The sequence below is a fragment of the Pseudomonas sp. FSL W7-0098 genome (assembly GCF_005930585.1).
GTDB classification, from domain to species: domain Bacteria; phylum Pseudomonadota; class Gammaproteobacteria; order Pseudomonadales; family Pseudomonadaceae; genus Aquipseudomonas; species Aquipseudomonas bubulae.
Genome location: NZ_RXHW01000005.1, coordinates 173,014 through 230,684 on the forward strand (window position 1 = coordinate 173,014; position 57,671 = coordinate 230,684).

Here is a 57,671-nt window from a genome sequence, read left to right on the forward strand (position 1 = left end):
TTCTCGAGCATTTCCGGGCGACGCAAGTCGATAAAGCGGTAGCGCAAACGGGTTTCTTCGCCGACATCCGAGAATTCGTTAAGCGGGAATGGCGGGGTTTCTGCTTCGTTCAGCACTTCCAGCTCATAGCCCAGCACTTCGATCATGCCCGACGCCATGTTGGTATTGCCTGCACCGGCAGGACGCAGACGTACCTTGCCGGTGATCTTGACAACATACTCGCTGCGCACACGGTCGGCAGCGGCGAAGGTCTCAGCGCGATCCGGGTCGAAAACCACCTGGGCCAGACCATCACGATCACGGATATCGAGGAAAATCACCCCACCGTGGTCACGGCGACGGTGAACCCATCCGCAAAGGGTAATTTCCTGGCCGTCCAGGCTTTCGTTCAGTTGGCCGCAATAATGGCTGCGCATCATGGTAGTGGTTTCACTTCTCGTAATTCGAAATTCGGTGGAGGTCTTGCGCACCGTCGGTGCTGGTAACCTTGCAAGAGCCCGCTTGTGTTCTGACTGCTTTCGCTAGACCTCAGTCGGATTTATCGCCGCCTGCCAGATTCTTTTTCGAGCCTGTCTTGAAGTCTGTTTCATACCAGCCTGTACCGCTAAGGCGGAAACCCGGCATGGACAGCATTTTCTTCAGCTCGGGGGCCTGACAGGCTGGACAATCAACCAGCGGTGCAGCGCTGATCTTTTGAATGGCTTCCAGCTGATGACCACAGGAAGCGCACTGGTAATCGTACATGGGCATTGGCGTGTCTCGACAATCCGTTAGCGGCAACCCTTAAGCAGGGCCGCACAGCAAAGAGCGAGATTATATCTGGTAAATCGAGCCATTGCAGCCGCATGAACAGCCAGAAGCGCCTAAATGCATCATAAATAGTGGGCGATTACAAGCCGTCGAGCATGCACCTCCAGCCGGCTGCGGCCTTCAACCCGCAAACACCTGCTGCTGTTTTACCTCCTGAAGGCCGCGACCCATTTTCAACAAATGCATGACGCAGACGACCCGAATGAACCCACTGAAGTTCTTCACCCCGCCATGGCGCAAGTGAACCTCCAGGTCGATATAGGACAGCAGCGTATTTATTGAACACTTGTTGATACGTGATATATCGGACAACACCTCCCAATACACTTCCTCAAGCCGCAAACAGGTGGCAAAGCCATTCAACCGTACTGAACGTGATAATGGCCGGGCCAGCGTGATGCCAAAGTCCAGAATGGCAGGGTCAATCCTGACCCTCTGCATTGATCTGCACCCGGCATTTTCTTGCCGCATCAATCGCCCCATCGCAAAAGCACTCCATTGCGCATCATTGGATTTGATTACTCTTTTTTCAAAGAACTTGCCTCATAAAACGACATGTAAAAATTCTTATCCAGCGGATCAAACCCGCAAATCTGTAGGAGCGCTCTCGCTACGTGCGGCGAATATGGTCATGGACGGAGCAGGCAGCACCCCCATCAGATCACACCACCCCCCAACCCCCAGACCAGAGGCCTACATGCGTCTAAGACAAGGCTTTCGTAATAAGCTGATTTTGCCTAGGCCTCATCGAACAGTCTCACTCACAGATAGACCCATACGCTTAATTTGAGTAGACCCAAGCTTTGCTGTTAAATAGGCAGCGTGTTGCCCAATTTTCGCCTCCGGCGAGGGCGCATAGGCTGATGAACTCACGTATCCAGCGCCTCCATTTTTTCTGAAGCGAACCGTGCGCAATCAGCTCTTCCTTGCGATCTATCTTAATGTGAGTCATTGAAATGTTGAAAATCGTCCACCTGATAACGGGTGCAGCGGCTTTGCTGCTGTCCTTTATTCCCAGCCTGCAATCTGAAGCTTTACCTTACCTACAACATCCTGATGCCCTTTACCTGGCGTTTTTTGGCCTGCTGAACCTGACACTGGCCCCAGTCATTCCATTCTGGAATAAAGGCCCGCGCCATCAACTGCAGAATCTGGTCAGTGCGCTGCTGGTACTGTCCGTTGTCCTGCAGACCCTGACCCTGTTCGGCCTGCTGCTGCCGATTGGTGATCAGCCCGCTGTTCTCCTGGGCCTGACACCTGCTGTTATTGCCGTACTGCTTCATCTTGCTGTCAGCTTCTATAAATCGTCACCTTCGTCGTCCTCGCAAAGCTATGACATGACCAACCGCGATACAGGGACTGTCAAATGGTTCAACACCTCAAAGGGTTTCGGCTTTATCTCCCGAGATTCCGGTGATGATATTTTTGTACACTTCCGCGCCATTCGTGGCGAGGGCCATCGTGTTTTGGTGGAAGGGCAACGTGTCGAGTTCTCGGTCATGAACCGCGACAAGGGCCTGCAGGCCGAAGACGTGATCGCAGCATTGCCGCGCCGCTGATTCAAGCCTGAAAAAAAACCGCGATCAGCCAGGCTGAATCGCGGTTTTTTTATGCCTGCACAAAACAATCAATAGTGCGGTGGCGGAGCCTCTTCTTCAAACGACTCGAACTGCCCGCCCATTTCCTCCTGGCGCTTGAGCAAGGCGGCCATCTGCATCTGCAGACGATCCACGGTGTTCTGCTGGGCCACCAGTACATCATTCAATGCCTGAATGGTGTCATCCTGAAAAGCCACGCGGCTTTCAAGGTCCATCACTCGCGCTTCAAGCGTCACGATCAACCCTCCGAAATAGTAAAACTTGCATCAAGAGCCGATGCCAGCCTGTCCCGGACAGCACGCACCTCTGCCGGCGCATAGGGTTTTGCAGGATGCTTGCCCCAGACAGGCCCTGGCCATGCCACATCAGCCCGGTAACGAACAATCACATGCATGTGCAACTGACTGACGACATTACCCAGGGTGGCAACATTGATTTTATCCGCACCGTACGACTCTTTCAGCACCCGCGCCAAAGCCGTGGTCTCAGCCCACATCCGCTGTTGGTCGGCGTCATCCAATTGAAACAGTTCAGTTATACCCTCGCGTCGCGGCACCAGGATAAACCAGGGGTAATTCGAATCATTGGAAAGCAGCAAGCGGCACAAGGGGAAGTCCCCTATCAGCCAGGTATCCTCTTGAAGACGTGTATCCAAAGCGAACACTGGGAGCTCTCCTGTTTGACCGTTCATTTCAGCACAACCCGGCACCCGGTGACATTCACCGCAGGCCAGACGACAGGAATCAAGGATACCCTTGATTGCGACTGGCATCACGCCTCCAGCCCTGCACGCACCGCAAATGCGACGCTGCACGCCCAAGCAACAGTGCTCGAACACTTATGCACCAAAACTGCACAAAGCGCATGTTTCAAGCGCGCCAAAACGTCACCTGCCACCCCAGCGGGTGTTAACCGGTAACGCTTAAGGCGTAAATCCGGGACAGGCACCACTCCTTGCAACAAAAAATAACACCCTGAAGGCATCTTTATCGCCGTTTGACCCAAGCACGATCAGGCCTCATAGCTCAAAAACGCAGAATATTATTTATTTTTCATCCAGGCAGGAATTTGAGCACGCTTGTTGCATAGATCATTGACACAGTCGCCAGGCCTGAGCAGGAGCACAGCAACCTGACGATAAATAACAATAGCTAAACAGTAGGAATTTTGAGTTTTCATTGTAGGCAACATGAAATCAATCATATGCCCAACACTGGAAACAGTACTGAATAGATGCTCAAACAAGGCTCTAAGCGGCGCGCTTGCGACATGTGGGGTGCCATTTGCGACATGGCTGTAAAGAAGCTGAAAGGTTATGAGAGCAAGTATCGCCAATATTGCCGGCGTGATATAAGTTTGCGCCGACACAAAAAGAAAGAGCCGCCCAGATAATAATTCAGGTGGGACGGCAGTACTCTTCCTAAAAACCAAAGGAGCAAATCACGATGCGCGTGATGAAGTGGAGCATGATCGCCCTGGCTGTTTCAGCCGGCACTACTCAGTTCGCAATGGCTTCGTCCCAGGACGACGCAAAAGGTTTCGTTGAAGACAGCACGCTGACTTCCAAAACCCGCATGCTGTACATGAACCGCGACTTCCGTAACGGTGCTGGCAACAAGCAGCAGGCCGATGGTTCGTTCAAAAGCGGCTACCGTGAAGATTGGGGCCTGAGCGAGCTGCTTAACTACCAGTCCGGCTTCACCCAAGGCACCATTGGTGTCGGTGTTGATGCTTTCGCCATGGGTACTGCACGCCTGGATGGCGGTGCCGGTCGCCAGGGCAACGGCCTGTTCGCCAGCAAAAGCGATGGCTCCCCTGAAGATACCCAAGGGAAAATCGGCGGCGCGGTCAAATTCCGCCTGTCCGACACCGAGCTGAAATACGGCAACCAGTTCGTCGCCAGCCCGGTTTTCTCCACTGACGACAGCCGCCTGCTGCCTGAGGTTGCTACCGGCACCCTGATCACCAGCAAGGAAATCAAAGGCCTGGAGCTGACCGCAGGTCGCTTCACCGCACTGAGCTCCCAGACTGGCATGGCCCGTGACAGCATCAACGGCAAAGGCGAGCCAGGCCTGACCGCCGCCAATATTGCCGGCGCAACCTACCAGTTCACTGACAACTTCGTCGGCGGCATTGCCGCATCCGATGTTGATGACTACTTCAAGAAGCAGTACATCAACCTGAACTACACCCTGCCAATCGCAGAGTCTCAAGCCCTGAACTTCGACTTCAACGGCTACAGAACCTCGAGCCAGGGTCAGGAACGCGCCGGCGACGTTGACAACAAAATCTGGAGCCTGGCAGCCGCCTATAGCCTGGGCGCCCACAAGTTCACCATCGCTCACCAGCGCTCCACCGGTGACAGCGCTTACTACTACCGCGTAGATGGCGGCGGTACTATTTTCCTCGCCAACTCCGTGCAATATTCCGACTTCAACCAGCGTGACGAACGCTCCTGGCAGGGTCGCTACGACCTGAACATGGCCAGCTACGGCGTGCCAGGCCTGAGCTTCATGGCTCGCTACGTGAAAGGTGACAACATCTCCACCAGCACGGGCGAAGGCAAAGAGCACGAGTTCGACTTCGAGACCAAATACGTATTGCAGGAAGGCCCGGCCAAAGACCTGTCCTTGCGTCTGCGTAGCGCGGTTTACCGCACCAACGGCAACAACAGCGTGAACGGCACAGACAACAACGACGTACGTATCATTGCCGAGTACCCACTGAACATCTTGTAACCGAGGCCTAAGGGCTCTAGTTGCAAACACACTGTTTAGTGAAAGCCACGCACCTGTCTCAGGGCGTGGCTTTTTATTGGCCGACATAAAACCAAGTTATATAGCAAGCTAACTAACAGAGCCGAATGCAACTAATTATCAGTTATACATATATGTCCGATCATGCATTCGCAGCGGCGACCACAAGCGACAAAAACAATTAAAGGGGCCTTAGCCCCTTTAATTGTTTATCCAGACCTGACTCAATAATCAGGTGCAGTTCCCGGCCTTATTCCGCAGCCACTTCCTGAACCACACGTACTACACGCTGCGGAAAAGGAATATCAATACCTTCAGCCTTCAAGCGGTCACGCGAATGCTCGTTGAGCATAAAGAGTACATCCCAGTAATCCGGGGTGTTGACCCAAACCCGCAGCGACATGGTGATAGCACTGTCGCCCAAGGCAGTCACCACAACGACCGGAGCAGGCTGCTTCAGCACGCGCGGGTCATCGGCCAGCGCCAACAACACTTCACGCACCTTCTGCAGGTCCGCCTCGTAGTCCACACCCACATCAAACACCACCTTGCGCGTCGGCTGACGGTTGTAGTTGGTGATGATGCCGTTGGACAGGTTACCGTTTGGCACGATGACGGTTTTGTTGTCACCGGTACGCAGCACCGTGTGGAAAATCTGAATGCTGTCGACAGTCCCGCTTACACCTTGAGCTTCGATCCAGTCACCGATCTTGAACGGGCGGAACAACAGAATCAGTACCCCACCTGCAAAGTTGGCCAGGCTGCCCTGCAATGCCAGGCCAATGGCCAGACCTGCCGCACCGATGGCTGCCACAAACGAGGTGGTCTGAATACCGATCATCGATGCAACACTGACAATCAGCAATATCTTGAGAATGATATTGGCCAGGCTGCTGATAAAGCCCTGCAGCGCAAGATCCGCCTTTCTCAACGCCAGCAACTGACCGATCTTGGTCGTCAGGCGGTTAATCAGCCACCAGCCGACAGCCAGGGTAACCAGTGCCAGCAGCACGCGACTGCCGTACTCCATGATCATCGGAACCCAGGCCTGGGAGGCCTTGATCAATTGATCAACTTCAGTGTTCAAATCCATTTTTATCTCCTCACGCCATTACCTGCCAGCGTCATTTATTCAGCAAAACGATCGAGCCACCCTGGCAGCTCAATCGTTTCTGCAGCGCCCAGGAAAATCGGACGTCAATGATCGCCAGAGGTTCCCCGGGTGGTGATCAGTCGCGGAAGTTGTTGAACTGCAGCGGCATGTCGAACGTTTTGGCACGCAACGCAGCGATGGCTTCTTGCAGGTCATCACGTTTTTTACCCGTGATACGCACTTGCTCGCCCTGAATGGCGGCCTGAACCTTGAGCTTGGCGTCCTTGACGTGAGCGACGATCTTTTTCGCCAGCTCTTTATCAATGCCTTCCTTGAGCACCGCTTCCTGCTTCATCAACTTGCCCGAAGCGTAAGCGTCCTTGACCTCAAGGCACTGAACGTCGATCTTGCGCTTGACCAGTGCCAGCTTGAGGATCTCGATCATGGCTTCGAGCTGGAAGTCGGCTTCAGCGGTCAAGTTGACCGTCAAATCCTTTTCCTTGAACTCGAAAGTACCTTTACCCTTGAGGTCATAACGACGGTCCAGCTCCTTGACGGCGTTCTCGACGGCGTTGGTGACTTCGTGCTTGTCCAGTTCGGATACCACGTCGAACGACGGCATGTAATTTCTCCAATAATAAACGGCGCGCTCAACACAGATGGAGCACGCCTGACCTGACAGTTAAAATGCGCGGGCATTATAGCGGTTCTTCGACTTCATTCACTTGCGAGCTCACATGCCAGATTCGGCCATCCCACAAAATCCCCCAAACGCACCGGCACGGGCTAGCACCACCTGGCACATTCTCGGTGCAGGCAGCATGGGGATGCTGTGGGCAACACGACTGGCACGCGCCGGCCTGCCCGTCACCCTCATTCTGCGCAACGACGACCGCCTGCAAGCCTATAAAGCCGTGCAAAAGTTGACCCTGATTGAAGGCGAAGATTCGCAACACTGGCCCATCAGCGCACAAACCCCTGAAACCGACGAGCCTATCCAGCGCTTGCTGGTCACCTGCAAGGCATACGACGCCGAGCAGGCGGTCAAGCAAATCGCCGGGCGCCTGAGCCCGGGTGCCGAACTGATCCTGTTGCAAAATGGCCTCGGCAGCCAGCAGGCCGTCGCTGCGCAGGTACCCCACGCGCGTTGCATCTTCGCCTCCAGCACTGAAGGCGCCTATCGCGATGGCGACTGGCGCGTAGTGTTTGCCGGGCGTGGCCATACCTGGCTGGGCGACCCACGTCATGGCCCTGCCCCTCAATGGCTGGAAGAGCTTCAACTCAGCGGCATTGCCCATGAATGGAGCCCGAATATTCTGAGCAGGTTGTGGCGCAAACTGGCACTAAACTGTGCGATTAACCCACTGACGGTGCTCCTTGATTGCCGCAACGGCGGCTTGCAAGCCCATGATGCCGAAGTGAACACCCTGTGCGCCGAACTCAGCGCCTTGCTGGAACACTGCGGCCAGGCAGAAGCCGCCATCGACCTGGCCACCGAGGTGCACCGGGTCATCCAGGCGACAGCCAACAATTATTCATCGATGCACCAAGATGTCAGCCAGGGCCGGCGCACCGAAATCAGTTACTTGCTGGGCTACGCTTGCACTGCCGCCCGCAACCGACAATTCGCCGTCCCCTGTCTGCAAGGTCTGCACCAACGCTTGAGCGAACACCTGCGCCAGCGCGGATTGCCCTGCAACTGAGGGCCGCGCTACCCTGCCCTTCTGTTCTTTTATCAAATGGCCATCTCATGCCCTTGCGCCAGCGCCTTGAAAACCTCCCGGTAGGCCAGAAGCTGCTGACCGCCCTGCTCGCCTTGCTGGCCACCGTATTGCTGGTGGCCAACTTGACGTTTATCAGCGTCGCGTACTGGATCTCCCACGAGAGCACGGCTCCGCAAGCCCTGCAAACCCTGGGCAAGCTGACCGCAAACCCCGACCTGATCACCCACGCACTGGACTCGCCGCAAAGCGCCAAAGCCCTGCTCAACGAGATCGGCAGCTACGCCCCCCTGCGTGCTGCCGCCATTTATGACAGCGCGGGCAACCTGCTGGGACAACTGCAACACGGCGAACACCTGCCACTTCCGGAGCACTATCGTCAACTTGAGGCCTGGAGCCTCACCGAACTGCGCAGCCATCAAATCACCCGCCTGCATAACGGCGACCAGCCCCCCGGGCATTTGTTGCTGATCGCCAGCAGCGAACTGCCAATGGCGTTCTATACCGGCACGCTAACGGCCAGCCTGGGCATTCTGATCATCAGCGCTTTGCTCTGGTTCGTGGTGGCGCGGCAGATCAAGCGCCTGATTACCCAGCCTATTCACCGCCTTGAAGAACTGTCCCGCCAGGTCACTCGCGAGGAGAACTACGCATTGCGCGCGGCGCCCGGCAACAACGACGAAATCGGTAGCCTGGCTGAGGCATTCAACACCATGCTGTCGCGCATTGAAGTACGCGATCAAGCGCTCAAACGCGCACGGGACGAGGCCCGCCAGGCGTACGATCAAGCGCAGTCGCTGGCCGAAGAAACCCGCAACACCAATCGCAAGCTGGAACTGGAAGTCCAGGTACGCAGCAAAATCGAGAAAAAACTTACCGGTTTTCAGAACTACCTCAACTGCATCATCGACTCCATGCCTTCGGCGCTGATTGCACTGGACGAACAGCTCTATGTCACCCAATGGAACCAGGAAGCCAGCGCCCTCTCCGGCACGCAGCTGGATGAAGCCCTGAACAAGCCCATCGAGCTGGCATTTGAACCTCTCAAGCCCTTCCTGCCGCAACTCAAAGACACCATTGAGCACCACCAGGTCGCAAAAATTGAACGCGTCACCTGGAATCAGGGCGAGGAAGCCCGCCACTATGCCCTGACCTTTTACCCCCTGATGGGCGGTGGTGGACGCGGCGTGGTGATCCGCATCGATGACATCACCCAGCGCCTGTCGCTGGAAGACATGATGGTGCAATCGGAAAAAATGCTTTCCGTAGGCGGGCTGGCTGCCGGTATGGCTCACGAAATCAACAATCCGCTGGGAGCGATCCTGCATAACGTACAGAACATTCGCAGGCGCCTGTCGAGCGAGTTGCCCAAGAACATCGAACAAGCCGAGCAGACCGGCATCGACCTGGAGGTGGTCAACCACTACCTGCAGGCCCGGGAAATCCCGCAACTACTGGATGGCATTCAACAGGCCGGTGCACGCGCGGCGAAAATTGTCACCCATATGCTCAGCTTCAGCCGCCGCAGCAACCGGCAGATGAGCCCCTGTGATCTGTCGGCCCTGATTGACCAGGCTCTGGACATCGCCAGCAATGATTTCGACCTGGCCATTGGTTTTGACTTTATGGGACAAGCCATCACTCGCCAGTTCGACCCGCAACTGGGACCGGTGCCCGGCATCCCCAACGAACTGGAGCAGGTGCTGCTCAATTTGCTGAAGAACGCCGCCCAGGCCATTCATCAACGTGCCGATCAGAGCGAGCCGGGACGCATAACCCTGCGCACCAGGCTCAACCCGCCCTGGGCGGAAATACAGGTCGAAGACAACGGTGCCGGTATGCCCGAGGCGGTGCGCAAACGAATTTTCGAGCCCTTCTTCACCACCAAGGAAGTTGGCCAGGGCACAGGGCTTGGCCTGTCCGTGTCGTACTTCATCATTACCAACAACCACAAGGGCCAAATGGAAGTGCACTCAACCCAGGGCCAAGGCACCTGTTTTACCCTGCGCCTGCCCTTGGCCGGCAACCAGCCGGCCTCCCCCGAACCAACCAACGTGGAAATGTAACCATGGGCTTTCGCTTATCGAAAATTTATACCCGCACCGGCGACAAGGGCGAAACAGGGCTTGGCGACGGTCGCCGTGTGCCCAAGGATCACCCGCGCATAGAAGCCATCGGCGAAGTCGATACGCTTAACAGCCAGGTCGGCCTGCTCCTGGCCGGGCTCATCGAGCACAGTGCCAGCCAGCCGGGGCTCAACGAGCTGATCGAGGTGCTTGAGCCGTGTCAGCACCGTTTGTTTGACCTGGGGGGTGAGTTGGCGATGCCGGAATATCAGGCACTTAACGCTGCCGAGATCGAACGGCTTGAAACTGCGATCGATCGCTGGAATGAGGAGCTGGGGCCACTGGAGAACTTCATTCTGCCCGGCGGCTCGAGCCTGATAGCCCAGGCCCATGTTTGCCGCAGCCTGGCACGTAGTGCCGAACGCCGCTGCCAGCAGCTCAATGCATTGGAGCCACTGGCAGGTGTGGGGCTGGCGTATATCAATCGCTTGTCTGACTTGCTGTTTGTCGCCGCGCGCCTGATTGCCAAGCGCCAGGGGGTTGCAGAGATCCTGTGGCAGGCGGCAGCCAAACCAAAGGCTTGATGTCGTTCATTTGTAGTCGCTCTACTCGTCAGCGACTACAGGAAAAACTGAATCTGTGGGAGCGAGCCTGCTCGCGAAGGTCGTTCGCGAGCAGGCTCGCTCCCACAACCAACAGAACGTGCATGCCGTCGCGGGACCCGCAACAGCCTCCGAATCACATCAAACCTGCGGCCAGAACGCCCGAATACCCGCCACGCCCTGGGCACCGATCTGCCACGCCTGCTGGCGATCATCCGGGCCGAGCCCACCCAGCAAAAATACCGGCCTGCTGAAATTGGCGATCAATTGCTGCGCCTGCTCCCAGCCCAGTGGCTGTGCATCAGGGTGGGTCTGCGTCGCCAGCACCGGCGACAGGGTCACGAAGTCCACATCCATCTGTTCAGCCAGCGCCAGCTCCTCGGCGTTATGGCATGAAGCTGCCAGCCAGCGGTCTTTTGGCAATGGCCGACCCTTGGCGGCGTACTTGCGCAATTGCGCGGCCGTCAGATGCCAGCCGGCCGAAGGAAAATCCCCCAACCACTCCAACGGCCCCTTGAGCATCAACTGCGCCTTGCCGGCACACAAGCCGGTCGCGTCCACCGCCAGGTCGCGGTACTTGGGGTCGTACCCATTGGGGGCACGCAACGAAATCAGCCTGATCCCGCCTGCAATCGCCTTCTGGATACCGCGCAACAGCTCAGGGGTCTCCAGTTCATCCGGCGTAATCAGGTACTGATCGGGCAAGCGGGCAGCGCCCACAATGGGCTGATTGGCGTCAGGGAACCTGTAGTCCACCAACTCGCGCTGACTGACCCAAGCCAGTGGCTGACCTTCTACGCCATGAGGTTCGCCGGAAAACGCCGAAACTTCCCATACATCCAGCAGAACCTGCTTATCCGGATAGTCATGCTGAACCTTGATCAGAGGCCGGGCCACCTCGACCGTAATGCCCAACTCTTCTTTCAGCTCGCGCGCCAGTGCAGCTTCGACCGATTCCCCGGCCTCGACCTTGCCGCCGGGAAATTCCCACAGACCGCCCTGATGCTGAGTGTCAGCGCGACGAGCGATCAGAATGCTGCCGTCTGTGCCCCGGATAACGGCCGCAGCCACATGAACTCGTTTCACCCTTGTACTTCCTCTAATCCGGCCTGTTGCCAGGCTTTGAACGCAGGCCATTGATAAATGGCGTCGATATACGCTTGATCTTCTGCTGACAGCTCCACGCGATAAGTGCGAAGGCGCACAGCCACCGGCGCGAAAAACGCATCAGCCACACTCAACCGCCCGAACAGGTACGGCCCGCGTTCGCTGGCCACAGCACGGCACTCTGCCCACAAGGCAATGATGCGCTCGATGTCGGCCTGAGCCTCGGCCGGCATGGGTACCAGCGCCTGATCATGGCTCAAATCAAATGGCAGATTGCCCCGCAACGCAAAAAAGCCGCTGTGCATTTGCGCGCAAGCCGATCGGGCCTGGGCCCGTGCCTTGATATCTGCAGGCCATAACTGGGCCGCAGGGAAACGCTCATTCAGATATTCGGCAATCGCCAGCGAGTCAGCGATGGTGCCATGTTCGGTCTTGAGCAACGGTACTTTACCCGCTGCCGAGTGTTGCAGAATCAGTGCCCGGGTATCCGGCTGACCCAGTTTTATCAGTGTCTCGGTGTAGGCAGCACCCGCCAGATCCAGCGCCAGTGCGCCACGCAGGGACCACGAAGAGTGCAACTTGTCGCCAATGATCAGGTGGAAGCTCATACACAGACACCTTGAGAATTAGGGGGTAAATCTGATGCCCTCAAGGCATCACGGTGCTGCCCGCGCAGGATCGGCTGACAACCCCGTGATGTCGAGACGACTTAGGTACGGTACTCGGCGTTGATTTTCACGTATTCGTGGGACAGGTCAGTGGTCCAGATAGTCTCGCTGCAGGTACCACGACCCAATTCGATGCGGATGGTGATTTCTTCGCGAGCCATCACTGCCGAGCCCTGCTCTTCGGTGTAAGTGGCCGAACGGGCGCCGCCGCTGGCAATGCACACTTCACCCAGGAACACGTCAATCTTGCTGACGTCCAGATCCGGCACGCCTGCGCGGCCCACTGCAGCCAGAATGCGGCCCCAGTTCGGGTCCGAGGCAAACAGCGCGGTCTTGATCAGCGGCGAGTGTGCAACGGTGTACCCCACGTCCAGGCACTCCTGGTGATTGGCGCCGCCATTTACTTCAACGGTGACAAACTTGGTCGCACCCTCACCGTCACGCACGATGGCCTGCGCCACCTCCATGCAGACTTCCAGCACCGCCCGTTTCAACGCGGCAAACAGCGGGCCGCTGGCTTCTGTAATTTCAGGCAGGGCAGCCTTGCCGGTGGCAATCAGCATGCAGCAGTCGTTGGTCGAAGTATCGCCATCGATAGTGATGCGGTTGAACGACTTGTTCGCACCGTCGAGCAGCAGGTTTTGCAACACGTCGCGGGCAACTTTGGCGTCGGTGGCGATGTAGCCCAGCATGGTGGCCATATTTGGACGAATCATGCCCGCACCCTTGCTGATACCGGTCACGGTGATGGTTACGCCTTCATGCTCGAACTGACGGCTGGCACCCTTTGGCAGGGTGTCGGTGGTCATGATGCCGGTTGCAGCCTCGGCCCAGTTGTTCTCGGACAAATCGTCCAGCGCGGCTTGCAATGCGCCTTCGATCTTCTCGACAGGCAGCGGCTCGCCGATCACCCCGGTGGAATACGGCAGCACGGCACTGGCATCAACGCCGGTCAGTTCAGCCAGCCTGGCGCAGGTCCGGGTTGCAGCGATCAGCCCCGGCTCACCGGTACCGGCGTTGGCATTGCCCGTGTTGGTCAGCAAATAGCGAACCGGGCCTTGCACACGTTGTTTGGCCAGAATCACAGGGGCCGCGCAAAACGCATTCAGGGTGAAAACACCCGCCACGCTGGAGCCTTCGGCGCAGCGCATAACCACCACGTCCTTGCGCCCTGCGCGCTTGATACCGGCAGAAGCGATACCCAGTTCAAAACCGGCCACCGGGTGCAAAACAGGCAAAGGACCAAGACCAACAGCCATGACGCGCTCCTAAAAAGTTCTGTGCGCCGCCGCAAAAGGACGGGAATTCAATGGTAAAACGCCGCGACGGCTAATGCCGGTCGCGGCGCAGGTGTTTCAGCAGGTGAAGCGGGCTTTAGTTGATTTGCCCGTGACAGTGCTTGTATTTCTTGCCCGAGCCGCAGTGGCACAGCTCGTTGCGACCCAGCTTCTGCTCGCTACGAACAGGCTCGGTTGCCGCCACAACATCTTCGACGTCAGCACCTTGCAGCACCTGGGCCATTGCCTCCGGCTGGTCAAGGCCCGGCGCTTCAGCATGCTGGAACTGCATGCGCGAAGCCAGGTCTTCAGCTTCCTGACGCAGGCGCGCCTCCTCTTCGACCGGGTCTTCACGACGAACCTGTACGTGGGACAACACACGGATCGAGTCGCGTTTGATCGAATCAAGCAGCTCGGAGAACAGGTTGAACGACTCGCGCTTGTACTCCTGCTTCGGGTTCTTCTGCGCATAACCGCGCAAGTGGATACCGTGGCGCAAGTGGTCCATGGTCGACAGGTGGTCTTTCCACAAGTCATCCAGAACGCGCAGCACAATCTGCTTCTCGAACGTGCGCAGTGCTTCAGCACCGGCCTGCTCTTCTTTCTCGTTGTAAGCTGCAATCAATTCAGCCAGCAGCTTCTCACGCAGGGTTTCTTCGTACAGGTGATCATCTTCGTCGAGCCATTGCTGGATCGGCAGTTTCACCCCGAAGCCGCTTTCGATGGCCGCTTCCAGACCTTTGACGTCCCACTGTTCCGGCAACGATTGTGGCGGAATATGAGCGCTTACGGTGCTGTCCAGTACATCCTTGCGGAAGTCGGCGATGGTCTCACCGATGTTGTCGGCTGCCAGCAACGTGTTACGCATGTGATAAATCACTTTACGCTGTTCGTTGTTGACGTCATCGAACTCCAGCAATTGCTTGCGGATATCGAAGTTGCGACCTTCAACCTTGCGCTGGGCCTTCTCGATCGCGTTGGTCACCATGCGGTGCTCAATCGCTTCGCCGGACTGCATGCCCAGGGCCTTCATGAAGTTCTTCACCCGATCAGAGGCGAAGATACGCATCAGGCTGTCTTCCAGCGACAGGTAGAAACGGCTGGAACCGGTGTCACCCTGACGGCCGGCACGGCCACGCAGCTGGTTGTCGATACGGCGCGATTCGTGACGCTCGGAAGCGATCACATGCAGGCCACCCGACTCCAGCACCTGCTGGTGACGTTTTTGCCAGTCGGCCTTGATCTGCGCGATCTGCTCAGGTGTCGGGTTTTCCAGGGAGGCTACTTCCACTTCCCAGTTGCCGCCCAACAGGATGTCGGTACCACGACCGGCCATGTTGGTTGCAATGGTCAACGCGCCCGGACGACCGGCCTGTGCAATGATTTCTGCTTCTTTTTCGTGGAACTTGGCGTTCAGAACCTTGTGCTCGATGCCTTCCTTCTTCAGAAGGTTGGACATGTGCTCGGAGGTTTCGATGGTTGCCGTACCCACCAGCACCGGACGACCCTTGGCCATGCAGTCCTTGATGTCGGCCACGATTGCCGCGTACTTCTCGTCCGCGGTGAGGAACACCAGGTCGTTGTAGTCTTTACGCGCCAGCGGCTTGTTCGGCGGGATGACCATTACCGACAGACCGTAGATCTGGTGGAATTCAAACGCTTCGGTGTCTGCTGTACCGGTCATGCCCGACAGCTTGTTGTACAGGCGGAAGTAGTTCTGGAAGGTGGTCGAGGCCAGGGTCTGGCTCTCTGCCTGGATATTCAGGCCTTCCTTCGCTTCGATCGCCTGGTGCAGGCCTTCGGACAGACGACGACCCGGCATGGTACGCCCAGTGTGTTCGTCGACCAGCAATACCTGACCGTCTTCAACGATGTATTCAACGTTGCGATGGAACAGCTTGTGGGCGCGCAGTGCAGCGTACACGTGGGTCAACAGGCCCAGGTTGTGCGCCGAGTACAGGCTTTCGCCTTCGGCGAGCAGGCCGATCTGGGTCAGCATGTCTTCAACGAACTGGTGACCGGCTTCGTTCAGCTCAACCTGGCGGGTCTTTTCATCGATGGTGAAATGGCCAGCCTTGGTGACTTCGCCTTCCACTTCCTCGATGTGTTGCTCAAGGCGAGGGATCAGCTTGTTGATTTCAATGTACAGCTTGGAGCTGTCTTCAGCCTGACCGGAGATGATCAGCGGAGTACGGGCTTCATCGATAAGGATGGAGTCGACTTCGTCGATTACGGCGAAATTAAGCTCGCGCTGGAATTTTTCTTCCATGCTGAAAGCCATGTTGTCACGCAGGTAATCGAAACCGAACTCGTTGTTGGTGCCGTAAGTGATATCGGCAGCATAGGCTTCGCGCTTTTCCTGAGGTGGCTGGAACGGTGTCACGACACCGACCGTAAGGCCCAGGAACTCGTAGAGCGGGCGCATCCAGTTGGCATCCCGGCGAGCCAGGTAGTCGTTCACGGTTACCACGTGAACGCCCTTGCCCGACAATGCGTTGAGGTAAACGCCCAGGGTTGCTACCAAGGTCTTGCCTTCACCCGTACGCATTTCTGCGATCATGCCTTCATGCAAGGTCATGCCGCCGATCAGCTGTACATCGAAGTGACGCATGCCCATGACACGCTTGCCGGCTTCACGGCAGACCGCAAAGGCTTCTGGCAGCAGTTGGTCGAGGGTCTCACCTTTGGCTATGCGGGCCTTGAACTCTTCGGTCTTGGCGCGCAATTGCTCATCGGTCAGGGCAACCATCTGCTCTTCGAAGGAATTGACGACCTGTACTGTCTTGAGCATGCGTTTAACTTCGCGCTCGTTCTTGCTTCCAAAAAGTTTCTTTAACAAAGGCGCAAACATATCGGCAGGATCTTCCACACATAGGGATGGAGGGCGGCCCCGAGAGTCGCCCGAGCAGCCCTGATGGCCGCATGCGAACGAGCATTCTACCCGGAAACGGCGGTGAGGAAAGTGGCGTTATTCCACGATACTGGTACTGCGTTGTGAAGGGGCCTCCCTAAAATAAGGGCTTTTTGCTGAACTTCAACCCGTTTGCACAAGAAGTTACTCATTGATTTCATAAATAAATTCAGATTTACCTTAGCCCGGACCAGTGAGAGGCAGGCATCTGCTAAGATTGCAGCTCTGTTTTATCAGGTGTTTGAACATGGCATTTCGCCCACATCCAGCACGGGCACCCTCCGTCCTGCTCCGCGAGGCCAAGCCCCTAAAAGCTATTTTCGGCCATGCCAAGCGCCTGGCACACCTGCAACGCCTGCTTGAAAGCCAGCTTCAGCCCGCTGCACGGGAGCATTGTCACGTTGCCTCATGGCGTGAAGGGAGTTTGTTGCTGATCGTGACCGACGGCCATTGGGCCACTCGCCTGCGCTATCAGCAAAAGCGCCTGCTGCGCCAACTGCAGGCATTCGACGAGTTCGCCAGCCTGACCCGCATTTTGTTCAAGGTGCAGCCGCCCACGGTACAGGCCAAGGTCGCGGGGCATACGCTGGATTTGTCCGTCGATGCCGCCCAGACCATCCAGGCAACGGCCGATGGCATTACCGACCCGGCCTTGCGCGCGGCCCTTGAACGCCTGGCCAGCCACGCGCGGCCAAAACCCGACTGATCCTCCTGATCAAGCCCCATTGTGGGAGCGAGCCTGCTCGCTCCCACAGTTGCAGTCTTGTTATTTATTTGCGCTTGCTGTTACCCAGTAACGACCCCAACAGCCCGCGCACCAGCTGACGGCCCATCTGACCCGCCGCCTGACGCGCCATCGACTGCAAGGCCTTGCCTGCTGTCGTGCCCAAAAAGTCTCCCGCCTGATCAAGAAACCCCGGCTCGTGCTGTGCAGCCTGTGTCTGCGCCTGATCTTGCGGCGCCACGCCTTTGCGGGCCATGAGGATTTCATAAGCCGACTCTCGATCAACGGGCTTGTCATAACGCCCCTGCAGCGCTGAACGGCTGATCAATGCAGCCCTTTCGGCCTCCGTCAGCGGGCCTATACGCGATTGCGGTGGCGCAATCAGCACCCGCTGAACCATCGCCGGCGTGCCTTTTTCCTCAAGCATGCCCACCAGAGCCTCCCCCGTGCCCAGCTCCGTCAGTACGGCCAGCGCGCTGAATGCCGGATTGGGGCGAAAGCCGTCTGCCACAGCTTTCAGGGATTTCTGCTCTTTGGCCGTAAAGGCCCGCAGCCCGTGCTGGATACGCAACCCCAACTGTGCCAGCACCGTATCGGGCAAGTCCGCCGGTGATTGAGTGACGAAATACACCCCTACACCCTTGGAACGAATCAACCTGACCACTTGTTCCAGCCGGTCCTGCAATGCTTTTGGCGTACCGGCAAACAACAGATGCGCTTCGTCGAAAAACAGCGCCAGTAAGGGCTTGTCTGCATCGCCGCGCTCGGGCAACTGTTCGAAAAGCTCCGCCAGCAACCACAACAGAAACGTTGCGTAGACCTTGGGCGCTTCATGCACCAGGCGGCTGGCATCGAGCAGATGGATCTGCCCGCGCCCGTCGCTGGCGGGCTGCAAAATATCGTCGAGCTGCAGTGCCGGCTCACCAAACAGGGCTTCTGCACCCTGCTGCTCAAGGGTTGCCAGACGGCGCAACAACGCCTGGCTGGAGCCCGTGGTCATCAGGGCCGCGTCATCGCCAAGCACTTGTGGGTTGTCACGCAGGTGATTGAGCAGTGCCTTGAGGTCTTTAAGGTCAAGCAGCAACAACCCTTCCCGATCCGCCACCTTGAAGGCGGCATAGAGGGCCGACTGCTGGCTGTCGGTCAGCTCCAGCAGGCTGCCCAGCAGCAACGGCCCCATGTCACTCAGGGTCGTGCGCAATGGGTGACCCGTCTTGCCCTGGATATCCCACAAAGTAACCGGATAGGCCTTGGGCTGGTAATTGAGCCAGGGCATTCCCGCGATCCGTTCGGCAATCTTGCCCTGGGGATTGCCGGCCGCACCCAGGCCGCACAAGTCACCCTTGATGTCGGCGGCGAAGACGGCCACCCCGGCATCACTGAACTGTTCAGCCAGCCGCTGAAGCGTAACGGTTTTACCCGTGCCCGTGGCTCCCGCCACTAAACCGTGGCGATTGGCCAGGCGCAAGGACTGCGCGATGGGCTGAGCCGAAAGGTCAGCGCCGATTACTAGAGCAGAAGAGTCAGGCATTTTGCCACCTTTGATTAATCTTTAGCGATCGCGGGTCGATACACACTGAATGCTAGACCACATAAAACCGGATTTAGCGTGGTAAAGCGGCTTGATCAACAGCCAACTTGCCCTGTTCAGGCAGTGCTGTGTAGAGCGCGCGTTTTACCAGAGTGTATGTCGCACACTTTTAGACCTTAGCGGACCCTTCAAGCCATGAATAAAAACCTGCGTTTCAGTCATAAAATCCTGCTTGCCGCGTCCCTGATCGTAATAGCCGCCTTTTCGCTATTTACGCTGTATAACGACTACTTGCAACGCAACGCCATCCGCAACAACCTGGACAACTACCTGCACGAGATGGGCAGTGTCACGGCCAATAACATTCAGACCTGGCTCGGTGGCCGGATCCTGCTGGCGCAAAACCTCGCTGAATCCATCGCCCTGACTCCAGAGCCCGCCCAGGTGGCCAGCCTGCTGGAACAAAAAACCCTGAGCAGTACCTTTATGTCGGTTTATTTTGGTGACAGCCAAGGCGGATTTACCATTCGCCCTGACAGCAAGATGCCTGACGGCTACGACCCGCGCACCCGGCCCTGGTACAAGGATGCGTTCAACAGCAGCAGCTCCAGCCTGACCAAACCCTATATAGATGCTGCCACCGGACAGATGGTCATTACCATCGCGGCCCCGGTAAAAAAGGGCTCTCAAACCCTGGGTGTGGTCGGCGCCGACATGACCCTGCAAGCCATCACCGACAGCATCAACGCGCTGAATTTCAACGGCATGGGTTACGCCTTTCTGATCAATGCCGACGGCGAAATCCTGGTGCACCCGGACAAGAGCCTGGCCACCAGGAACCTGAAGGACATCTATCCGCAGGACACTCCCGCGATCACCACTGCGTTCAGCGAGATCCAGGCCAATGGCAAAACCCGGATCGTAAGCTTCACCCCGATCAAAGGGCTGGGCTCAGCCAACTGGTACATCGGCCTGTCGGTTGACAAGCAGCAGGCTTTCGCAGCGCTCAGTGAGTTCCGTACTTCGGCAATCATTGCCACGGTTATCGCCGTGGTTTCGATCATCGCCCTGCTCGGCCTGTTGATTCGCCTGCTGATGCAACCGCTGCACGTGATGACCCGCGCCATGCAGAATATTGCCGAAGGCGAAGGCGACCTGACGCGCCGCCTGGTGGTGGAGTCCCAGGATGAATTCGGTACCCTGGGCAGCGCATTCAACCGTTTTGTCGAGCGCATTCACGCTTCCATCAGCGAAGTGGCCTCGGCCACCGGCCAGGTCAACGAGGTGGTCCTGCGGGTTGTCAGCGCTTCCAACTCATCGATGCTCAACTCTGACGAACAGGCCAGCCGCACCAGTAGCGTCGCCGCTGCTATCAACGAACTGGGCGCCGCCGCACAGGAGATCGCCCGCAACGCCGCCCAGGCCTCGCACCAGGCCAGCGATGCACGCAGCCTTGCCGAGGAAGGCCAGGAAGTGGTCGAACGCAGCATCAGCTCGATGCAGAAGCTGTCGCAAATGCTTGGCACTTCCAGCGGTCATATCGAGTCGCTTAACGACAAGACGGTGAATATCGGTCAAATCCTGGAGGTGATTACCAGCATTTCCCAGCAAACCAACCTGCTGGCCCTTAACGCCGCCATTGAAGCAGCTCGTGCTGGCGAAGCCGGGCGTGGCTTTGCCGTGGTCGCCGATGAAGTGCGCAACCTGGCACACCGCACCCAGGAATCGGCGCAGCAAGTGCAGAAAATGATCGAAGAATTGCAGATCAGTGCCCGAGGCTCAGTGAGCACCATGGAAGAAAGCCAGCGTCACAGCCAGGACAGCGTGGAAATCGCCAACCGCGCGGGCGAGCGCCTGATCAGCGTGACCGAACGCATTGGTGAAATCGACGGCATGAACCAGTCTGTCGCCACGGCAACCGAGGAACAAACCTCGGTGGTCGAGTCGATCAATATGGACATTACCGAGATCAATACGCTGAATCAGGAAGGCGTCGAAAACCTTCAATCAACCCTTCGCGCGTGTTCCGATCTGGAACAGCAGGCTGCCCGCCTGAAGCATCTGGTGGGCAGTTTCAGGATTTAGGCTTCAGGCACACGCTGCATGCCTGCAGCGTCTAGCTCCTGCGCCCAAAGCTCGGCGGCACCGGGGAAGTCGGTGCCGTCCTCGGGGCTGAGGGCATCCGGGTCATAGCGACTCAGACAGCCCTCACCCAAGGTCGGTGGAGCACTGGATGTCGCCTTGTCGAGTGGATCGCTCATCACATCCTCCGCCGGCAATCCTTCGCGAGCAGGCTCGCTCCCACGGTGTCGATCAGAACACTACAGTCTTGTTGCCATGCACCAGCACGCGATCTTCAAGGTGATAACGCAAGCCACGGGCCAGTACCATTTTCTCGACATCACGGCCGAAACGCACCATATCCTCAATGCTGTCACTGTGGCTGACACGTACCACGTCCTGCTCGATGATAGGACCGGCATCCAGCTCTTCAGTCACATAATGGCAGGTTGCACCGATCAGCTTCACGCCCCGCATCGAGGCCTGGTGATAAGGCTTGGCGCCGACAAACGACGGCAGGAAGCTGTGGTGGATATTGATGACCTGGCCGGCATATTCGCTGCACAGGTCAGGTGGCAGGATTTGCATGTAACGGGCCAGTACCACCACTTCGGCAGCATGGTGCTTGACCAGACGCGAGACTTCGGCGAAAGCCGGCTCCTTGTTCTTCGGGTCAACCGGTACGTGATAGAACGGGATGCCATGCCACTCGACCATGCTGCGCAGGTCGTCGTGATTGGAGATCACGCAGGAAATATCGCAGTCCAGTTCATCGCTGTGCCAGCGGTGCAGCAGATCTGCCAGGCAGTGGGATTCGCGGCTCGCCATCAATACCACGCGTTTTTTCTGCGCCGTATCGGTAATGCGCCACTCCATCGAGAACTCTTCGGCGATCGGGGCAAATGCCTCACGAAACGCCTCCAGCCCGAACGGCAGGGAATCGGCACGAATCTCGTGACGCATAAAGAACCAACCGCTCTGGTCGTCCGAGTGGTGGCTTGCTTCAGTGATCCAGCCATTGTGGGAGGCAAGGAAATTGCTGACCTTGGCGACAATGCCGACGCCGTCGGGGCACGCAATCACCAACCGAAAAGTGCGCATGAGGGGAAAACTCCAAAAACTTTACTAAGGCCGCCATTCTAGCGAGTGCGCAGCAAAACTGCAGTATTCGTTACAGCTCGGCACCTGCGCCATCGGGTCGCGCACCGAAGGTGCCACACCAGCATCGACGTGGCCTGCACTGCAATGGACGGACACTTGCCGATGTTATTGATCGTCCATATTAACCTCACTGTAGCGCGGTGTATTTAATAGCGCGCATATTCCCGAGGGCAAAGTTAATGAATAAAATTTTAAATTAAATAGCCCTTTCATGTTTACTTGCAGTAACTGTCTGACTACTATTGCGCCACTGTCTCCCTGACATCCTTTTCAACATAAGGTTATCCTCATGTCCTTGATCAACGAATATCGTGCAACCGAAGAAGCCATCAAAGAACTGCAAGCCCGCCTGAAGAACCTGTCCGAAGACGACAAACTTCAAACCGAGCTGGAATTTGAAGGCAAACTGCGCACGCTGATGGGCGAATACCAAAAATCGCTACGCGATATCATCGCTCTGCTGGATCCGGAATCCAAAGTTAGCAAAGCACCTCGCGGCGTTGTTAAAACCACCGGCACCAAACGTGCCCGTAAGGTTAAACAATACAAAAACCCACACAATGGTGAAGTGATTGAAACCAAAGGTGGCAACCACAAAACTCTGAAAGAGTGGAAAGCCAAGTGGGGCGGCGACGTGGTTGAAGGCTGGGCTACTTTGCTCGACTAAGTGACACCGGGCCCGCAACTATTTTGCGATGCCACTAAAAAACGCCAGCATGCTGGCGTTTTTTATTGCCTGTGTTTTAGTCCGCACTCTCGGCGGGCGGGCTCAGCCCGACACGCCGGCTCAATGCCTGGGCATAGCGCTGCCATTCGCCCAAAAGCTTTAGCTGGGCCGGCGTGGCACTGCGCGACAGCTCATCTGCTGCCTGCATAAAGCTGTCCAGGGTCAAAGGCGCACCCATGGCCGGATCCGACAAACGCTGCTGGCAGAAGATATGCCAACGCTGCTGTTCTTGTTCACTCAGGGTATGTGGAAAGTTTCGGGCGCGGTATCGAAACAATAATTCGGGCAAGCGCTCATCATCAAATGGCCATGTATCTTTGGCCAATTGCTCCGGGTCACTGTGCCTGACCTGCTCACACAGTCGACGGTCTCGATCGCCAATAAACCCGTCATACAATTGCTGCTCCGGATCTTCACTGGGGGCAAAGTCTTCGCGGGCATAAATGGCCGACAACTTTTCCTGCCAAACTTGCTGAGCCTCAACAAGGCTCCGGGCTCGCGCGTGATAGAGGTCCATGTCCAGTTGCAATCGCTGTTGGTCCTGGGCACGCACTACATTCAAGGGGGCGACCACCGGGCAACGATTAACTTGAATCAGCTTTAGCCCAATGGGTAATTGACCGTCGGGTAAATCTTCACGCCGGGTATAGAGCATCTTGCGCAACGCTGCGGCGTCCATCTCCAGTAAAGGCTGAGGGTCTAAGTGCAGGTCGTAGACAATCAGAGCATTACGATTCTTTGGGTGCCAACCCAGCGGCAAGACCACACCGGCATAATGTCTGGCCGCGGAAAAACGCCCCGAGATATGCAGCATGGGCTGCAATAGCCGAATTTGATCAAGCACACGTTGTTTGCTGCGCAACTGGAATAACCAGTCATATAACTTGGGTTGTTTGTCACGAATCAGCCGGGCCAGCGCAATGGTTGCCCGTACATCGGACAACGCATCGTGGGCCTGGCCATGATCAATCCCGTTAGCCGCCGTCAACCGTTCAAGCTTGAGCGTCACCCGCCCCTCTTCCTCTGGCCAGACGATGCCTTCAGGCCGCAGGGCATAGGCTGTTCGCACCACATCAATGAGGTCCCAGCGACTGTTGCCACCCTGCCATTCACGCGCATAAGGGTCGAAGAAGTTTCGGTAGAGACTGTAGCGCGTTACCTCATCATCAAAGCGCAACGAGTTGTAGCCCGCCCCGCAAGTTCCGGGCAGGGCCAGCTGGGCATGGGTGCGAGTCATGAACTCGGCTTCGCCCAGGCCTTTGTCTTCGAGACGAGCGGGCGTGATGCCGGTGATCAGGCAGGCCATGGGATGAGGGAGGATATCGTCGCTTGGCTGACAATAGAGGTTGACCGGCTGATCAATCTCGTTGAGTTCAAGGTCGGTGCGGATGCCGGCCACTTGCACCGCCCGGTCGCAGCGCGGGTTGATACCGGTGGTTTCGTAGTCGTACCAGAAGATAGAGGTCACGGGGTGTTCCTGAGCAGTAGACCCGGACAGTCTAGGCGCTCAAACCCGGGCAAGACCAGCCCCGGGGCTATGCAGAGGCTTGCAGGGGCTGGAAGCTGAAGTAGCGCTGCAAGGCACTGATCAAACCGCTGTACTCGGCGGGTGGCTGATACAGGATAAACCCGGAATCGTAATAATGCGGCGTTAGATCCTCACGGCACCACAGGCAACGCGCTGTCAGGTCGATAAACTGCACCTCCCCATCGGCACCGGGAAGCTTGATCCGAAACTCGAAATTGGCGTCGACCAACATCGGTAACTGGCTGATCAGCATCAACCCGCCATCAGACACATTGCCCAGATAGCCAATAGGTTTGTCCGTGAACCGATTGAACACTTTCAGGAAAAACGTCAGTTGGTGCCGCTGGATAAGCCGTTCGATAACCATGTTCAACTTCACTATAGAGAGGCCATTCAGCATGGCCGCGCTGGCGTCTCGAAACGCCCTGTCCCCCACATCCGGGCCAACAGTCACGTGTAGATCTGCCCGCCATCTTCACCTGAAGCTCGACATATCAAGCAGCGACAGAGCGAGTCATCCGTTTGTGTACCAAGAGAAACAAAAAACACTCGAACGAATTTGATATTAGCCAACCGGGCACAAATGACCAGTTTAAATTTCGCCCATCATGGAATGCTTACAGGCACTGCCTGGGCAGTAGTGCCGGGGCCCGGGATGAACCTGAGAATGCGCAATGTCTCGATCCGAGCCTTGGCCCGGTAGGCGTACTCGCTCTTGGGAAATTCGTTGATGATGTACTGGTAGGTCTGGGACGCATCCAGGTAAAACTTCGTACGCTCAAGACACAGTCCACGGAGCATAGCTGTTTGTGGCCAAATGTACGGGCGACTACGACTGTCGCGATCAACCTCGGACAACTCAAGCATTACCGTTTCACAATTACCCCGGTCGTAAGCACGATAGGCATTGTTCAAATGATGGTTCATCGACCAACGGGTACAGCCGGTCACACTGGCGACCAAGATTAAAACGAGCACGATTCGCATGGGGCATCTCCTGTTCATAACAGTGTATCGACCCCACGGCCAGATTCTTCAGACAACAGACCCGATGCACCACAACTTAAGCAGAAAGTAGTGCAGAGGAACAATGACTACAGCCAAAGACCATAGTAGCCTTTGGCAGCGCTTGAACTCAGGAGTCTTTGCATGTCTGTTCGTCGAACCAAAATTGTTGCCACACTTGGCCCTGCCAGCAATTCACCGGAAATGCTGGAACAGCTGATCCTCGCTGGCCTGGACGTTGCCCGTCTGAACTTTTCCCACGGCACCCCCGACGAGCACAAGGCTCGCGCCAAGCTGGTACGTGACATCGCTGCCAAGCACGGTCGTTTCGTAGCCCTGCTGGGTGACCTGCAAGGCCCGAAAATTCGTATCGCCAAATTTGCCAACAAAAAGATCGAGCTGAAGATCGGTGATCAATTCACCTTCTCCACCAGCCATCCGTTGACCGAAGGCAACCAGCAAGTAGTCGGCATCGACTACCCGGACCTGGTTAAAGACTGCGGCGTCGGCGACGAGCTGCTGCTCGATGACGGCCGTGTGGTGATGCGTGTAGACACTGCCACCGACGACGCCCTGCACTGCACCGTGCTGATCGGCGGCCCACTGTCCGACCACAAAGGCATCAACCGTCGCGGTGGCGGCCTGACCGCGCCGGCCCTGACGGAAAAAGACAAGGCCGACATCAAGCTGGCTGCCGAAATGCAAGTCGACTACCTGGCCGTGTCGTTCCCACGTGACGCTGCCGACATGGAATACGCCCGCCAACTGCGCGACGAAGCCGGCGGTACTGCCTGGCTGGTAGCGAAGATTGAACGCGCCGAAGCCGTAGCCGATGACGAAACCCTCGACGGCCTGATCAAGGCCAGCGACGCGGTGATGGTTGCCCGTGGCGACCTCGGTGTTGAAATCGGCGATGCCGAGCTGGTGGGCATCCAGAAGAAAATCATTCTGCACGCACGTCGCCACAATAAAGCGGTGATCGTGGCAACCCAGATGATGGAGTCGATGATCCAGAACCCGATGCCAACTCGTGCCGAAGTGTCCGACGTTGCCAACGCCGTTCTCGACTACACCGACGCCGTGATGCTCTCGGCTGAAAGTGCTGCCGGCGCCTACCCGCTGGAAGCCGTGCAGGCTATGGCGCGCATCTGTGTCGGCGCTGAAAAGCACCCGACCAGCAAAACGTCCAGCCACCGTATCGGTAAAACCTTCGAAAGCTGCGACCAGAGCATTGCGCTGGCGGCCATGTACACCGCCAACCACTTCCCGGGTGTCAAAGCGATCATCGCCCTGACTGAAAGCGGCTACACCCCGCTGATCATGTCGCGCATCCGCTCCTCGGTGCCGATCTACGCCTACTCCCCGCACCGCGAAACCCAGGCGCGCGCGGCAATGTTCCGTGGCGTCTACACCGTACCGTTCGACCCGGCATCGCTGCCGCCAGAACAGGTCAGCCAGGCTGCCATCGACGAGCTGCTCAAGCGTGGCGTTGTGGAAAAAGGCGACTGGGTCATCCTGACCAAGGGCGACAGCTACCACACCATCGGCGGCACCAACGGCATGAAGATCCTGCATGTCGGCGACAAAATGGTTTAAGCCTGCAAGGTTTGAATCCCAAGCCCCGCCTGAGTGATCAGGCGGGGCTTTTTTGTGCGCCTAGCTGCGGGTCAAAAAGGCATCGGCCAACAGCTGATTACGCGGCAAGCCCGCCAGAAACAAACGTTTGGCAAAGGCATCGACCGTATCCGGGTGACCGCAGACCAAGGCACGGGTCTGGCGCGAGACAACCCCCATCTGTAACAGGTAGTCGGGCAACTGAGGGCGTTCAAGGTACTCGATCACAAGCCCTGGACAAGCCGCCGACAGGGCCAGCAGTTCGCTCTGGAGGTAATGCTCAGCCTTGTCGCGGGCCACATGCACCAGCCGTATCGGGCCCTGATGATCCTGACGCAAGGCCTCGCGCAATACGCCATACAAAGGCCCCAGGCCAGTACCGGACGCCAGCAGCCAGAGCGGTTGCTCCTGCCAGTCCGGATCATAACGCAGTGCGCCGCCGCGCAACTCGCCCAGCCGTACAACGTCACCGACCTTGAACTGGCGGGCCGCGTCGACAAACTCACCGGGGTGCGCACAATCGAGGTGAAACTCCAGAAAGCGGTCTTCTTCGGGCAGGCTGGCCAACGAATACGGCCGCGCCACATCGCCGGCCCACAGCACCAGATGCTGGCCTGCGCGACAACGCAAAGCCCGCTGCGGCGTGAGGCGCAAGCGCAACACCGTCGGACTGAGCCAGTCGAGCCCTGCCACTTGGGCCGGCACACCGTCGCGCAGCGGGTCAAAGGCTTCAATCTGCAGGTCTTCGACAATTTGACACTGACAGGCCAGGCGCCAGCCCTGCTCATGCTGGTCCCGACTCAATGCCTCGGGCTTGAGATCGGCGGGCTCACCACGCACGCAGCGCACCAGGCAGGCATGGCAACTGCCCGCCCGGCAACTGTAGGGCACCGACACGCCAACCTGATTCAAGGCATCGAGCAGGTTGGTGTTCGGGGCAACTGACCAGTGCTGGTCAGCGACGTGTAACTGGGGCACTGCTGGCCTCCGCAGGGTAAGCCTGTGGGAGCTGGATTGCTCTCGATGCAGGCGGCGCGGTTTTTTTGAATGACCGCGGTGATGCAATCGCGAGCAAGCCCGCTCCCACAGTTGATCTTCATATATTTCGTGGTTTTACAGTTTAACTTATCACCCCTCGTCCACCCCCTACTTTCGTTTGCACCTCTACGGGTGTATCAGTGAGAGTACCGGGTTATACTGCCGCGCCGTTTTTGTACCGGTCATGCGTGTCCGGTATGCCAAGCAAAGATGTTTTCGACAGACCGATGCACCAAGGTCGCAAACACCTTATTGATTGTATGTTCCCGTCTTATAGAGGAGCGCGACCCATGACCGTGATCAAGCAAGACGACCTGATTCAGAGCGTTGCTGACGCCCTGCAATTCATTTCCTACTACCACCCCGTGGACTTCATCCAGGCCATGCACGAAGCCTACCTGCGCGAAGAATCGCCAGCGGCCCGTGACTCGATGGCGCAAATCCTGATCAACTCGCGCATGTGTGCCACCGGCCACCGTCCGATCTGCCAGGACACCGGCATCGTCACCGTATTCGTACGCGTCGGCATGGACGTGCGCTGGGATGGTGCCACCATGGGCCTGGACGACATGATCAACGAAGGCGTGCGTCGCGCTTACAACCTGCCGGAAAACGTCCTGCGTGCTTCGATCCTGGCCGACCCGGCCGGTGCCCGTCGCAACACCAAGGACAACACCCCTGCAGTGATCCACTACTCCATCGTTCCGGGCAACACCGTGGAAGTGGACGTGGCAGCCAAGGGCGGCGGTTCCGAGAACAAGTCGAAAATGGCCATGCTCAACCCGTCCGACTCGATCGTTGACTGGGTGCTCAAGACCGTTCCGACCATGGGCGCGGGCTGGTGCCCACCGGGCATGCTGGGTATCGGCATCGGCGGCACCGCGGAAAAAGCCGCAGTGATGGCCAAGGAAGTGTTGATGGAATCCATCGACATTCACGACCTGATCAAGCGTGGCCCGAGCAACCGTATCGAAGAGATGCGCATCGAGCTGTTCGAGAAGGTCAACCAGCTGGGCATCGGCGCCCAGGGCCTGGGCGGCCTGACTACCGTGCTCGACGTAAAAATCATGGACTACCCGACCCACGCAGCGTCCCTGCCGGTGTGCATGATCCCGAACTGCGCGGCCACCCGTCACGCCCACTTCGTGCTGGACGGCTCCGGCCCGGCAGCCCTCGAAGCGCCACCGCTGGATGCCTACCCGGAAATCGTCTGGGAAGCCGGCCCGTCGGCCCGCCGTGTCAACCTTGACACCCTGACCCCGGAAGACGTGCAGAGCTGGAAGCCGGGCGAGACCGTCCTGCTCAACGGCAAAATGCTCACCGGTCGCGACGCGGCGCACAAGCGCATGGTCGAAATGCTGAACAAGGGTGAAACCTTGCCGGTAGACCTCAAGGGTCGCTTTATCTACTACGTTGGCCCGGTTGATCCGGTGCGTGACGAAGTGGTTGGCCCTGCAGGCCCGACCACCGCTACGCGAATGGACAAGTTCACTCGTCAGATCCTTGATCAGACCGGCTTGCTGGGCATGATCGGCAAGTCCGAGCGCGGCCCTACCGCCATTGAAGCGATCAAGGAACACAAAGCCGTGTATCTGATGGCTGTGGGCGGTGCTGCTTACCTGGTCGCCCAGGCGATCAAAAAGTCCCGTGTAGTGGCCTTTGCCGAACTGGGCATGGAAGCGATCTACGAGTTCGATGTCAAAGACATGCCGGTTACGGTGGCAGTCGACAGTAAAGGCGAGTCGGTGCACATCACCGGCCCGGCGATCTGGCAGAAGAAAATCAGCGACAGCCTGGCTGTAGAAGTGCAATAAGCGCTTTTTAGCCAGAAATAAAAAGGCCGGGTTATTAACCCGGCCTTTTTTATGCCTGTCCAAAAGCCCCCTCACCCTGGCCCTCTCCCGGAGGGAGAGGGGACTAAAGGCAGAAGACACCGCCGATCAGCCCCCTCTCCCTCCGGGAGAGGGTTGGGGTGAGGGCAAGCCGTTAAAACGCGTTACGGAAGATCTCTTCAATCTGCCCCTGATCGGCTTTGCGCGGGTTGGTAAAACCACAGGCATCTTTCAAGGCGTTGGTGGCCAGGATCGGGATGTCATCCAGCTTGGCGCCCAAATCCCGCAGCCCGGCAGGAATCTCGACATCCTTGGCCAGAGTACGAATCGCCGCAATGGCCGCTTGCGCGCCCTCTTCCGGGCTCAAGCCACGTACATCGGCACCCAGTGCATGGGCCACATCGGTCAGGCGGGCTGCACACACACTGGCATTGAACGTCTGCACATGGGGCAACAACACCGCGTTGCATACACCGTGGGGCAAATCATAGAAGCCGCCCAACTGGTGCGCCATCGCATGCACAAAGCCCAGCGAGGCATTGTTGAAGGCCATGCCCGCGAGGAACTGTGCGTAAGCCATATTCTCCCGCGCCGTCAGATTCTTGCCGTCGCTTACCGCCTGACGCAGGTTCTGGCTGATCAGTTCCATCGCCTTGATTGCACAGGCATCGGTAATGGGATTGGCCGCCGTGGACACATATGCCTCGATGGCGTGGGTCAACGCGTCCATGCCCGTGGCGGCAGTCAGGCCCTTGGGCATCGCCACCATCAACTCAGGGTCGTTAACCGACAGCAGCGGCGTCACGTTGCGGTCAACAATGGCCATTTTCACATGGCGCTCTTCGTCGGTGATGATACAAAACCGCGTCATCTCACTGGCCGTGCCGGCCGTGGTATTGATCGACACCAGCGGTAACTGCGGCTTGGCCGAGCGATCGACGCCTTCGTAATCACGGATATGCCCGCCATTGGTGGCACACAGCGCTATACCCTTGGCGCAGTCATGGGGCGAGCCGCCACCCAGCGACACAATAAAGTCGCACTGATGCTCCTTGAGCACCTTCAAGCCCGCCTCGACGTTGGCAATGCTCGGGTTCGGCTTGGCGCCGTCGAAAATCACCGAATCAATATCCTGCAACGCGAGCTTCTCGGCGATCAACGTCGCAACCCCCGCCTTGGCCAACCCCGCGTCGGTCACAATCAAGGCCTTGCGAAAACCATAATTGCGAATCGCAGTCATGGCTTCATCCAGGCAACCGTTACCCATAATGTTTACAGCAGGAATAAAGAAAGTGCTGGTCATGTCGAGTCCTCTTCGCGGGTCATTGGCTAATTCGGTCTCCACAGCTTCCTCCAATCACAAAGCAGCAATGTTGATCTGGCTCAACACTTGAGCGTGATAAAGTCCGCTACCGCCCACGCCTTGAGACGATATTTGCGATGACCCCCTTCCAGGAATTTGATGCCCAACTAGAAGACTGGAACCAGTTACGCACCAGCACCCCGTGCAGCGGACTGCTGATTGGCAACGGCGCCAGCATGGCCGTGTGGCATGATTTCTATTACGACTCGCTGTTTGAAAAAGCCAAAAGCGTGGCCGAAAAGCCGCTGAGCCAGACCGAACTCAGCGTGTTCGAGGCCCTCTGCACGCGCAATTTCGAACATGTGCTCAGCGCCCTGAAAACCGCAAGCAAGGTCAACAAGGCACTGGCCATCAACTCGGCCTCGCCGCGCAAACGCTACTACGCAATCAAGGAAGCCCTGATCAACTGTACCCAGGACGTGCACATCCCCTGGCGCCTGATGCAGCCTGAGACCCTGGCCTGCTGGAACGAAGAACTGGCGCGCTACGCCACGGTGTACTGCGCCAACTATGACCTGCTGGCACCCTGGGCCGTGATGCACGCACCCAAAGGTTTCAACGACCTGTTCGGTACCCCGCAGGCCACCTTTGAGCCTGCCGCGGCACTGGCCAAAAGCAGGACTACACGTGTGCTGTACCTGCACGGCGCGCTGCACCTGGTGAAAAACCAGGAAGGCAAGGCGCGCAAGCTGGCAGCCAACCAACCCACATTGCTAAGCAACTTTGCGATCAACCACTCCATCAGCGCCCTGGACGACGTACCGCTGTTTGTCAGCGAAACCGGCAGCGAAGACAAGCGAAAATCCATTCGCCAGTCCGATTACCTGTCTTTTTGTCATGAGCAGTTGCTGACCCAGAAAGACGCGCTGTGCATCTTCGGCCACAGCTTGGGCGAGCAGGACCAGCACCTGATCGATGCCTTGCGCCAGGCACCGCTGAAAACCCTGTGCATCTCGATTTACCCGCGCAGCGAAGCCTTTATTCGCTTTCAGAAAAACCACTACACAGCGTTGTTTGCCGACAAGAAGCTTGAACTGCGCTTCTTTGATTCAAAAACCCATCCGTTGGGCGATACCAGGCACTCAGTACCTGTGGAACGGTAAACCTGTAGCCGCTGACGAGCAGCGGCAACAGGAAAAACTGCAACTGTGGGAGCGAGCCTGCTCGCGAAGGTCGTTCGCGAGCAGGCTCGCTCCCACAATAGGGTTTGATCTACAACAGAGTATCTACAGGGTTACAAGAGCACACATTCAGGTATCAAAATTTCTCTTTGATCACCGTGGTCGGGCCATTGTGCTTGACGCTGGCAATGCCCTTGTCCCGCGCGGCCTCCGAGGAGTACAGCTCGCTGGTGCCGATGATCTGGTGATTGGCCGCCTTCAGGTTGAAGTATGGCTTGCCGTCCTTGGCCACTTTCTTCTCGTAGCGCTCATCCAGCGGGCTGTTGACCTGCACCGAGGCGATCCCGCCCTTGGCCGCCGCCAGCGTGGTGTATTGCTCGCTGACCAGAATGGTTTCGGCATTCGCCGCCTTCAGTACAAACCGGAACTGCCCGCTGCTGGTCTTGCTCAACTCATACCAACCCGACATAGCCTTTCTCCCGAAATTAAAGGTTCCTGCACTTATTCAGTAAAGACCCCATGGGCTATTTATCCATTTATCGACAGGAATGAAGGAAACAGGAAATTTCAACGAGACAAATAGCAATGGTTATCGATACCATTCGCAGCTTATTTGCATCGCTGTGTCTATAAGGATCTTCATGTCTGGCCTTAAACCCGATCCGCCCGCGGCCGATCACTTTCGCGAGTTCTATACGCAAATTTTGCACTTTCTGCGCAAGCGTACCGACAACACCAGCGATGCAGCCGACATGACCCAGGATGTTTTCACCCAATGGCTGGGCTATCAGGACCGAGGCAAAATCGAACAGCCCCGGGCGTTTTTGTTCCAGATGGCGCGCAATCTGTTGCGCGATCACTGGCGTCGACAGCAAGTGCGACACGCCGCTCACGGCGAGCACAGTGAAAGTGAGGCCGAGCCCTTGAGCGATGACAGGGATGATCCGATGGTCGCAGCCCTGCGCCTGCAACGCCTTGAACAACTTAAAAGGGTAGTTGCAGAACTCTCGCCCAGGCGTCGAGAAGCCCTTATGCTGCACCGTTTTGAAGGCTTGAGTCAGGCACAGATTGCCGAACGCATGGGGATATCCGTGAGCATGGTTGAAAAGCACATTGCCCAGGCCTTGCTGCACTGCAAGCAACATCTACAGCGGGACAGCGGCAAGGAGCAGACACAATGAGCCCTTTTCACACGGCCGGTGACGACAGCATCGATGAACAGGCCGCCAATTGGTTTGCACGCAACCGCAATACCCGCAACCAAGGCAGCTGCGAACAATTCAACGCCTGGCATGCCAACCCGAGTCATGCCCGGGCCTATACCGAATTTGAATCGTTGTGGGCCGACCTGGGAGAACTTGAACAGATCAACTCGCCGGTACCCCTCCCTGCCAAGCCCCGGCGCGCACACTTTGCGCTGGCCACTGCTGCCGCCGTGCTCTGCGCCGTCTTTGCACTGAACCTGGGCGCCCCGGTGGCGCTGCATCAACAGCAGGTCAGCACACTGGCCCAAGGCGCCCGCACGATATTGCTACCCGACGGCAGCACCCTGAACGTGAATGCCAACACGCGCCTGAGCCTGGACTTCAGCGCCCACCAGCGTGACATCTATCTGGACCAGGGCCAGCTTTACATCGAGGTCGCGGCCAACAAGGAGCAGCCGTTGGTGGTGCATGCCGGGGAGGCGCGCATACGGGTGGTCGGCACGGGGTTCGATGTACGCCGCAGTTCGCGCCAATTGGTGGTCAGCGTGGCCCACGGCGAGGTTGCGTTCATCCCAGACCCCAGGTCAGCAATGCTGCTGGGTGCACAACAACGCGCCACCTGGGACTACAACAGGGGAGCACTCATAGAACAGACGTTGAGTGCGGGCGAAGTGGCGGGCTGGCGCAGCGGCCATCTGTCCTTTCGCAATCGCGAACTGGCCAGCCTGGTGGATGAACTGGACCTCTACCGCCCGGGCCTGATTCAGTTGGCCGACGGCCCGCTGACTGGCTACAAGGTTTCAGGCAACCTGGATGTCAGCGATCCACTGGCACTGGTCAAAGCCCTGCCCGCCCTGATCCCGGTAAAAACCGTGCTGCTGGACAGCGGTAAAATCCGTATCGAACCACGCTAAAAAAACATATGCGAATATTTTCCATTCGCATATGTGGTTTTTTCATTTTGCTGCGTCTTCCTCCGGTCTGCGTTGCTAACGCATGTCTTTTTGGCCTTTGTTGCCACACCGGGGGATTTCATGTTTCGCGCACCACATTGCTTCTCGCATTTGTACACCCGCCCGACACTGCTGGCGGCTTGCCTGGCGATCAGCCTGCAAGCCCACGCGGAGTCGATCCAACTGCAACTGCCAGCACAATCGCTGGCCAGTTCGCTGAGCGAGGTGGCACAGCAGGCAAAAATCCAGCTGCTGTTCGACGAAGCCCTGTTACGCAACGTGAAAGCCCCGGCACTCAGTGGCACCTTCGAGCCACAGGAAGCTATCCAGCGCCTGCTTAAAGACACCGACTTCAGCCTTGTGCAGATCGATCGCACCTACGTCGTGCGGCCCCGGGAGTCTGGCACCACCACCAGCAACAGCTTGGAGCTGGGCGCAGTCAGTGTGGTGGGCAACGGTAGCGAGGTCGACTCCAGCAACGTCGGCAAGTCGACCATGACCCAGGAGCAAATCAACCGCTATCAGGCCAATAACATCCCCAGCCTGCTCGCCACCCTGCCAGGCATCAACCTCGGCGGCTCGCTCAAGCCCGGTGGCCAGACCATCAATATCTGGGGCATGGGAGAAGCCGAAGACGTACAAATGACCGTCGATGGCGCGACCAAAAGCGGCTTTGAACGCTACAAACAGGGCACGATTTTTATCGAACCCGAGCTGATCAAACGCCTGGAAGTCGAAAAAGGCCCCCACGATATCCACACCGGCAATGGCGGCTTCGCCGGTGTAGTGCACATGGAAACCAAGGACGCGACCGACTTGCTCGAAGAGGGCAAGAACACCGGCGCCATGCTCAAATACGGCTACAGCAGCAACGACCATCAACAGGTCTACAGCGGCGCTGTTTACGGTCGCACCGAAGATGGTCGCGCCGACGCTCTGTTTTACTACACCAAGCGCGACGGCGACGATATGAAGCTGGCCGGTAAAATGCCCAACCCCGGCAATGTCTACCCGGTTAACCCGCAGCGTCTGCCCAATACGGCCCAGGACCTGGACGGACAACTGCTCAAGCTCAACTTGCACCTCAATGACGAACACAGTGTGGGCATGTCTTACTCGCGCTCGAACAACTATTTGTGGGTGCCCTTCTCGGCCGTGAGTTACCCGGCGCCACCCAGCCAGGCCAACATCGACAAATTTGGTTACGACATTGCAGCGCGGCGCTACCTGTCCAACCGCTCGACGATCGACACCACCTGGTCGGCCAAATACAAGTACGAACCCCTGGACAACCCGCTGGTGGATCTGGAGGTCAAGTACTCACACTCCAACACCGAGCAAACCGACAAGCGCGATGCCCAGGCCTTTACCCAGCCCACCAGCGGCGGGCGCAAGATGGAAACCGGCTACACCGATGACATGCTCCAGGTCGAGAACATCAGCCTGTTTGCCAGCGGCCCGCTGGACCATGCAGTGACCACCGGCGTGCAACTTCGCAAGCACCAGCGTGATGTGGACATGTGGATGCCGGGCGGTATCTACGACGTCGAAAAGTACAACTACGGCCACTACCAGCCCAACTTCATGCCCCGGGGCAAGGTCGACACCAACAGCTTCTATATTCAGGACGCCATCACTTGGGGTGACTTCACCCTCACGCCGTCCATGCGCTACGACCACGTACGCAATCGCGGCCAGGAAAACGACGCGCCGTACTATAACCACCCGGAGTTGGGTCACGACTACAGCGACAAAACCTACACCGGCTGGTCGCCTCGCCTGTCGGCCTTCTGGAAAATCACCCCGAAAACCGCCCTGTTCCTGGACTACAGCAAAACCTGGCGTGCCCCGGTGATTGACGAGCAGTACGAAGTACAAGGCGTCGGCAGCCGCACCTCCAGCAGCCTGGGCCTTGATCCGGAGCGCATCACCGGCTGGCGCGGCGGCAACATCACCACCTTCGACCAGATTTTTGGCGACAACGACCACGCCCTGGTGCGCACCACCCTGTTCCGCAACACCGTCGACGACGAGATTTTCAAGGCCACGGGCGTCGGCTGCGCCGCGCAAACCCCTACGGTCAGCATGAGCGATGCGTGCGGGCCCAACATGCCCAACTACCGCAACATTGGCAGCGTGACCATCAAGGGCTTCGAAATTGAGAGCTTCTACGAATCCACCTACGTGTTCGGATCCCTGTCCTACGCATGGATGACCGGCAAACACCAAGGCGCCTACACCAACCCTTGGGGTCCCAACGTCTGGGCGCGTGACATACCCGCTCCCAAGTGGATTGCCGTACTGGGTACCAAGATCCCGAGCCTGGATGCCCGGATTGGCTGGAAGGGAGAATTCGTACGCAAGACCGACCGCTTGCCAAGCGATAACTACTACAGCAGCCCGATCAGTGCGCTGGGTGACCGCTACTGGGACCAGTTCCCCAACGACAGCTACAACGTGCAGGGCCTGTTTGCCAACTGGAAGCCGCAGCAGCCGTACCTCAAGGGCACCGAAGTCAACTTCACCCTGGACAACATGTTCAATAAAAACTATCAGCCGATGCTTAGTGGCGAAAACGCCTACAGCCAGGGCCGCAATGCCAAGATCAGCGTGACGCGGTTTTTCTGAGTTGGCTGATCCGGCAAACCCTCTGTGGGAGCGGGCTTACTCGCGATTCCGCCGGCACGGTGTATCTGGCCGACCGCGCCGACGCCATCGCGGGCAAGCCCGGCTCCCACAGGTGTGTACCGCTCACACCCGCAAGCGCTATTGCGGGAGAGCGCGGCTACTGTGACGTGCTACCACACTCAACTCCGGCGCCTGCACCCGGCGCTGGCTCAAGTAGCGGGTGCAGCTCACGCGCAGGAACGAGGCAAAGTTGACTACTTCGCCGCGATAATCCATCACCTCTTCATAGAGCTTGGCCACCAACTGGTTGGTGGTCATGCCATCTGTTTCGGCGATTTCGCTGAGGATGTCCCAGAACTGGTTTTCCAGGCGCAAAGTGGTGACCACGCCGCAAATACGCAATGAGCGCGAACGTGACTCGTAAAGAATCGGGTCGGCTTTTACATACAGTTCACACATGGTCACGCCCTCTGCCTACAAAGTGATTTTGGTACCCAGCAAACCCAGGAATGCCGCCAGCCACGCCGGATGTGCCGGCCACGCAGGGGCTGTGGCCAGGTTGCCTTGCACATGGGCCTTGGTCACATCGATATCGATATAAGTCCCCCCCGCCAGCCGCACTTCCGGTGCACACGCCGGGTAAGCACTGCACTCACGGCCTTCCAGCGTGCCCGCAGCGGCCAGCAGTTGCGCACCATGGCACACTGCTGCAATTGGCTTGGCCGCCTTGTCGAAGTCACGCACTAGCTCCAGCACCTTTTCGTTCAGACGCAGGTATTCCGGCGCACGACCGCCCGGCACCAGCAGTGCGTCGTAATCGCTGGCTTTCACCTTGTCAAAGTCGAAATTCAGGGCAAACAAGTGCCCGGGCTTTTCGCTGTAAGTCTGGTCGCCTTCGAAGTCGTGGATGGCAGTGCGTACGGTCTGGCCTGCGGTTTTTCCCGGGCATACCGCATGAACCTGATGGCCGACCATCAACAGTGCCTGAAACGGCACCATCACTTCATAGTCTTCGACGTAATCGCCAACCAGCATCAGAATTTTTTTCGCTGCCATGGTGCGTGCTCCTGTGGGGTAAGACCTTGGGCCAGTAAGAGTAGCCAAGGTAACCCCTGAGCGCGCGGGCGGGTAATAGCCATGTACTACGTTCCCGCCAGAGCTGCTTACAGGCTTACTTCAGCAAACCGTCTGCCTGAAGCAGGGTTTCGAGGCAGTGTTCCTGAATGTTGTAGAACGCCTTGAGTTCCTGGATTTTCACCAACAACTGCGCCGGATCGGAAGGTCCGGCACGTTTGACCGCGAGGATCATCTTGTTTTTATTGGTATGTTCCAGCGAGATAAACTCGAACACCTTGGTGTCATAGCCGCATGCTTCGAGGTACAGCGCGCGCAGGCTGTCGGTGACCATTTCGGCCTGCTGGCCCAGGTGCAGGCCGTATTGCAGCATCGGCTTGAGCAACGCCGGGCTCTGGATTTGCAGGCGGATCTGTTTATGACAGCACGGCGAGCACATGATGATTGCCGCCCCGGAGCGAACGCCCATATGAATCGCATAGTCGGTGGCAATATCACAGGCATGCAGGGCGATCATCACATCGATCGGGGTGGGTGCAAAACTGCGCACATCGCCGTGCTGGAAGGTCAGGCCCGGGTGCTCCAGACGCTGGGCGGCGTTATTGCACAGCGTGACCATGTCTTCACGCAGCTCAACCCCGGTCACCAGGCCTTCGGCTTGCAGGCTGTGACGCAGGTAATCGTGAATGGCAAACGTCAGGTAACCCTTGCCCGAACCGAAATCCACCACCTTGACCGGCTGATCGAGCTTGAGCGGTGAGCTGCTCAGGGCGTGGGAAAACACCTCGATAAACTTGTTGATCTGCTTCCACTTGCGCGACATCGCCGGGATCAGTTCTTGCTGCTTGTTGGTCACACCCAGGTCCGCCAGAAACGGCCGGGTCAGATCCAGAAAGCGATTTTTCTCACGATTGTGCTCAGCCGACGGCACTTCGCGCTCTTGCTGGCTTTTGCCTTTGAACAGCGAGCTTTTACCCTTTTTGCTGTATTCAAGCTGCACTTCGTCGGTCAGGGTCAGCAGGTGGGCATTCTTGAACGCTTCGGGCAGCAGGCCGGCAATGATCGCCACGCCTTCGTCCAGCGGGAAATTCTTGGTGATATCGCGGGTTTTATAGCGATATACAAAGGACAGGCAAGGCTGCTCCTTGACTGTTACCTGCTTGATGATCACCCGCTGCAATTCAGCCTCGGGGCCCACGTATTTGGCCAGCACCAGCTTGATAAAGGAATTCTGGGCCAGACCGGTTTCCAGCAGGTTCAAAAATTGCGCACGATGATCCGGCACAGACGCGGCGGTGGTAGCAGTCACTGACATTGAAAAAGGTGCCTCGGGGGTGCAGGAGGGAAAATCAGAAAACGAATGGCAGGTATTTTAGGCGTGTTGGGCGCTCAGGGCACGGGGTAATTTCATACGGGCACGGACAGTGGCGGGTATGCAGACCTTGCCAACAATTATAAATGGTTTGTGATGTGAAAAATAATTGCAGCTCATATGAGTAGAACAGTAAGAATGCCGGCCGACATGTGAAGATCATTAACTTACACAGCACAACATGAACATTTAATAATCTAACCTTTAAAAAACCAACCAAAGTTACCAGCCTAAAAAATCACTTATGATAACTATCCCCCAGATATTTATCCCCTCCCCCATAAATATCACCACCAAATTCAAGACTAATATCCACGCGTCCAGCACCATAACCAGACGACTCGGAAGCAGAAGATCCGAAGGGTATATATGTGCCACCGAGCACCATTTCTCCTCCTCCTCCTCCTCCTCCTCCTCCTCCTCCTCCTCCTCCTATCACGACACTATTACTTTCATTGCTCACAACCACCGAAGAAGGCAACAACTCACCCGTCGTCGCCACCCAATTACAAGAAAAAATCTTATTGGCATAAGCCGTTCTTAGCGTGTTCCGATCTACGATGCGCATATCTGGCGCGCACATATAATCAAGATAACTATCACCTCTATTATTTCTAAAGAAATCGTCAGCAGCAGCCATCACATTCCCGAAAATATCTGAGTGGTAAATTGACAACAAACCTGTCGCAATAGCAGCTACAGCTAAAGACCCAACAAAAAAAGCCCCCGCACCGGACAAAACAACAAATGTTCCAACAACCCCAACTCCATTACCCAGTAGACTATACAGCTCACCCTTTTTAACTTCACGCCCAGCCTTCACATCCATCCCCACCTTCAGGAATGTAATAGTTCCCGCGATAATATTCCCTGGCAGACTAATTATTGGCACGTAGGGGCCCGCCAGTTTAGTCACCGAAGTAACACTCGCCACAACCGCACCTGTCTGGGCTGACTGAGTCAGTAGTGCTGCCCCCTCATTATTGGTTACAAGCTGATCTGATACGGCAACCGCTCCCGAGCCCACGATAACACCATCATCAATAACACCTATTATTATTTCAATTTTACCTGCCATCAGCTATTCCTCAATTATTGTTTTAAATGCCAGGGTCATCCTGACTTGATCACATGTATTTGAAGGTGATCGTGCGGCATGGGGGATTCGCCCGTCGAACACCACCATACGCCTTGGTTTCGGCAATACCGCCTTGATAATATGCTCTTTAGTGTCATTGTAAAAAACCAGTTCACCACCCCAAGAGGTCGGCCAGTGCTCATTACAAAATACAACAATCGTTAATCCGGGATGTACTTTATTGTCTCGATGAATGATCGTATCTTGACCAAACGTCTGTCCGTTCGCATAAACGCCTAACAAAGTAATTTTAAAATCATGCAATGCCAGAAATCGCTCCCACACATGGGTTAAAAAACTCCAAGGCTTATTCCCCCTCAACTCCTCAAGGCTTGACTGAACTAGCGGGCGACCCTTACCTGCAATAAACACGTGCCAGCAGGGCCTCACAGAGGACGAATTTTCATAGCTTGGCCAGTTATAGCGCCACACTTCACCCTTAAGCTGAATAGCGATCGCCTTCTCTTCAGCTTCAGTCAAGAAATCATCAACTACATAAATACCTCCCTCAACCTCCCCTATTGCCATCAACCATACTCCTGCAATAATACCGATTCCAAATACCACACCTGAACATGAAAAAACCGCAATAACTTAAAGCCAGGCACGACAACACAATCGCAAGATAATTACCACCATTGTTATATCGCACCCACCACTCAATCTGCTTTCGACTCACCATCAATCGAAGTTCATCATCATACACAGCCCATACAAATTCACTCTCACCACTAGCATCTACAGCCACCCACAACTTTTTATGCTTCTGAACATCCAACAACCTTGCATCCTCACTGGAGAACTCAACCCTGTACTTATAACCCCCTTCATCTTGCCCCACAGTAAAATACAAAAAAGCTGACGACTTCGACCGATCCAAAGGATGGGTAACATATGCGCTGCGCAGCACCAACTTTTTCGGTTCCGGCGGCACTTCCACCCTCGCATCCCACATCATCACACCAAGCCCCAGCATAAACAGGCAACTCAACGCCATCACAACCAAATCCACACGGGTCGCCACATAATCAAGCGGTATATATAAAGACAGCTTTTTCATCCTCACCTCTTGCGCACTTGATCTAAAAATAAACTTCAACACCTGACATAGCAACCCTACCGATGTAGGGGGGCCGCAAGCCCATATTAACCTTCACCCATACGGCCAATCTCCACTACTAACTCCATACGACTTCCGACACTGTACTTGCGCAGCAATGAAGACACATGATCCCGTACCGTAAAACCACTTATACGCAACTGTTGCGCTATCTTCTTGTTCGTGCGCCCCTGCAAAAGCAAATCAAGCACTTCTTTCTCCCTGTGCGTAAGCTTCAACCCTTTTCTCCCAAACCATTTAATTTCTCACGGAAAAGCACCCAACAAAAACGCTCAAACACAACCTAGCCATCATTCAAAAAAATGACAACACAGTTTTTCACAACAATGAAAATTATAATCAGAAGAAATTTATATCACGACCCAGCAAGAACTTACTTACGGACAGACAAGAATAAAACCATAAAGATAACTTTACAAAAGCCCGACACTTCTCATCAAAGTGTCGGAAATATCAAAGCCACTAAGAAAATGATTACAACATCACCAACCGATTCGGCAGTTGGTTGCGCGCTTGGGTTTTGGGTATGTGCTGTGCGAGCACTTCAGCGCAGGCATCGATGCAAGTGATAAAACCTTCTGCCGTATGCCCCAACGCCACGCGGCGTACGAAATCGCTGACGATAGTGCCCCAGTCACTGTCGTCCAGATGGCGGGATATCCCTTCATCCACCAGTATTTCGACATAACGCTCGGCTTCGCTGACAAAGATCAGTACACCCGTGCGCCCAGCAGTGTGGTGCAGTTTTTGTTCGAGAAACTGGCGCCGGGCCAGGTTACTCGCACGCCAATGCCGCACGCGGGGCGGAATCAGGCGAGTGGTGATGGCCGGGATGCGAAAGATCAGGCTAAGAAAGACAAAGCTGGCCCATTGCAGCATCAGCAGAGTATAAGTCGCCAGGCCGCTGTTCAAGAAGTGCACCACGGCCGGCAGCACCAAGGCAATCAGGCTGGCCCATAGCAAGGGGATGTAGCTGTAGTCGTCGGCACGGGGAGCCAGCACGGTGACGATTTCGGCGTCGGTGTGCTGTTCGGCACGGGTGACCGCGTCTTCGACCTGCCGTTGTTGCTCGGGGGTTAATAAAGCCATAAGTCTCGTACTCGTTAAAAAGTGAATTACCAGCCACCAGAGGCTCCGCCGCCGCCGAAGCTGCCACCACCGCCGCGAAAACCGCCACCACCGCCTCCGCCGAACCCGCCACCGCCAAAACCACCGGAGCGCGAACCGCCACTGCCACCCGAATTGCAGATGCCATAGAACTGACAGGCGGCAACCACCAGTACAAACAGGATAAATAGCAGCATCACCCCCCCGGGGTGCTCGGCCATAAAGTCGCTGCCGTCACCCTGGCTGCTGGCGTAGGCCGGTTCGGCCAGGGCCGTGCCGCCCAATACTTGCAGGATGGCACCCACACCGTCGCTGATACCTTGGTTGTAGTCCCCGGTTTTAAAGGCCGGGGTGATGATCTGGTTGATAATCACCGAGGCCTGGGCATCGGTGAGGCGATCCTCAAGGCCATAGCCGACCTCGATGCGCAACTTGCGGTCGTCGCGGGCCACGATCAGCAAGGCGCCGTTATTTTTGTCCTTTTGCCCGATACCCCAGGCACGGCCCAGTTGGTAGCCGTAGTCTTCGATGGGCATGCCCTGCAGGTCAGGCACGGTGACCACCACCACTTGCTCGCCGGTGGCCTTTTCGTGAGCCTGCAGGCTTTGCGTCAATTGCTCGCGGGTGGCGGGCGTGAGCATTTGCCCCTCGTCCACTACCCGCCCGCTGAGCGCGGGAAAGGTCAGCGCCTGGGCCGTGGCTATAAATAGCCACAGCAACAGGCCCAACCCCAGTCTTGATACGCGCATCGCTACCTCGAACGTTTGTTATCCATTGTAGGAGCGGGCTTGCTCGCGATACATGCGGCGCGGTCTGTCAGGCAAATCGCGTTGATTCCATCGCGAGCAAGCCCGCTCCCACAACAAGCTCGCTCCCACAGGGGGGGAAGGGTATAAGGCCGTTAAAACTTCACTTCCGGCGCTTTGTCGGCGTCCGGGGTGGTGGCTTCGAATGTGGAGCGCACCGGCAGGTCGCTGTACATCACCGCATGCCACAAACGCCCCGGGAAGGTGCGGATCTCGGTGTTGTAGCGTTCAACCGCGAGGATAAAGTCGCGCAGCGCCACGCTGATGCGGTTTTCCGTACCTTCTAGCTGTGATTGCAACGCCAGAAAGTTCTGGTTGGATTTAAGGTCAGGGTAGCGCTCGGACACCACCATCAACCGGCTCAAAGCTCCGGTCAGCTGGTTCTGCGCGTCCTGGAACTGCTTGAGTTTTTCCGGGTTGTTCAGCGTGCTGGCATCAACCTGGATCGAGGTGGCCTTGGCCCGCGCTTCAATCACCGCGGTCAGGGTGGCCTGCTCCTGCTTGGCTGCACCCTTGACCGTTTCGACCAGATTGGGGATCAAGTCAGAACGACGCTGATACTGGTTCTGCACCTGGGACCAGGCCGCCTTGACCTGCTCGTCGAGGGTGGGAATGGTGTTGATCCCGCACCCCGCCAGCAGACTGCTCAAGGCCAGAAGGGCGAGGGCTTTCCAGCCCGCTGCTTTAAAACTTTGTATGCCCATGCTTGCAACGCTCCGAAATAACAACATTGGGTTTATTGACCACACACCACGCCTAATAACTCCCGGCAATACTGGATTGCTAGCGGCGAATCAGCTAAAAGACTGCCTGCCATGCAGGAATACTCCGTTCTAAAGGTAGGTCAAATCTTTGATTCGAGTACTCCTGATACCTCCCCAGAACAATATCGCTGCACGAGCGTGGGTCTCCCTCGCTTCAAGTGAGCGGCTGCGCAGAAGAATCCAATGAGAAATATGTGTTTGCTGGGCATCGTCATCAGCCTGGCCAGTCACACCGCCTGGGCTCAAACCCCGGCCGCCCCGCTCCCCCCCAAAGACGTGTTCGTCGCTGAGCTGCTGAAAAAGATGAGCGTCGATGAAAAGATCGGCCAACTGCGCCTCATCAGTATCGGCCCGGAAATGCCCCGCGAGATGATCCGCAAGGAAATTGCTGCGGGCCGCATCGGCGGTACGTTCAACTCCATCAGCCGCGACGAAAACCGCCCGATGCAAGACGCCGCCATGCGCAGTCGCCTGCAGATTCCGATGTTTTTCGCGTACGACGTGATCCACGGCCACCGAACGATTTTCCCGATCAGCCTGGCCCTGGCCTCCAGCTGGGACATGGACGCCATCGGCCTGAGCGGCCGCATCGCCGCCAGGGAAGCCAGCGCCGACAGTATCGACCTGACCTTCGCGCCGATGGTCGACATCGCCCGTGACCCGCGCTGGGGCCGTACCTCCGAGGGCTTTGGCGAAGACACCTACCTGGTCTCGCGCATCGCCAAGGTGATGGTGCAGGCCTATCAGGGCGCATCCCCGGCCCTGCCCGGCAATATCATGGCCAGCGTCAAGCACTTTGCCCTGTATGGCGCGGTAGAAGGCGGCCGGGACTACAACACTGTGGATATGAGCCCGACACGCATGTTTCAGGACTATCTGCCGCCTTACCACGCCGCCATTGAGGCAGGCGCGGGCAGCGTGATGGTGGCCCTTAACTCGATCAATGGCGTGCCAGCCACTTCAAACATGTGGCTGATGCAGGATTTGCTGCGCAAGGACTGGGGCTTCAAAGGCGTGGCGGTCAGCGACCACGGCGCGATTAACGAGCTGATCAAACACGGCGTGGCCAAGGACAGCCGCGAGGCCGCCAAGCTGGCGATCAAGGCCGGTATCGACATGAGCATGAACGACAAGGCCTACGGTGAAGAACTGCCGGGCTTGCTCAAGTCTGGTGAAGTGCCGCAAAGCGATCTGGACAATGCTGTACGCGAGGTGCTGGGGGCCAAGTACGACATGGGCCTGTTTGCCGACCCGTACCTGCGTATCGGCAAGGCCGAAGATGACCCGGCCGACACCAAGGCCGACAGCCGCCTGCATCGTGCCGAAGCCCGTGAAGTGGCACGCAAGAGCCTGGTATTGCTGAAAAACCAGAACGATACCCTGCCCCTCAACAAGCAGGCGCGCATTGCCCTGGTGGGCCCGCTGGCCAAAGCCCCGATCGATATTATGGGCAGCTGGGCCGCAGCCGGTCAGCCTGCGCAATCGGTGACCGTATTTGACGGCATGCGCAATGCCATCGCCCAACAGGACAACCTGATCTACGCCCGTGGTGCCAATATCACGGACGATCAAAGCGTCGTCGACTACCTCAACTTCCTCAACTTTGATGCACCCGAAGTGGTCAACGACCCGCGCCCGGCGCAGGTCATGATCGACGAAGCCGTCAAGGCTGCGCAGCAGGCCGACGTGGTGGTTGCTGTGGTAGGTGAGTCGCGGGGCATGTCCCACGAGTCGTCGAGCCGCACCAATCTGGACATTCCTGCCAGCCAGCGCGCCCTGATTACGGCCCTCAAAGCCACCGGCAAGCCGTTGGTGCTGGTATTGATGAACGGCCGCCCGTTGTCGATCGATGTGCAACAGCAGCAGGCCGATGCCGTGCTGGAAACCTGGTTCAGCGGCACTGAAGGCGGCAACGCCATTGCCGACGTGCTATTTGGCGACTACAACCCCTCCGGCAAGTTGCCGATCACTTTCCCACGCTCCGTTGGCCAGATCCCGACCTACTACAGCCATCTGAGCATTGGCCGTCCCTTCACGCCGGGCAAACCGGGCAACTACACCTCGCAGTACTTTGATGAGCGCAACAGCCCGCTGTACCCGTTTGGCTATGGTTTGAGCTACACCGACTTCAGCCTTTCAGATGTCCGCCTGTCGGCCAAAACCCTGAAGCCGGGCGCAACCCTGACGGCCAGCGTCACCGTAACAAACACCGGCAAGCGTGCTGGCGAAACGGTGGTTCAGCTGTATATCCAGGACGTTACTGCGTCCATGAGCCGAGCGGTTAAAGAGCTGAAGAACTTCGAGAAGGTCATGCTCAACCCCGGCGAGCAGAAAGTCGTGCAGTTCACCCTCAGCGAGAACGACCTGAAGTTCTACAACGCGCAGTTACAGCATGTCGCCGAACCTGGCGAATTCAACGTACAAATTGGCCTGGACTCGCAAAACGTCCAGCAAAACAGCTTCCAGTTGCAGTAATTTCGCGTAATTGCCGGGAAGGCTCCACGCCGCCTTCCCGGCCCCTCCCCGCAACAATCCGTACTTGACCTTTCCTATCTTTGCACCCGCCTGAAAATGCGTTCGGACAGCGCTGTTTTTTGTGGTAGGGTTCGCGCCCTCAAAATCCGGCACACAGGATTTGTCCCGGCTAAATCCGGTGACAAACGGCTAAATGCCGGTGCAGTGCGGCCTACGTGGATCTCCAAGCTTTCACACACAATTTACACACAGGGTTATCCACAGGCAGTACGTTGCACAACCCCTATAAAACGCATATCTTGTATCAGCTTCGCCAAAAAACCCCATATGTAGGGTTTTAGGCCAAAAACCCAACACAACTCAGACGAGAATTTCAAGCCCTTTTCTCGCGCCTGTCGGGTTAAACCAAACGCAGCTTTCAAAGTCCAAACCGCTTATGCGGATGGCAACCGTTTTCCAGCCCAAAGGTCGGAAAGCGGCCCGGGTGTTGCAGTAAAAATACTGTCATCCAACAGGAATACGGTTTCACGCGGTCTGCGTGAATCAAGACTTCGGCACGGAAGCGGCTTAACCCCCCTTCTGTACGTCCCGAAGTTGTTATGCCCGGTTCATTACCGGTTGTAGTGCTTCAGGACGGAACGGTGGGCACCCAAAAGGCGCCCAAACAAACATAGAGAATGTGGAGACACCCCCATGCAAACCGATACAACTCGCGAGAACTCGCAGGGTACCGATTCAAATCTGGATCTGTCTGCGACCGCGCCAGGCCAGCTGCGCGTGATCAAACGTAACGGGGCTGTGGTTCCTTACACCGATGACAAGATCACCGTTGCCATCACCAAGGCGTTTCTCGCAGTTGAAGGCGGCAATGCTGCCGCTTCGTCGCGCATTCACGACACCGTTGCGCGCCTGACCGAACAGGTCACCGCAACTTTCAAGCGTCGCATGCCATCGGGTGGCACCATCCACATCGAAGAAATCCAGGACCAGGTAGAACTGGCCCTGATGCGCGCCGGCGAGCAAAAAGTGGCCCGCGACTATGTGATCTACCGTGACGCACGCTCCAAGGAACGCGCCAACCGCGCACCGGCCGAAGACGCCGTGCAGGCTCACCCGTCGATCCGCATCACCCGTGCCGACGGCACCTTCGCCCCTCTGGACATGGGTCGCCTGAACACCATCGTTTCCGAGGCCTGCGAAGGTCTGGAAGAAGTGGACGGCGAGCTGATCCAGCGCGAAACCCTGAAAAACCTCTACGACGGCGTAGCGCTGAGCGACGTCAACACCGCCCTGGTGATGACCGCCCGCACCCTGGTAGAGCGTGAGCCGAACTACTCGTTCGTGACCGCGCGCCTGCTGATGGACACCCTGCGCGCCGAAGGCCTGAGCTTCCTGAAAGTAGCTGACAGCGCCACCCACCACGAGATGGCTGACCTGTACGCCAAGGCCCTGCCTGCCTACATCGCCAAGGGTATCGAGTTCGACCTGCTGAACCCGGTGCTGGCCACCTTCGACCTGGAAAAACTGGGCAAGGCGATCAACCACGAGCGCGATCAGCAGTTCACCTACCTGGGCCTGCAAACCCTGTACGACCGTTACTTCATCCACCACGCTGGCGTGCGTTTCGAACTGCCGCAGATCTTCTTCATGCGCGTGGCCATGGGCCTGGCGATCGAAGAGAAGCAGAAAGAAGACCGTGCCATCGAGTTCTACAACCTGTTGTCGTCTTTCGACTACATGGCCTCGACACCGACCCTGTTCAACGCCGGTACCCAGCGTCCGCAGCTGTCCAGCTGCTACCTGACTACCGTGCCGGACGACCTGTCGGGCATCTACCACGCGATCCACGACAACGCCATGTTGTCGAAATTCGCCGGTGGCCTGGGCAACGACTGGACTCCGGTACGTGCATTGGGTTCGTGGATCAAGGGCACCAACGGCAAATCCCAGGGCGTTGTACCGTTCCTGAAAGTGGTGAACGACACCGCCGTAGCCGTTAACCAGGGTGGCAAGCGCAAAGGCGCTGTATGTGCCTACCTGGAAACCTGGCACATGGACATCGAAGAGTTCATCGAGCTGCGCAAGAACACCGGTGATGACCGTCGTCGTACCCACGACATGAACACCGCCAACTGGATCCCTGACCTGTTCATGAAGCGCGTCTTCGATGACGGCCCGTGGACCCTGTTCTCGCCGTCCGAAGTACCGGATCTGCACGACCTGACCGGCAAGGCCTTCGAAGAGCGCTACGAGTACTACGAAGCACTGTCCCAGTACCCGGGCAAGATCAAGCTGTTCAAGACCATTCAGGCCAAAGACCTGTGGCGCAAAATGCTGTCCATGCTGTTTGAAACCGGCCACCCTTGGCTGACCTTCAAAGACCCGTGCAACCTGCGCAGCCCGCAGCAGCACGTTGGCGTGGTTCACAGCTCGAACCTGTGCACCGAAATCACCTTGAACACCAACAAGGACGAAATCGCGGTTTGCAACCTGGGCTCGATCAACCTGCCGAACCACATCGTCAACGGCAAGCTGGACACCGACAAGCTCAAGCGCACCATCGACGTCGCCGTTCGCATGCTCGATAACGTGATCGACATCAACTACTACTCGGTACCGCAAGCGCGCAACTCGAACTTCAAGCACCGTCCGGTTGGTCTGGGGATCATGGGCTTCCAGGACGCCCTGTACCTGCAGCACATTCCTTACGCTTCGCAAGCCGCCGTGGAATTTGCCGACAAGTCGATGGAAGCGGTCAGCTACTACGCGATCCAGGCGTCCTGCGACCTGGCTGACGAGCGTGGCGCTTACGAGACATTCCAGGGTTCGCTGTGGTCCAAAGGCATCCTGCCGCTGGATTCGCAACAGATTCTGATCGAGCAGCGCGGCCAGAAGTACATTGACGTTGACCTGAACGAATCCCTGGACTGGGCACCGGTTCGCGCCCGTGTACAAAAAGGCATTCGCAACTCCAACATCATGGCCATCGCACCGACCGCCACCATCGCCAACATCACCGGCGTATCGCAGTCGATCGAACCGACCTACCAGAACCTGTATGTGAAATCGAACCTGTCGGGCGAATTCACCGTGATCAACCCGTACCTGGTTCGCGATCTCAAGGCTCGCGATCTGTGGGACTCGGTCATGATCAACGACCTGAAGTACTACGACGGTTCCGTGCAGCAGATCGAACGCATCCCGCAAGAGCTCAAAGAGCTGTATGCCACTGCGTTCGAAGTGGACACCAAGTGGATTGTTGACGCCGCCAGCCGTCGTCAGAAGTGGATCGACCAGGCGCAGTCGCTGAACCTGTACATCGCTGGCGCTTCGGGCAAGAAGCTGGACGTGACCTACCGCATGGCCTGGTACCGTGGTCTGAAAACCACCTACTACCTCCGTGCCCTGGCTGCGACCAGCACCGAGAAGTCCACCGTCAACACCGGCAAGCTCAACGCAGTATCGAGCGGCAAAAACAGTGAAGACGTTGCTGCGGCCCCAGCCGGCCCGGCACCGGTGCCAAAGGCTTGCGCCATTGACGAGCCGGATTGCGAAGCTTGCCAATAAGCTGAGCAGGCAGGCGGGTCAAACCGCCTGACCCAAAACCCCCGTTAAACCCTGGCAACAGTTGGGTTTGGCGGGTTTTTTTGTTTTTTGGGGGGAGCGAACCAACCCGACTGTGCCTTACCAGTCATTCAGCATGTGAAAACAAGCAGATTCATAAATAAATTTTATTCCGAAGCCTTTGTGTTGAACCAGACAAGTAATTTGTAGGATTTATCCTTCGCAACAAGCAGAACGTTGATAGACCTCGTGGGAAAACACCTATTAACTCCTCAAAGCAGATGGCAAATACTCACCTTATCGCGAAATAGTTAAAGCGCTAAGGGGATCGCCATGAACAATAAAGTGCAACTCAAGTCACTAACAAGCTACCTGAGCAAAACATTTTCTGCGTGCAAAACGCTCGATGATTTATGGACTGCCTGCATCAGCACAACAAAACAAGTTAACTTCGAACACTTTTCCTTCCGCATTCAATACCCAACACCTTTTACAAATCCAAAAAACCACACCTATGGAAATTACCCATTCAATCCAGACCCGCTACTTAGCACAAAGCGTGCAAACATCACATCAGGTTTCTTTAGAATTTGTACAGAACACTTAGACACATTAAGTCATCTCGAGGCACACAACACTGCCCCCTTATTCAACTTGGATGACAATATTTATTACATAACGCAACCAATACCAAAGCAGGATGGCGTGTTCGAGCACTTACTACTGGCACGAGCCCATCAAAAAATCGAACATAGAGAGATGAAAATACTGCACTTTGTGATAGAACAAATGACAGCGGAAATTCATAACTGGATGAGTAAAATAAATAGCCCTACTTCTTTGGCTGTAACACTGTCGACACGAGAGAAAGAGATTTTACGTTGGGGCGCAGACGGAAAAACGTCTGAAGAAATCGCAATAATACTTGGGCTCTCGCAAGACGCCATAAACTTTCACTACAAAACAATACAAAATAAAATAGGCACTACCAATAGAGCACAAGCCATTGCCTATGCAATTATCAAAGACTATATATAACATATTAAATAATGCCAATTGGAATACGCCCACAAGGCAAAGCAACTACAATATTTGGACCCTCTATTGACTTCAGCATTCTCGCAGGCGTATCCATGAGTACTGAAAAGCCTTCGACTCACTTTGATGCTTTCGCCTCCTGTAACTACCCCATTCATCCCCACTACAATAAGTGCATATCCCCGCCACCTCAACTTGCATACGGCCCACCCCCAAATCCTCTAGCAAATAAAGGCCATAAAGAGTGAGATCAACCCACGCTTCGTTATGACTGACAGGTGCACGACGGAGAGTAACGCCAAACTCTGATTCTGTACGAACTCTAGACCATGGCGCCTGGCGCCCCCGCCAAAGATGTCCATGCGCCTGTTCAATTGTATCAACAAGCTCCTTTCCAACCTCATAGCAACATGAATGTATGGCAGGACCTATTGCAACTTGCAAATGTTCTAACGAGATATTTTCTCGTATGAACGCAAGAAAGGAATTTTCGATTATACCTGCCGCTAATCCTTGCCAGCCGCCATGAATGGCAGCAACGAACTTATCTTTTTTTGAACCTACAAGAATAGGTAGACAGTCTGCTGTCACGATTCCTATGGGACGGGTTGTACGTGTGAAAATCGCGTCCCCAGCGATGGCACCAGACTCATCTGCATCGCCCACTTGAATGACGTTTGCACCATGCTTCTGAGCACAACAAAATAAGTTTGTGGGTTTATGGAAATTGCTGGCCGAGCCGAATGCGTGTTCCAGCCCGGGTAGAGCATTCAAATTATCAGCAAAAAAAGACATTTGAACCTCACTTAAAAGTAATAGCACGCACCTTTATGGCAACACAGGGTCTATGTATTCAATAGTAGGTGCATGGCTAGCTACCTAGACAAAGCAAAGTTAACAATTTGATTTAGTTGAGATTTCAACCTCAAGCACAACCCGTGCCACTCACAACTACCAAATCTTGTAGATGTAAATCTATCAGCCAACGTCTATAAAAACAAATATCGCCCCTACAAATCTCTACCGGGCCAATACTCGACGATGATTAGGATAGGATATGAAACGGCTAATCGAAGACTTTATGGTGCGCTGCGGAACGGCACACTTACGAGGACAACGCTGGCACTGCAACTCCCCTAAGAGAACAGTCTTGCTTATGCACGGTGCTGGCACATCCAGCAGCAAAGGTTTTTACAGTCTTCAAACATACTTAAACTCTCATAGCGTCGAAACGATTGCATTTGATTTTCTTGGGCATGGGCACACCGGCGGAAACTTGCAACATTCCAGCTTGGAAAGAAGAACCGAGCAAGCATTAGCTGTGATCCACAAACTCGACCTACAGGAAGGTCTTAATATAATGGGCTTCAGCATGGGGGCGCATAATGCACTCCATATAGCTTCACAGATCTCGGTTGCTCGCCTAGGGCTGGCGATACCCGCGATTTATTCAGAAAAGGCTGAAACCTTAAAATTTGGCCCCTCATTTTCATCCTGCATACGCCAATACCGAAGTTGGGAACACAGCAAATGCTTTTCCATCATCCAACACTTCAAGGGGAAACTGCTTATTATTTCTGCAGAAAAAGACATGATCATTCCCGCTGAAATCCCTTGCAAACTGATTGAATACGCACAAAATTGCCTCGCTGCTGAGCACCATTGTATTCGTCAAGCTGGCCACGATCTAGAAACACACTTCAGTGAATACCCACACAGTAGACATCTGGCTTTGAACAGCATTTTAAGATGGATTACATAAGACGTTGACTGGAATTCATAATGAAAAATACGTTTGATTATCTTTATATTTATTTTTCAGAAAATTATCTTACCCATGAGAGGACGAAGAAAGAATGCACTCTTATTGAACATCTTTGCAGCCTTGAAAAAGGTGACCACGTACTGGATATCGGCTGCGGCCATGGTCGAATTTCCAATGAGCTTGCTCACAGGGGCTATCGTGTAACGGGCATTGACTGGAGCCAGAACGCACTTGACTTGGCTATCCTTAACGCTCGTAAAAGCAACCTTGATATTTGCTACAAAAACAAAAACTTCCTTGACACGCTCTGGAGGGAAAAATTCGACTGTGCGCTTAGTTGGTACACATCTTTTGGATACTCTAATGACGAAATTTGCAAATTGCAATTAAGCAAAATTTACGATTCATTGAAGAAAGGAGGCCGTTTTTTGATTGATCATATTAATCGTGATCGCTGCCTTAAATACCTTCCCACCTCAAGTGTTCTAGAAAGAGAAGGGAACTTTATGATCGACCACTTCGACTACAACCCTGCTCAAGGAATACTTCATGTTAGACGCCAATTTATTAAAGATGGAGAACTGAGTGAAACACCTTACAACATCCGACTATTGACATTCACGGAAATCAAGGAGTGGATGCTACGCGCAGGATTTAAAAATATAGAGGGCTATAATAATAAGGGACAACCTTTTAGCGTTGACAGCGAAAGAATGATCCTAACAGGCGTGAAATAACTTATGAGAATTATATTTTCGGAGTCAAACCCTGACTACAAAAACTATACATTTCCTTACGCTGTTTGGGCCATACCTGAATCACAGGAAGAAATCGTTGAACTCTATGACCGCGGCTTTTTACCTTCACGCAAACCGAGATTCTATTTAACCCGAAGCACAAGAATTACCCTGAAAAGATTTGAACTTACCTATAGAGCTCGACGAACGCTCAAAGCCTGTCAAGATATAGAAATGACGCTTATTAATATCAGCGATTTCGTTATCGACAAGAGCATCCGTGAATTATGCCTACAGTGTGCGGAACAGCGATTTGGGGAAGGAGTGATTAATGAACAGCGACTTAACCGAATCATCAATCCGGAAAATGCGACGCACATCATGCACTTCACCAGGAAAGAGAAAACTGTCGGCCTAGTAACAATTAACACAGCTCCTAAAATAGCACACTATAACTTTGCCTTCTATGACATTACCGAACCAAAAAAATCGCTAGGCACGTTCATGCTGACCGCAACAATTAATTACTTTCACAACCGTGACTGCAACTACCTTTACATGGGCACATGTTACGGGAAAAAATTCTTGTATAAAGCACACTTTGAAGGGTTCGAGTTTTTTAACGGCGCTCAATGGTCATCTGACATGAACGAACTGAGCTTTTTGATGGAGCGCCCTCACCAACCGAATCACTTATTTGAGTCATCCGATTATCTGAATACATTCCATCCAATAACGTTGGATATTGACGTACACGAGACAGGCTTCCGTTACATTACTCAGGCGCATAGCGCCTGACGATTAAAGGCGCACTGAGTAATGAGTCAAATATCAGTCCCCGCATATGCCACTGTTATATTTTTCTCGAGGGCTGGAACCGGTATATTTTTTTTTATAAATACTTGGATTGTGATTGACTTAACAGGGTACGCCACAAGTGCGGCAATAAGCTTGTTGATTGCAACACTGCCCAGCCTATTTCTTTCAATGATAATCGGAAGTATGGCTGACAAATATCCAGCTATAAAGCTTGTGCTATATTCTGAATGCACGCGCTGCCTGACACTACTGGTATATGCATCGTTATTTGTCATGGATCGAGCATCCCCTGCATTCGCTTACTCCGTCAGCTTCTTAATGTCCATTTGCGCAGAAATACAACTATTGTCTTGGCGTGTCATTTTGGCAACGTTCGCAACTCATGAAAAAAACTTCAAACTCAATGCACTTTCTGTTACCAGTGGGCAGGCAGGTGTCATAATTGGAGCAACAGGCTCCGGCATGTTATTCGTAACTCTTGGGCCGACCTTTACTATCGCTATCGCCAGTACTATTTTCTGGGCATCCAGCTGCTGCATTGCTTATATGGCAAAGGCGCTTCACTCGCCGTGTGCGAGTGCGATCACCAAGATAAGCACGCTAAACCATTTGATCGCTCACCTGAGATCCATACTTGAAGGCTTTCAATATATCACCCAGCAACCCCGCCTCATCGGATACTATCTGCTGATACTGCTAAACACGAACATACTATATATGTCAAATGCATTACTTGCCCCCTTCGTAAAAGGACCTCTCAATCTGAATGCAAATGCATATGGACAGATTGACGCCGCCTATTCTATTGGAGCAATCATTGGCGGACTGATTATAGTAAAACTCACCCAACGACTCGGCACTTTGAAAATCACCCTATTGGGCCTGACCACCCTAGCGTTATCACTATTCATCTTCGCTCAATCTGAAGCTTTCCTTCTGGCCTTTTTTTCATATATTGGAATTGGCCTGGGATGCCAAACATCCATTGTAAGTCTCAGCCATGCACAAAGAATTACTGATCCGACACTACACGGGAGAGCCTACGCAACCTTAAACACTTTAACCGGATGTTTCGGCGTACTTATTTTCATATTAAGTACACAGTTCACTTCACATGAAGAGCTACGAAACATGTTCGAATACCAAGCTATTGCAGTGACGACTGTTCTATTAATTATCGGTGCTAGCAAAAAAATTAAAGACTCTCTATAAACCGGATACCACATATGAGTCCAAAAGCACGCGCCGGATTGCGAAGCTTGCCAATAAGCTGAGCTGGCAGGCGGGTCAAACCGCCTGACCCAAAACCCCCGTTAAACCCTGGCAACAGGTGGGTTTGACGGGGGTTTTGTTTTTTGGAGGGGTGGGGAGTTACGCGGTCATTTGCGCCAATCGGCTATCTGCTGCGCAGTGGCGTAGAAATCAACGCCAGCACCCAAGGCTTGCTGCCCATCCGGCTGATTGTGACGTAACCCCTCAAGCACTTGAGCATGACTGCGACGGAATTGCCCAAGCTGTTTTGCACCTTGCGGGCTGGCCGTTTGCGCTGCTGTCTCGATGCGTTGATACAAGTCCATCTGATTGGTAGCCGCCAGGTTGGTGGGGACATAGGGGCGATTAGCCGCAACGGCCTCTGCAATCGGGAATGTTTCGGCAAAGGTATGGTAGCCGCCAAAGTTCATGAAGGCGGCAATACCCAGCCCGGCCGCCAGCACCATGTGTTCATTGCCATAGATTCTATCCGGGTTCAACGTGTTGAGCGCCAGCAGCACGTCACAGGTACTGCCGGATTGCGCCCCCGCAGATGGCAGACCCTTGAGGTTGGACTCCATTGCGAATGTGCCAAAGGGCTGCCAGCGATTGATACCCACGCCATGCAGCATTGAAAAATGCTCCAGCATGCCGGTCAGGCCTTGCTGGGAATAGGCTGGCGGCACGTTCTCCATTTCAGCCTCTGACATGGTGAAAGGCCGGGTCAGGTCTGCAATCGGCGCACCTTGACGGGGAATTGCATTGAGATTCTGATTGCGATCACCCAGCGCTTTGCGCAAGGCGGCCTGCTCAGTGCTGTGCGGGTCGACCGTGTTCTGTACCACCAGCCCAAACCCCATCTTGAGCTTGGCCGCATCTTCATAAACTCCCTTCACCGGCCGCAACTCCCCGCCGACTTCCACCATAGGCATCCGTTCACTGCGGGCACGACTGAGCGGATTGTCAAAGGCCGGCGTACGCGTCTTGCTTGAAAACTCCTTGAAACGATCAGCGAACTGATCTGCCTGCGCATCAAGACCAGCCTCACGCAGCAAGGCCACGCAAGCCGCGGTATTGGCTTGTTTGTGCTGCGCATAGAGCCCGGGTTGACTCTCGTCTTCTACGGGGGCCATCAACTGGCACATCGTGCTGCCAAAAGCGCTCGACGCACGGATTTTAGTCAGCAGGTCAACATGGTTTTGCTTGTCGAACCCTTCTGTACATCCGGCCAGAGGAGTCTGCAGCGTGTTGATCAACCACGGTTGCAGCGCCTGCCCGGGTTTCATCTGCCGACCAATCTGGTCGGACTGTGCTGCCAAAGGCTCGATGGTGGCCTGCAGAACATCGCGCAACGGCTGCTCCCGTCCCTTGTAATGGACGGCAAGCCCACCCGCCACGCTTTGCTCGCTCAACCCCTGACGCAACACCGTTGCCAGTTGTGCGGCGTGCTGGTCGAACACTTCACCTATCCTGCCTGGCTGGTTCAACAAGGCCATGCTGGCGCCCGCTTCAAAAAACTTGCTGTTGGTGATCATCTGTCT

At 55.8% G+C, this 57,671-nt stretch carries 53 protein-coding genes and 1 pseudogene (2 of these 54 only partly in view); 22 read left to right on the forward strand and 32 right to left on the reverse strand.

Features of this window, described 5'->3' with window-relative positions; genetic code table 11:
• From aspS to FHL07_RS11155, 3 genes are all read right to left on the reverse strand, one after another.
• Positions 1–419, reverse strand: partial view of an aspartate--tRNA ligase gene (gene aspS / locus FHL07_RS11145; protein ID WP_016782225.1) — the 5' end (the start) only. Its footprint begins 1,357 nt before the window's first position; only the first 419 of its 1,776 coding nucleotides appear in the window; the start codon lies at positions 417–419; the stop codon falls past the left edge of the window.
• 109 nt (positions 420–528) lie between these two features.
• On the reverse strand, positions 529–750 hold the full coding sequence (locus tag FHL07_RS11150; RefSeq protein ID WP_029611571.1) for an FmdB family zinc ribbon protein: 222 nt from the start codon (positions 748–750) through the stop codon (positions 529–531).
• A gap of 180 nt (positions 751–930) precedes the next feature.
• Positions 931–1,293, reverse strand: coding sequence for a ribbon-helix-helix domain-containing protein (locus FHL07_RS11155; RefSeq protein ID WP_095001778.1), 363 nt, complete (start codon positions 1,291–1,293; stop codon positions 931–933).
• Between the two features lie 473 nt (positions 1,294–1,766).
• On the opposite strand from FHL07_RS11155, the gene FHL07_RS23920 reads away from it, so the two are divergent.
• On the forward strand, positions 1,767–2,369 hold the full coding sequence (locus FHL07_RS23920) for a cold-shock protein (RefSeq protein ID WP_095001779.1): 603 nt from the start codon (positions 1,767–1,769) through the stop codon (positions 2,367–2,369).
• Positions 2,370–2,437: 68 nt separating this feature from the next.
• On the opposite strand, the gene FHL07_RS11165 is transcribed toward FHL07_RS23920, so the two are convergent.
• Entirely contained in the window at positions 2,438–2,644 is a 207-nt protein-coding gene (locus FHL07_RS11165; RefSeq protein WP_095019267.1) for a SlyX family protein, read from the reverse strand.
• Positions 2,645–2,646: 2 nt separating this feature from the next.
• Positions 2,647–3,072 (reverse strand): HIT family protein, encoded by a 426-nt coding sequence (locus FHL07_RS11170; RefSeq protein WP_095001781.1) that lies wholly within the window; start codon positions 3,070–3,072, stop codon positions 2,647–2,649.
• Positions 3,073–3,853: 781 nt separating this feature from the next.
• Between FHL07_RS11170 and FHL07_RS11175 the strand changes: the two genes are divergently transcribed.
• Positions 3,854–5,146, forward strand: a complete 1,293-nt coding sequence (locus FHL07_RS11175; RefSeq protein ID WP_095032232.1) for an OprD family porin — start codon at positions 3,854–3,856, stop codon at positions 5,144–5,146.
• Positions 5,147–5,414: 268 nt separating this feature from the next.
• Here FHL07_RS11175 and FHL07_RS11180 read toward each other — a convergent pair whose 3' ends face one another.
• Together FHL07_RS11180 and FHL07_RS11185 are read right to left on the reverse strand one after the other, a co-directional pair.
• Positions 5,415–6,257, reverse strand: a complete 843-nt coding sequence (locus tag FHL07_RS11180) for a mechanosensitive ion channel family protein (protein ID WP_130872086.1) — start codon at positions 6,255–6,257, stop codon at positions 5,415–5,417.
• A gap of 136 nt (positions 6,258–6,393) precedes the next feature.
• Positions 6,394–6,879, reverse strand: a complete 486-nt coding sequence (locus tag FHL07_RS11185; RefSeq protein ID WP_007906601.1) for a YajQ family cyclic di-GMP-binding protein — start codon at positions 6,877–6,879, stop codon at positions 6,394–6,396.
• 205 nt (positions 6,880–7,084) lie between these two features.
• On the opposite strand from FHL07_RS11185, the gene FHL07_RS11190 reads away from it, so the two are divergent.
• From FHL07_RS11190 to FHL07_RS11200, 3 genes are read left to right on the forward strand one after another with little or no spacing between them, the layout of a single operon-like run.
• Positions 7,085–7,960 (forward strand): putative 2-dehydropantoate 2-reductase, encoded by an 876-nt coding sequence (locus FHL07_RS11190; RefSeq protein WP_413052601.1) that lies wholly within the window; start codon positions 7,085–7,087, stop codon positions 7,958–7,960.
• A 47-nt stretch (positions 7,961–8,007) separates the two neighbouring features.
• Positions 8,008–10,044: a sensor histidine kinase gene (locus FHL07_RS11195; protein WP_095001785.1), complete on the forward strand. Its 2,037-nt coding sequence runs from the start codon at positions 8,008–8,010 to the stop codon at positions 10,042–10,044.
• Between the two features lie 2 nt (positions 10,045–10,046).
• Positions 10,047–10,628, forward strand: coding sequence for a cob(I)yrinic acid a,c-diamide adenosyltransferase (locus tag FHL07_RS11200; protein ID WP_095001786.1), 582 nt, complete (start codon positions 10,047–10,049; stop codon positions 10,626–10,628).
• A 159-nt stretch (positions 10,629–10,787) separates the two neighbouring features.
• Here the strand turns inward: FHL07_RS11200 and FHL07_RS11205 are convergent, their stop codons facing one another.
• The 4 genes from FHL07_RS11205 to secA all read right to left on the reverse strand — a co-directional run bounded on the left by FHL07_RS11205 (position 10,788) and on the right by secA (position 16,549).
• Complete coding sequence (locus tag FHL07_RS11205) at positions 10,788–11,732, reverse strand: Nudix family hydrolase (RefSeq protein WP_095019263.1); 945 nt, start codon at positions 11,730–11,732, stop codon at positions 10,788–10,790.
• A complete protein-coding gene (locus tag FHL07_RS11210; protein WP_138738474.1) occupies positions 11,729–12,361 on the reverse strand; it encodes a glutathione S-transferase in 633 nt (210 codons plus the stop codon). The genes FHL07_RS11205 and FHL07_RS11210 overlap by 4 nt, the downstream gene beginning before the upstream one ends.
• A gap of 101 nt (positions 12,362–12,462) precedes the next feature.
• A complete protein-coding gene (argJ, locus tag FHL07_RS11215) occupies positions 12,463–13,680 on the reverse strand; it encodes a bifunctional glutamate N-acetyltransferase/amino-acid acetyltransferase ArgJ (RefSeq protein WP_095001789.1) in 1,218 nt (405 codons plus the stop codon).
• Positions 13,681–13,795: 115 nt separating this feature from the next.
• Positions 13,796–16,549, reverse strand: coding sequence for a preprotein translocase subunit SecA (secA, locus tag FHL07_RS11220; RefSeq protein WP_095001790.1), 2,754 nt, complete (start codon positions 16,547–16,549; stop codon positions 13,796–13,798).
• A gap of 307 nt (positions 16,550–16,856) precedes the next feature.
• Between secA and FHL07_RS11225 the strand changes: the two genes are divergently transcribed.
• A complete protein-coding gene (locus FHL07_RS11225) occupies positions 16,857–17,315 on the forward strand; it encodes a DUF721 domain-containing protein (RefSeq protein ID WP_095001791.1) in 459 nt (152 codons plus the stop codon).
• Between the two features lie 64 nt (positions 17,316–17,379).
• On the opposite strand, the gene FHL07_RS11230 is transcribed toward FHL07_RS11225, so the two are convergent.
• A complete protein-coding gene (locus FHL07_RS11230; RefSeq protein WP_095022951.1) occupies positions 17,380–18,864 on the reverse strand; it encodes a helicase HerA-like domain-containing protein in 1,485 nt (494 codons plus the stop codon).
• Between the two features lie 195 nt (positions 18,865–19,059).
• Here FHL07_RS11230 and FHL07_RS24005 point away from each other — a divergent pair.
• Positions 19,060–20,094: pseudogene (locus FHL07_RS24005) on the forward strand (HAMP domain-containing protein); the annotation flags it as partial.
• Positions 20,095–20,184: 90 nt separating this feature from the next.
• Positions 20,185–20,949 carry a methyl-accepting chemotaxis protein gene (locus FHL07_RS24010; protein ID WP_373557358.1) on the forward strand — a complete coding sequence of 255 codons (765 nt, stop codon included), beginning with the start codon at positions 20,185–20,187 and terminating at the stop codon, positions 20,947–20,949.
• Here FHL07_RS24010 and FHL07_RS11240 read toward each other — a convergent pair.
• On the reverse strand, positions 20,946–21,125 hold the full coding sequence (locus FHL07_RS11240) for a hypothetical protein (protein ID WP_095001794.1): 180 nt from the start codon (positions 21,123–21,125) through the stop codon (positions 20,946–20,948). The two genes, FHL07_RS24010 and FHL07_RS11240, sit on opposite strands and share 4 nt — an antisense overlap.
• A 52-nt stretch (positions 21,126–21,177) precedes the next feature.
• On the reverse strand, positions 21,178–22,026 hold the full coding sequence (gene purU, locus FHL07_RS11245) for a formyltetrahydrofolate deformylase (protein WP_095001795.1): 849 nt from the start codon (positions 22,024–22,026) through the stop codon (positions 21,178–21,180).
• Between the two features lie 349 nt (positions 22,027–22,375).
• Here purU and mvaT point away from each other — a divergent pair, with 349 nt between their 5' ends.
• Entirely contained in the window at positions 22,376–22,753 is a 378-nt protein-coding gene (gene mvaT / locus FHL07_RS11250) for a histone-like nucleoid-structuring protein MvaT (RefSeq protein ID WP_048363549.1), read from the forward strand.
• Between the two features lie 76 nt (positions 22,754–22,829).
• Here mvaT and sbcB read toward each other — a convergent pair whose 3' ends face one another.
• From sbcB to FHL07_RS11265, 3 genes are all read right to left on the reverse strand, one after another.
• Positions 22,830–24,281 carry an exodeoxyribonuclease I gene (sbcB, locus tag FHL07_RS11255; protein ID WP_138738475.1) on the reverse strand — a complete coding sequence of 484 codons (1,452 nt, stop codon included), beginning with the start codon at positions 24,279–24,281 and terminating at the stop codon, positions 22,830–22,832.
• 67 nt (positions 24,282–24,348) lie between these two features.
• Positions 24,349–24,708 carry a PilZ domain-containing protein gene (locus tag FHL07_RS11260; protein WP_095001797.1) on the reverse strand — a complete coding sequence of 120 codons (360 nt, stop codon included), beginning with the start codon at positions 24,706–24,708 and terminating at the stop codon, positions 24,349–24,351.
• Positions 24,709–24,947: 239 nt separating this feature from the next.
• Positions 24,948–25,328, reverse strand: a complete 381-nt coding sequence (locus FHL07_RS11265) for a hypothetical protein (RefSeq protein ID WP_095025866.1) — start codon at positions 25,326–25,328, stop codon at positions 24,948–24,950.
• Between the two features lie 162 nt (positions 25,329–25,490).
• Between FHL07_RS11265 and pyk the strand changes: the two genes are divergently transcribed.
• Positions 25,491–26,942: a pyruvate kinase gene (pyk, locus tag FHL07_RS11270; protein WP_088377893.1), complete on the forward strand. Its 1,452-nt coding sequence runs from the start codon at positions 25,491–25,493 to the stop codon at positions 26,940–26,942.
• Between the two features lie 60 nt (positions 26,943–27,002).
• Here the strand turns inward: pyk and FHL07_RS11275 are convergent, their stop codons facing one another.
• On the reverse strand, positions 27,003–27,938 hold the full coding sequence (locus FHL07_RS11275) for an iron-sulfur-binding ferredoxin reductase (RefSeq protein ID WP_138738476.1): 936 nt from the start codon (positions 27,936–27,938) through the stop codon (positions 27,003–27,005).
• Between the two features lie 350 nt (positions 27,939–28,288).
• Between FHL07_RS11275 and FHL07_RS11285 the strand changes: the two genes are divergently transcribed.
• Entirely contained in the window at positions 28,289–29,812 is a 1,524-nt protein-coding gene (locus FHL07_RS11285) for a fumarate hydratase (RefSeq protein ID WP_095001801.1), read from the forward strand.
• Positions 29,813–29,984: 172 nt separating this feature from the next.
• On the opposite strand, the gene yiaY is transcribed toward FHL07_RS11285, so the two are convergent.
• The gene (yiaY, locus tag FHL07_RS11290; RefSeq protein ID WP_095001802.1) at positions 29,985–31,133 is read right to left on the reverse strand and encodes an L-threonine dehydrogenase; all 1,149 of its coding nucleotides are present in this window, start codon (positions 31,131–31,133) and stop codon (positions 29,985–29,987) included.
• Between the two features lie 137 nt (positions 31,134–31,270).
• On the opposite strand from yiaY, the gene FHL07_RS11295 reads away from it, so the two are divergent.
• Complete coding sequence (locus FHL07_RS11295) at positions 31,271–32,296, forward strand: DUF4917 family protein (RefSeq protein WP_095001803.1); 1,026 nt, start codon at positions 31,271–31,273, stop codon at positions 32,294–32,296.
• 154 nt (positions 32,297–32,450) lie between these two features.
• Here the strand turns inward: FHL07_RS11295 and FHL07_RS11300 are convergent, their stop codons facing one another.
• Entirely contained in the window at positions 32,451–32,783 is a 333-nt protein-coding gene (locus FHL07_RS11300; RefSeq protein WP_095001804.1) for a YegP family protein, read from the reverse strand.
• 172 nt (positions 32,784–32,955) lie between these two features.
• Between FHL07_RS11300 and FHL07_RS11305 the strand changes: the two genes are divergently transcribed.
• From FHL07_RS11305 to FHL07_RS11315, 3 genes are all read left to right on the forward strand, one after another.
• Complete coding sequence (locus FHL07_RS11305) at positions 32,956–33,495, forward strand: RNA polymerase sigma factor (protein WP_095001805.1); 540 nt, start codon at positions 32,956–32,958, stop codon at positions 33,493–33,495.
• Positions 33,492–34,433 carry a FecR family protein gene (locus tag FHL07_RS11310; RefSeq protein ID WP_095038651.1) on the forward strand — a complete coding sequence of 314 codons (942 nt, stop codon included), beginning with the start codon at positions 33,492–33,494 and terminating at the stop codon, positions 34,431–34,433. Before FHL07_RS11305 ends, FHL07_RS11310 begins: the two co-directional genes overlap by 4 nt.
• 120 nt (positions 34,434–34,553) lie before the next feature.
• Positions 34,554–37,100, forward strand: a complete 2,547-nt coding sequence (locus FHL07_RS11315) for a TonB-dependent receptor (RefSeq protein ID WP_138738477.1) — start codon at positions 34,554–34,556, stop codon at positions 37,098–37,100.
• Positions 37,101–37,238: 138 nt separating this feature from the next.
• Here the strand turns inward: FHL07_RS11315 and FHL07_RS11320 are convergent, their stop codons facing one another.
• The 10 genes from FHL07_RS11320 to FHL07_RS11365 form a co-directional block, all read right to left on the reverse strand.
• The gene (locus FHL07_RS11320) at positions 37,239–37,559 is read right to left on the reverse strand and encodes a ribbon-helix-helix domain-containing protein (RefSeq protein WP_095026575.1); all 321 of its coding nucleotides are present in this window, start codon (positions 37,557–37,559) and stop codon (positions 37,239–37,241) included.
• Positions 37,560–37,574: 15 nt separating this feature from the next.
• The gene (locus tag FHL07_RS11325; protein WP_095001809.1) at positions 37,575–38,156 is read right to left on the reverse strand and encodes a DJ-1/PfpI family protein; all 582 of its coding nucleotides are present in this window, start codon (positions 38,154–38,156) and stop codon (positions 37,575–37,577) included.
• 115 nt (positions 38,157–38,271) lie between these two features.
• The gene (locus FHL07_RS11330; RefSeq protein ID WP_095025861.1) at positions 38,272–39,489 is read right to left on the reverse strand and encodes a class I SAM-dependent methyltransferase; all 1,218 of its coding nucleotides are present in this window, start codon (positions 39,487–39,489) and stop codon (positions 38,272–38,274) included.
• A 295-nt stretch (positions 39,490–39,784) separates the two neighbouring features.
• A complete protein-coding gene (locus FHL07_RS11335; RefSeq protein ID WP_138738478.1) occupies positions 39,785–40,624 on the reverse strand; it encodes a hypothetical protein in 840 nt (279 codons plus the stop codon).
• A gap of 3 nt (positions 40,625–40,627) precedes the next feature.
• On the reverse strand, positions 40,628–41,212 hold the full coding sequence (locus FHL07_RS11340) for a 2OG-Fe(II) oxygenase (protein ID WP_095019253.1): 585 nt from the start codon (positions 41,210–41,212) through the stop codon (positions 40,628–40,630).
• Positions 41,193–41,744: a hypothetical protein gene (locus tag FHL07_RS11345; RefSeq protein WP_095019252.1), complete on the reverse strand. Its 552-nt coding sequence runs from the start codon at positions 41,742–41,744 to the stop codon at positions 41,193–41,195. The genes FHL07_RS11340 and FHL07_RS11345 overlap by 20 nt, the downstream gene beginning before the upstream one ends.
• Positions 41,745–41,830: 86 nt before the next feature.
• Positions 41,831–42,022, reverse strand: a complete 192-nt coding sequence (locus FHL07_RS11350) for a LuxR C-terminal-related transcriptional regulator (RefSeq protein ID WP_095001812.1) — start codon at positions 42,020–42,022, stop codon at positions 41,831–41,833.
• 256 nt (positions 42,023–42,278) lie between these two features.
• Positions 42,279–42,893, reverse strand: coding sequence for a TPM domain-containing protein (locus tag FHL07_RS11355; protein WP_095001813.1), 615 nt, complete (start codon positions 42,891–42,893; stop codon positions 42,279–42,281).
• 26 nt (positions 42,894–42,919) lie between these two features.
• Positions 42,920–43,660, reverse strand: a complete 741-nt coding sequence (locus tag FHL07_RS23925; protein ID WP_138738479.1) for a TPM domain-containing protein — start codon at positions 43,658–43,660, stop codon at positions 42,920–42,922.
• 152 nt (positions 43,661–43,812) lie between these two features.
• Complete coding sequence (locus FHL07_RS11365) at positions 43,813–44,421, reverse strand: LemA family protein (protein WP_138738480.1); 609 nt, start codon at positions 44,419–44,421, stop codon at positions 43,813–43,815.
• A 243-nt stretch (positions 44,422–44,664) separates the two neighbouring features.
• On the opposite strand from FHL07_RS11365, the gene bglX reads away from it, so the two are divergent.
• The 3 genes from bglX (at position 44,665) to FHL07_RS11380 (ending at position 51,558) form a co-directional block, all read left to right on the forward strand.
• Positions 44,665–46,956 (forward strand): beta-glucosidase BglX, encoded by a 2,292-nt coding sequence (bglX, locus tag FHL07_RS11370; protein ID WP_138738481.1) that lies wholly within the window; start codon positions 44,665–44,667, stop codon positions 46,954–46,956.
• A gap of 693 nt (positions 46,957–47,649) precedes the next feature.
• Positions 47,650–50,523, forward strand: coding sequence for a ribonucleoside-diphosphate reductase subunit alpha (locus FHL07_RS11375; protein WP_138738482.1), 2,874 nt, complete (start codon positions 47,650–47,652; stop codon positions 50,521–50,523).
• 330 nt (positions 50,524–50,853) lie between these two features.
• The gene (locus FHL07_RS11380; protein WP_138738483.1) at positions 50,854–51,558 is read left to right on the forward strand and encodes a LuxR C-terminal-related transcriptional regulator; all 705 of its coding nucleotides are present in this window, start codon (positions 50,854–50,856) and stop codon (positions 51,556–51,558) included.
• 72 nt (positions 51,559–51,630) lie between these two features.
• Here FHL07_RS11380 and FHL07_RS11385 read toward each other — a convergent pair whose 3' ends face one another.
• The gene (locus FHL07_RS11385; protein WP_095032399.1) at positions 51,631–52,353 is read right to left on the reverse strand and encodes a polyphenol oxidase family protein; all 723 of its coding nucleotides are present in this window, start codon (positions 52,351–52,353) and stop codon (positions 51,631–51,633) included.
• Positions 52,354–52,615: 262 nt separating this feature from the next.
• Between FHL07_RS11385 and FHL07_RS11390 the strand changes: the two genes are divergently transcribed.
• From FHL07_RS11390 to FHL07_RS11405, 4 genes are read left to right on the forward strand one after another with little or no spacing between them, the layout of a single operon-like run.
• Positions 52,616–53,320, forward strand: a complete 705-nt coding sequence (locus tag FHL07_RS11390; RefSeq protein ID WP_095021380.1) for an alpha/beta hydrolase — start codon at positions 52,616–52,618, stop codon at positions 53,318–53,320.
• Between the two features lie 20 nt (positions 53,321–53,340).
• Complete coding sequence (locus tag FHL07_RS11395) at positions 53,341–54,060, forward strand: class I SAM-dependent methyltransferase (protein ID WP_138738484.1); 720 nt, start codon at positions 53,341–53,343, stop codon at positions 54,058–54,060.
• 3 nt (positions 54,061–54,063) lie between these two features.
• On the forward strand, positions 54,064–54,858 hold the full coding sequence (locus FHL07_RS11400) for a hypothetical protein (RefSeq protein WP_095021379.1): 795 nt from the start codon (positions 54,064–54,066) through the stop codon (positions 54,856–54,858).
• 21 nt (positions 54,859–54,879) lie between these two features.
• A complete protein-coding gene (locus FHL07_RS11405) occupies positions 54,880–56,091 on the forward strand; it encodes an MFS transporter (protein ID WP_095021378.1) in 1,212 nt (403 codons plus the stop codon).
• A 167-nt stretch (positions 56,092–56,258) separates the two neighbouring features.
• Here FHL07_RS11405 and FHL07_RS11410 read toward each other — a convergent pair whose 3' ends face one another.
• A protein-coding gene (locus tag FHL07_RS11410) for a hypothetical protein (RefSeq protein ID WP_138738485.1) crosses the window boundary here: on the reverse strand, positions 56,259–57,671 show its 3' portion. 117 nt of this gene lie beyond the right edge of the window; only the last 1,413 of its 1,530 coding nucleotides appear in the window; the start codon falls outside the window, past its right edge; its stop codon occupies positions 56,259–56,261.

Coding starts and splice junctions, on each gene's coding strand:
- FHL07_RS11150 (WP_029611571.1), bottom strand. CDS start 750: ATGCCCATGTACGATTACCAGTGCGCTTCCTGTGGTCATCAGCTGGAA.
- FHL07_RS11155 (WP_095001778.1), bottom strand. CDS start 1,293: ATGGGGCGATTGATGCGGCAAGAAAATGCCGGGTGCAGATCAATGCAG.
- FHL07_RS23920 (WP_095001779.1), top strand. CDS start 1,767: ATGTTGAAAATCGTCCACCTGATAACGGGTGCAGCGGCTTTGCTGCTG.
- FHL07_RS11175 (WP_095032232.1), top strand. CDS start 3,854: ATGCGCGTGATGAAGTGGAGCATGATCGCCCTGGCTGTTTCAGCCGGC.
- FHL07_RS11180 (WP_130872086.1), bottom strand. CDS start 6,257: ATGGATTTGAACACTGAAGTTGATCAATTGATCAAGGCCTCCCAGGCC.
- FHL07_RS11185 (WP_007906601.1), bottom strand. CDS start 6,879: ATGCCGTCGTTCGACGTGGTATCCGAACTGGACAAGCACGAAGTCACC.
- FHL07_RS11190 (WP_413052601.1), top strand. CDS start 7,085: ATGCTGTGGGCAACACGACTGGCACGCGCCGGCCTGCCCGTCACCCTC.
- FHL07_RS11195 (WP_095001785.1), top strand. CDS start 8,008: ATGCCCTTGCGCCAGCGCCTTGAAAACCTCCCGGTAGGCCAGAAGCTG.
- FHL07_RS11200 (WP_095001786.1), top strand. CDS start 10,047: ATGGGCTTTCGCTTATCGAAAATTTATACCCGCACCGGCGACAAGGGC.
- FHL07_RS11210 (WP_138738474.1), bottom strand. CDS start 12,361: ATGAGCTTCCACCTGATCATTGGCGACAAGTTGCACTCTTCGTGGTCC.
- argJ (WP_095001789.1), bottom strand. CDS start 13,680: ATGGCTGTTGGTCTTGGTCCTTTGCCTGTTTTGCACCCGGTGGCCGGT.
- secA (WP_095001790.1), bottom strand. CDS start 16,549: ATGTTTGCGCCTTTGTTAAAGAAACTTTTTGGAAGCAAGAACGAGCGC.
- FHL07_RS11225 (WP_095001791.1), top strand. CDS start 16,857: ATGGCATTTCGCCCACATCCAGCACGGGCACCCTCCGTCCTGCTCCGC.
- FHL07_RS11230 (WP_095022951.1), bottom strand. CDS start 18,864: ATGCCTGACTCTTCTGCTCTAGTAATCGGCGCTGACCTTTCGGCTCAG.
- FHL07_RS24010 (WP_373557358.1), top strand. CDS start 20,185: ATGCTCAACTCTGACGAACAGGCCAGCCGCACCAGTAGCGTCGCCGCT.
- FHL07_RS11240 (WP_095001794.1), bottom strand. CDS start 21,125: ATGAGCGATCCACTCGACAAGGCGACATCCAGTGCTCCACCGACCTTG.
- purU (WP_095001795.1), bottom strand. CDS start 22,026: ATGCGCACTTTTCGGTTGGTGATTGCGTGCCCCGACGGCGTCGGCATT.
- mvaT (WP_048363549.1), top strand. CDS start 22,376: ATGTCCTTGATCAACGAATATCGTGCAACCGAAGAAGCCATCAAAGAA.
- FHL07_RS11260 (WP_095001797.1), bottom strand. CDS start 24,708: ATGGTTATCGAACGGCTTATCCAGCGGCACCAACTGACGTTTTTCCTG.
- FHL07_RS11265 (WP_095025866.1), bottom strand. CDS start 25,328: ATGCGAATCGTGCTCGTTTTAATCTTGGTCGCCAGTGTGACCGGCTGT.
- pyk (WP_088377893.1), top strand. CDS start 25,491: ATGTCTGTTCGTCGAACCAAAATTGTTGCCACACTTGGCCCTGCCAGC.
- FHL07_RS11285 (WP_095001801.1), top strand. CDS start 28,289: ATGACCGTGATCAAGCAAGACGACCTGATTCAGAGCGTTGCTGACGCC.
- yiaY (WP_095001802.1), bottom strand. CDS start 31,133: ATGACCAGCACTTTCTTTATTCCTGCTGTAAACATTATGGGTAACGGT.
- FHL07_RS11295 (WP_095001803.1), top strand. CDS start 31,271: ATGACCCCCTTCCAGGAATTTGATGCCCAACTAGAAGACTGGAACCAG.
- FHL07_RS11300 (WP_095001804.1), bottom strand. CDS start 32,783: ATGTCGGGTTGGTATGAGTTGAGCAAGACCAGCAGCGGGCAGTTCCGG.
- FHL07_RS11305 (WP_095001805.1), top strand. CDS start 32,956: ATGTCTGGCCTTAAACCCGATCCGCCCGCGGCCGATCACTTTCGCGAG.
- FHL07_RS11310 (WP_095038651.1), top strand. CDS start 33,492: ATGAGCCCTTTTCACACGGCCGGTGACGACAGCATCGATGAACAGGCC.
- FHL07_RS11315 (WP_138738477.1), top strand. CDS start 34,554: ATGTTTCGCGCACCACATTGCTTCTCGCATTTGTACACCCGCCCGACA.
- FHL07_RS11320 (WP_095026575.1), bottom strand. CDS start 37,559: ATGTGTGAACTGTATGTAAAAGCCGACCCGATTCTTTACGAGTCACGT.
- FHL07_RS11325 (WP_095001809.1), bottom strand. CDS start 38,156: ATGGCAGCGAAAAAAATTCTGATGCTGGTTGGCGATTACGTCGAAGAC.
- FHL07_RS11330 (WP_095025861.1), bottom strand. CDS start 39,489: ATGTCAGTGACTGCTACCACCGCCGCGTCTGTGCCGGATCATCGTGCG.
- FHL07_RS11335 (WP_138738478.1), bottom strand. CDS start 40,624: ATGGCAGGTAAAATTGAAATAATAATAGGTGTTATTGATGATGGTGTT.
- FHL07_RS11340 (WP_095019253.1), bottom strand. CDS start 41,212: ATGGCAATAGGGGAGGTTGAGGGAGGTATTTATGTAGTTGATGATTTC.
- FHL07_RS11345 (WP_095019252.1), bottom strand. CDS start 41,744: ATGAAAAAGCTGTCTTTATATATACCGCTTGATTATGTGGCGACCCGT.
- FHL07_RS11355 (WP_095001813.1), bottom strand. CDS start 42,893: ATGGCTTTATTAACCCCCGAGCAACAACGGCAGGTCGAAGACGCGGTC.
- FHL07_RS23925 (WP_138738479.1), bottom strand. CDS start 43,660: ATGCGCGTATCAAGACTGGGGTTGGGCCTGTTGCTGTGGCTATTTATA.
- FHL07_RS11365 (WP_138738480.1), bottom strand. CDS start 44,421: ATGGGCATACAAAGTTTTAAAGCAGCGGGCTGGAAAGCCCTCGCCCTT.
- bglX (WP_138738481.1), top strand. CDS start 44,665: ATGAGAAATATGTGTTTGCTGGGCATCGTCATCAGCCTGGCCAGTCAC.
- FHL07_RS11375 (WP_138738482.1), top strand. CDS start 47,650: ATGCAAACCGATACAACTCGCGAGAACTCGCAGGGTACCGATTCAAAT.
- FHL07_RS11380 (WP_138738483.1), top strand. CDS start 50,854: ATGAACAATAAAGTGCAACTCAAGTCACTAACAAGCTACCTGAGCAAA.
- FHL07_RS11385 (WP_095032399.1), bottom strand. CDS start 52,353: ATGTCTTTTTTTGCTGATAATTTGAATGCTCTACCCGGGCTGGAACAC.
- FHL07_RS11390 (WP_095021380.1), top strand. CDS start 52,616: ATGAAACGGCTAATCGAAGACTTTATGGTGCGCTGCGGAACGGCACAC.
- FHL07_RS11395 (WP_138738484.1), top strand. CDS start 53,341: ATGAAAAATACGTTTGATTATCTTTATATTTATTTTTCAGAAAATTAT.
- FHL07_RS11400 (WP_095021379.1), top strand. CDS start 54,064: ATGAGAATTATATTTTCGGAGTCAAACCCTGACTACAAAAACTATACA.
- FHL07_RS11405 (WP_095021378.1), top strand. CDS start 54,880: ATGAGTCAAATATCAGTCCCCGCATATGCCACTGTTATATTTTTCTCG.